46 protein-coding genes (1 of these 46 running past the window's edge) are annotated in these 57,671 nt (G+C 41.1%); 5 read left to right on the top strand and 41 right to left on the bottom strand.

Features of this window, described 5'->3' with window-relative positions:
* The 4 genes from GMJ66_RS13845 to GMJ66_RS13830 form a co-directional block, all read right to left on the bottom strand.
* Positions 1-216: the 5' end (the start) of a choice-of-anchor I family protein gene (locus GMJ66_RS13845; RefSeq protein ID WP_156290915.1), read on the bottom strand. It extends 1,323 nt beyond the left edge of the window; only the first 216 of its 1,539 coding nucleotides appear in the window; the start codon lies at positions 214-216; its stop codon lies off the left edge, out of view.
* An 845-nt stretch (positions 217-1,061) separates the two neighbouring features.
* Complete coding sequence (locus GMJ66_RS13840; protein ID WP_156290914.1) at positions 1,062-3,536, bottom strand: tetratricopeptide repeat protein; 2,475 nt, start codon at positions 3,534-3,536, stop codon at positions 1,062-1,064.
* A gap of 174 nt (positions 3,537-3,710) precedes the next feature.
* Positions 3,711-6,827 (bottom strand): S8 family serine peptidase, encoded by a 3,117-nt coding sequence (locus tag GMJ66_RS13835; RefSeq protein ID WP_156290913.1) that lies wholly within the window; start codon positions 6,825-6,827, stop codon positions 3,711-3,713.
* Between the two features lie 852 nt (positions 6,828-7,679).
* A complete protein-coding gene (locus GMJ66_RS13830) occupies positions 7,680-8,768 on the bottom strand; it encodes a glycosyltransferase family 4 protein (protein WP_156290912.1) in 1,089 nt (362 codons plus the stop codon).
* Between the two features lie 192 nt (positions 8,769-8,960).
* On the opposite strand from GMJ66_RS13830, the gene GMJ66_RS13825 reads away from it, so the two are divergent.
* The 4 genes from GMJ66_RS13825 to zwf all read left to right on the top strand — a co-directional run bounded on the left by GMJ66_RS13825 (position 8,961) and on the right by zwf (position 12,501).
* Positions 8,961-9,362: a hypothetical protein gene (locus tag GMJ66_RS13825; RefSeq protein ID WP_156290911.1), complete on the top strand. Its 402-nt coding sequence runs from the start codon at positions 8,961-8,963 to the stop codon at positions 9,360-9,362.
* Between the two features lie 319 nt (positions 9,363-9,681).
* The gene (locus GMJ66_RS13820; RefSeq protein ID WP_156290910.1) at positions 9,682-10,422 is read left to right on the top strand and encodes a threonine/serine exporter family protein; all 741 of its coding nucleotides are present in this window, start codon (positions 9,682-9,684) and stop codon (positions 10,420-10,422) included.
* Between the two features lie 18 nt (positions 10,423-10,440).
* Entirely contained in the window at positions 10,441-10,878 is a 438-nt protein-coding gene (locus tag GMJ66_RS13815) for a threonine/serine exporter family protein (protein ID WP_156290909.1), read from the top strand.
* A gap of 147 nt (positions 10,879-11,025) precedes the next feature.
* Complete coding sequence (zwf, locus tag GMJ66_RS13810; RefSeq protein WP_156290908.1) at positions 11,026-12,501, top strand: glucose-6-phosphate dehydrogenase; 1,476 nt, start codon at positions 11,026-11,028, stop codon at positions 12,499-12,501.
* 170 nt (positions 12,502-12,671) lie between these two features.
* On the opposite strand, the gene GMJ66_RS13805 is transcribed toward zwf, so the two are convergent.
* From GMJ66_RS13805 to GMJ66_RS13790, 4 genes are all read right to left on the bottom strand, one after another.
* Positions 12,672-13,712, bottom strand: coding sequence for a nuclease-related domain-containing protein (locus GMJ66_RS13805; RefSeq protein WP_156290907.1), 1,041 nt, complete (start codon positions 13,710-13,712; stop codon positions 12,672-12,674).
* Between the two features lie 546 nt (positions 13,713-14,258).
* A complete protein-coding gene (locus tag GMJ66_RS13800; protein ID WP_156290906.1) occupies positions 14,259-17,324 on the bottom strand; it encodes an efflux RND transporter permease subunit in 3,066 nt (1,021 codons plus the stop codon).
* Between the two features lie 3 nt (positions 17,325-17,327).
* Positions 17,328-18,188 carry an efflux RND transporter periplasmic adaptor subunit gene (locus GMJ66_RS13795; protein ID WP_156290905.1) on the bottom strand — a complete coding sequence of 287 codons (861 nt, stop codon included), beginning with the start codon at positions 18,186-18,188 and terminating at the stop codon, positions 17,328-17,330.
* A 352-nt stretch (positions 18,189-18,540) separates the two neighbouring features.
* On the bottom strand, positions 18,541-19,035 hold the full coding sequence (locus tag GMJ66_RS13790; RefSeq protein WP_156290904.1) for a competence protein ComK: 495 nt from the start codon (positions 19,033-19,035) through the stop codon (positions 18,541-18,543).
* A gap of 201 nt (positions 19,036-19,236) precedes the next feature.
* On the opposite strand from GMJ66_RS13790, the gene GMJ66_RS13785 reads away from it, so the two are divergent.
* Entirely contained in the window at positions 19,237-19,425 is a 189-nt protein-coding gene (locus tag GMJ66_RS13785; protein WP_156290903.1) for a YjfB family protein, read from the top strand.
* Positions 19,426-19,469: 44 nt separating this feature from the next.
* Here GMJ66_RS13785 and GMJ66_RS13780 read toward each other — a convergent pair whose 3' ends face one another.
* The 33 genes from GMJ66_RS13780 to upp all read right to left on the bottom strand — a co-directional run bounded on the left by GMJ66_RS13780 (position 19,470) and on the right by upp (position 57,273).
* Positions 19,470-19,799 carry a hypothetical protein gene (locus GMJ66_RS13780; RefSeq protein WP_156290902.1) on the bottom strand — a complete coding sequence of 110 codons (330 nt, stop codon included), beginning with the start codon at positions 19,797-19,799 and terminating at the stop codon, positions 19,470-19,472.
* 429 nt (positions 19,800-20,228) lie between these two features.
* Positions 20,229-20,651: a 3-hydroxyacyl-ACP dehydratase FabZ gene (fabZ, locus tag GMJ66_RS13775; protein WP_156290901.1), complete on the bottom strand. Its 423-nt coding sequence runs from the start codon at positions 20,649-20,651 to the stop codon at positions 20,229-20,231.
* Positions 20,652-20,934: 283 nt separating this feature from the next.
* Positions 20,935-21,273: a DNA-directed RNA polymerase subunit beta gene (locus GMJ66_RS13770; RefSeq protein ID WP_156290900.1), complete on the bottom strand. Its 339-nt coding sequence runs from the start codon at positions 21,271-21,273 to the stop codon at positions 20,935-20,937.
* Positions 21,274-21,430: 157 nt separating this feature from the next.
* On the bottom strand, positions 21,431-22,264 hold the full coding sequence (locus tag GMJ66_RS13765) for a flagellar hook-basal body protein (RefSeq protein WP_156290899.1): 834 nt from the start codon (positions 22,262-22,264) through the stop codon (positions 21,431-21,433).
* Between the two features lie 30 nt (positions 22,265-22,294).
* Complete coding sequence (locus GMJ66_RS13760) at positions 22,295-23,101, bottom strand: flagellar hook-basal body protein (protein ID WP_156290898.1); 807 nt, start codon at positions 23,099-23,101, stop codon at positions 22,295-22,297.
* A gap of 33 nt (positions 23,102-23,134) precedes the next feature.
* The gene (gene mreB / locus GMJ66_RS13755) at positions 23,135-24,136 is read right to left on the bottom strand and encodes a rod shape-determining protein (protein WP_156290897.1); all 1,002 of its coding nucleotides are present in this window, start codon (positions 24,134-24,136) and stop codon (positions 23,135-23,137) included.
* A 678-nt stretch (positions 24,137-24,814) separates the two neighbouring features.
* The gene (gene spoIIID / locus GMJ66_RS13750; RefSeq protein WP_156290896.1) at positions 24,815-25,096 is read right to left on the bottom strand and encodes a sporulation transcriptional regulator SpoIIID; all 282 of its coding nucleotides are present in this window, start codon (positions 25,094-25,096) and stop codon (positions 24,815-24,817) included.
* 1,066 nt (positions 25,097-26,162) lie between these two features.
* The gene (locus tag GMJ66_RS13745; RefSeq protein ID WP_231514933.1) at positions 26,163-27,176 is read right to left on the bottom strand and encodes an AimR family lysis-lysogeny pheromone receptor; all 1,014 of its coding nucleotides are present in this window, start codon (positions 27,174-27,176) and stop codon (positions 26,163-26,165) included.
* A gap of 649 nt (positions 27,177-27,825) precedes the next feature.
* Positions 27,826-28,713 (bottom strand): M23 family metallopeptidase, encoded by an 888-nt coding sequence (locus tag GMJ66_RS13740; protein WP_156290894.1) that lies wholly within the window; start codon positions 28,711-28,713, stop codon positions 27,826-27,828.
* Positions 28,714-28,916: 203 nt separating this feature from the next.
* Positions 28,917-30,107, bottom strand: coding sequence for a stage II sporulation protein D (gene spoIID / locus GMJ66_RS13735; RefSeq protein ID WP_156290893.1), 1,191 nt, complete (start codon positions 30,105-30,107; stop codon positions 28,917-28,919).
* A gap of 960 nt (positions 30,108-31,067) precedes the next feature.
* Positions 31,068-32,075: an ABC transporter ATP-binding protein gene (locus GMJ66_RS13730; RefSeq protein WP_156290892.1), complete on the bottom strand. Its 1,008-nt coding sequence runs from the start codon at positions 32,073-32,075 to the stop codon at positions 31,068-31,070.
* A 14-nt stretch (positions 32,076-32,089) separates the two neighbouring features.
* Positions 32,090-33,031: a C40 family peptidase gene (locus GMJ66_RS13725; protein WP_156290891.1), complete on the bottom strand. Its 942-nt coding sequence runs from the start codon at positions 33,029-33,031 to the stop codon at positions 32,090-32,092.
* A 182-nt stretch (positions 33,032-33,213) separates the two neighbouring features.
* Entirely contained in the window at positions 33,214-34,308 is a 1,095-nt protein-coding gene (locus GMJ66_RS13720; RefSeq protein WP_156290890.1) for a mandelate racemase/muconate lactonizing enzyme family protein, read from the bottom strand.
* Between the two features lie 17 nt (positions 34,309-34,325).
* Positions 34,326-35,243: a S66 peptidase family protein gene (locus GMJ66_RS13715; RefSeq protein WP_156290889.1), complete on the bottom strand. Its 918-nt coding sequence runs from the start codon at positions 35,241-35,243 to the stop codon at positions 34,326-34,328.
* A 452-nt stretch (positions 35,244-35,695) separates the two neighbouring features.
* The gene (locus GMJ66_RS13710) at positions 35,696-37,366 is read right to left on the bottom strand and encodes a peptide ABC transporter substrate-binding protein (protein ID WP_156290888.1); all 1,671 of its coding nucleotides are present in this window, start codon (positions 37,364-37,366) and stop codon (positions 35,696-35,698) included.
* A gap of 18 nt (positions 37,367-37,384) precedes the next feature.
* Positions 37,385-38,392, bottom strand: a complete 1,008-nt coding sequence (locus tag GMJ66_RS13705) for an ABC transporter ATP-binding protein (RefSeq protein ID WP_156290887.1) — start codon at positions 38,390-38,392, stop codon at positions 37,385-37,387.
* A 9-nt stretch (positions 38,393-38,401) separates the two neighbouring features.
* Positions 38,402-39,358 (bottom strand): ABC transporter permease, encoded by a 957-nt coding sequence (locus tag GMJ66_RS13700; RefSeq protein WP_156290886.1) that lies wholly within the window; start codon positions 39,356-39,358, stop codon positions 38,402-38,404.
* Between the two features lie 5 nt (positions 39,359-39,363).
* Positions 39,364-40,296 carry an ABC transporter permease gene (locus GMJ66_RS13695; protein WP_156290885.1) on the bottom strand — a complete coding sequence of 311 codons (933 nt, stop codon included), beginning with the start codon at positions 40,294-40,296 and terminating at the stop codon, positions 39,364-39,366.
* 695 nt (positions 40,297-40,991) lie between these two features.
* Positions 40,992-42,323: a UDP-N-acetylglucosamine 1-carboxyvinyltransferase gene (gene murA, locus GMJ66_RS13690; protein ID WP_156290884.1), complete on the bottom strand. Its 1,332-nt coding sequence runs from the start codon at positions 42,321-42,323 to the stop codon at positions 40,992-40,994.
* A 34-nt stretch (positions 42,324-42,357) separates the two neighbouring features.
* Positions 42,358-43,068 (bottom strand): YwmB family TATA-box binding protein, encoded by a 711-nt coding sequence (locus GMJ66_RS13685; RefSeq protein ID WP_156290883.1) that lies wholly within the window; start codon positions 43,066-43,068, stop codon positions 42,358-42,360.
* 135 nt (positions 43,069-43,203) lie between these two features.
* Positions 43,204-43,434 carry a DUF1146 family protein gene (locus tag GMJ66_RS13680; RefSeq protein ID WP_156290882.1) on the bottom strand — a complete coding sequence of 77 codons (231 nt, stop codon included), beginning with the start codon at positions 43,432-43,434 and terminating at the stop codon, positions 43,204-43,206.
* 661 nt (positions 43,435-44,095) lie between these two features.
* Positions 44,096-44,494, bottom strand: coding sequence for a F0F1 ATP synthase subunit epsilon (locus GMJ66_RS13675; RefSeq protein ID WP_156290881.1), 399 nt, complete (start codon positions 44,492-44,494; stop codon positions 44,096-44,098).
* Positions 44,495-44,658: 164 nt separating this feature from the next.
* A complete protein-coding gene (gene atpD / locus GMJ66_RS13670) occupies positions 44,659-46,065 on the bottom strand; it encodes a F0F1 ATP synthase subunit beta (RefSeq protein ID WP_156290880.1) in 1,407 nt (468 codons plus the stop codon).
* Positions 46,066-46,100: 35 nt separating this feature from the next.
* Complete coding sequence (atpG, locus tag GMJ66_RS13665) at positions 46,101-46,961, bottom strand: ATP synthase F1 subunit gamma (protein WP_156290879.1); 861 nt, start codon at positions 46,959-46,961, stop codon at positions 46,101-46,103.
* 284 nt (positions 46,962-47,245) lie between these two features.
* Positions 47,246-48,757, bottom strand: a complete 1,512-nt coding sequence (gene atpA, locus GMJ66_RS13660) for a F0F1 ATP synthase subunit alpha (protein WP_156290878.1) — start codon at positions 48,755-48,757, stop codon at positions 47,246-47,248.
* Between the two features lie 18 nt (positions 48,758-48,775).
* Positions 48,776-49,321, bottom strand: a complete 546-nt coding sequence (locus GMJ66_RS13655; RefSeq protein ID WP_156290877.1) for a F0F1 ATP synthase subunit delta — start codon at positions 49,319-49,321, stop codon at positions 48,776-48,778.
* Entirely contained in the window at positions 49,318-49,845 is a 528-nt protein-coding gene (atpF, locus tag GMJ66_RS13650) for a F0F1 ATP synthase subunit B (protein ID WP_156290876.1), read from the bottom strand. Before atpF ends, GMJ66_RS13655 begins: the two co-directional genes overlap by 4 nt.
* A 136-nt stretch (positions 49,846-49,981) precedes the next feature.
* Positions 49,982-50,194 carry a F0F1 ATP synthase subunit C gene (gene atpE / locus GMJ66_RS13645; RefSeq protein ID WP_121524273.1) on the bottom strand — a complete coding sequence of 71 codons (213 nt, stop codon included), beginning with the start codon at positions 50,192-50,194 and terminating at the stop codon, positions 49,982-49,984.
* A gap of 49 nt (positions 50,195-50,243) precedes the next feature.
* Positions 50,244-50,966, bottom strand: coding sequence for a F0F1 ATP synthase subunit A (atpB, locus tag GMJ66_RS13640; protein WP_156290875.1), 723 nt, complete (start codon positions 50,964-50,966; stop codon positions 50,244-50,246).
* Positions 50,967-51,019: 53 nt separating this feature from the next.
* The gene (locus GMJ66_RS13635; RefSeq protein WP_156290874.1) at positions 51,020-51,418 is read right to left on the bottom strand and encodes an ATP synthase subunit I; all 399 of its coding nucleotides are present in this window, start codon (positions 51,416-51,418) and stop codon (positions 51,020-51,022) included.
* A 474-nt stretch (positions 51,419-51,892) separates the two neighbouring features.
* The gene (locus GMJ66_RS13630; RefSeq protein WP_156290873.1) at positions 51,893-54,136 is read right to left on the bottom strand and encodes a S8 family serine peptidase; all 2,244 of its coding nucleotides are present in this window, start codon (positions 54,134-54,136) and stop codon (positions 51,893-51,895) included.
* Between the two features lie 106 nt (positions 54,137-54,242).
* A complete protein-coding gene (locus GMJ66_RS20930) occupies positions 54,243-54,377 on the bottom strand; it encodes a hypothetical protein (RefSeq protein WP_269321882.1) in 135 nt (44 codons plus the stop codon).
* Between the two features lie 2,266 nt (positions 54,378-56,643).
* On the bottom strand, positions 56,644-57,273 hold the full coding sequence (gene upp, locus GMJ66_RS13625; protein WP_156290872.1) for a uracil phosphoribosyltransferase: 630 nt from the start codon (positions 57,271-57,273) through the stop codon (positions 56,644-56,646).
* Between the last annotated feature and the right edge of the window lie 398 nt (positions 57,274-57,671).

Genomic DNA, 57,671 nt, shown 5'->3' with positions numbered 1-57,671 from the left:
AATTTCCGTTCCACCTTCACCTACTCCACTATCATACTGGGCAACCTGTGTCACCTTAAGATTTTGGCTTGCGTCATCATTCTGATACTGGAACAACGGTGGCTTGTCCTCGAATTTCGGGATTTCCGGTTTTTCCGCCAGAACATTAAATGGTTGCCCCGCTAATAGAATCGTAGCAGCCGCAACCCCTGTAAACACTTTCTTTTTCATCTTCATATACAGTCCCTCCCTATTATTTCTACTATTATTTAGTATAAAAGTTGGGTGTAAATAGGATGGTGAATTTTTGTAATTTTGCGGTTAAGATTTTTGGGTCTTTGGGAGTAGGATGAAGGTTGTGTGTGGGGATGACTGAATTATGGGGCGGAAGGGCTGAATTTTGCGCGTGAAGGCTGATTTATCGGCGGGAGCGCTGAATTATTCGTGCGAAGGCTGAATTATCGGTACGACCGCTGATTTATTCGTGCGAAGGCTGAATTATCCGTCCGAGCGCTGAATTATTCGTGTGAAGGCTGAATTATCGCTGGGAGTGCCGAATTATCCGCGCGAAGGCTGAATTTTCGGCACGAGTGCTGAATTATTCGTGCGAAGGCTTAATTATCGGCACGACCGCTGATTTATGCGTGCGAAGGCTGAATTATCGGCACGAGCGCTGATTTATCGTACGAAGGCTGAATTATCCACGCGAGCGCTGAATTATTCGTGTGAAGGCTGAATTATCGCTGGGAGCGCTGAATTATCCGCGCGAAGGCTGAATTATCGGCACGACCGCTGAATTATCCGCGCGAAGGCTGAATTATCGGCGGGAGCGCTGAATTATCCGCGCGAAGGCTGAATTATGCACTCGCTCGATTTGACGGGTTGTCGCTCGATTCCTCGGCGTGGTCGCTCGACTTTCGGATGAGCTCGCTCGATTTCTGCCCATTCTCGTACGTTTTCCGCGCATACCCGCTCGATTTCTCGTCGTACTCGCGGCGATTCCCAGGCAGCGCACACTCCTCCAACTTTTAACAAGGCCTTTCCTAGAAGGAGCCTCCTACGAGAATCCCTCTATTAAGCATTTATAAATAAGCCAAAGGCAACACCGCTAACTCCCCTCGTCCCAGCTCCTCTATCAATTCTACCTCTCTCCGGTAATTCAGTCGTTCTGCTTCCTCCTGCCAATAGTGAATGGGCTCCTTTGTTTCTATGTCGGCACCTTTCAAATAGCAGCGCTCCAACCCTATATTTCCAATAATTAAGCCCCATTTTAATCCGAGCTCCTTATAAATCGACAAGGTCTCCTGCCACTTCTGAGCCGCTTCCTGGTAAGCGCCTTTTTGGAAAAGCATTTCTGCATAGGTGGAGTGAATATGGCCAATCCAGCCTTTAATGCCGACTTTCTTAATCATTTCCATTGCTTTATCGAGCAACTCCTCAGCAATATCAAATTTACCTTCCATTCGATAAACATCAGCAAGCGTACACACTAAGATAGATTCGTAGCGTTCATAGCCGCCTGCCTGGGCGATTTTGATTCCTTTTTCGCAGAACTCCTTCGCCCATTTAAGATGTCCATTAATTTTCAGGACATCTACATATTTACGAAGTGCTCGGCAATGGTAGTTTAATTGATTATGTTTTTCTGCATAGCGAATGGATGTAACGAGCCATTTCCGGCTGAGCTGTAAATCACCGGATAATACGCCCAGGTTTCCACCGATCATAAATAACAATTCATTGTATTCGTTTGGCCAGTTTTTTGTAGCTAACTCCGGTTCCAGGTTTAAAAGCTCTGCTATTAACCCATCTACTGGCTTAGAGAACATTTGATGATGCACTTTTCGTACGGCCAAATGAGCAGACTCTGGTGATGCGAGAATCTCTTTTGTGCTTAAGTCCTCTAAGTATTCATCAATAATGGAAATAGCTGCATCATACTCGCCATTTAAATGAACCATATCCACTAAAATTTGTGTGAGACCGATTCCTAATGCTTTAGCACCGAGTTCTGCATGGAGATCTCCAAGTGTTTCCCTTAAGAAGCGTGACTCCCCGCGCAGCTGAAGTTTTCTTAACATTTCCAAACAATCGATTGCCAGCCAGTCCACGAACTCCTGCTGGTCGAGAGCTGCTTTTTTATGGAAAATATACTCGGCAAAGGCCTGCATTTCTTTTCCCTTACTCACTCCGGATTCTCTATATACCTCAAATTTTCCGCGGTAATACGCAGCCACTGTCTCATGAACCATCTGGACCAAATCATCACTTGTATACGCAAGCATTCCTTGGCGCATGAGTGAATGAATAAAGAGTTTACCGAACTCCTTCGTGATAAAGGAAAATTTATTAAAATCATCATATTTCGTGATGGAGTAGCCAGTCGGGTGTTTCGTTAATAAATGCTCAAACACATCTCTATTGTAAAATCTTGGAATAGACATGATTTTCAATGTCTCTATTTCATAATCCGTCAAATATTGCAGGAATCGATCCAGGATTTCGCGCTGGTTGGAACCAAATCGGTCCACGTCCATTGTTTCTCCGCGATTTTTCATTTCGAAATAGGTATCGACCGATAAGTCCAAATGATATGGATAACCACCACTGGAATCAATCATCTTATCGCGGATTGCTTTTTCCTCGATACCGCAATGTTCAAGAAAGGATGCCGCATCTTCGTAACCGAGATTTTCAATCATGTGATGATGAATTATTTCTTTCCAATCGGCATCGTATTTTTCCCATTCCAAATACTCCCGCCCGCAAATCACAAACAGTACATTCGGAAGGGAACCGATTAAGTCACGAACCCACTTATCCTTCGTGTGGACAGTTGTCTTATTGCTTAATCCGGACCATAGTGCTTCAAATGTATCCAGGAAAATGATTGTACTTGGGATGTGGTGTTTAGCAATTGCTTTTTGCAAATCATAAGCAAAAAAGGCTATAAGCTGTTCTTCAATTTCCTGGACGCTGTTGTTTTCCAGTTCTTTGAGATAGGACTTTACTTCTTTATCGAGACTCCAGTTTTTCTTTGAGTCATAAATTTTCCCAACGATCCCTGACACCGTTCCAGCAATCCCCATTCCATCCAGTGTCGATACAATGGTGCCCATAATATCCAGTTCCTTCTCGAATGGTAGCTTCTTTTCATTATAGGAAATGTCTGGGTTCCGTTTGTAAAAGTAAATCGAATAGGCAATCTCAAAATGGGGAAATTTGATTTTTTGCTCGGCCCTCACTTCACGTACAAGCTCAAGCAATGCACGTGCAGGATGGTGAAAGGTAGTATCTTTCAGGTCGATGGAAGTGTAAACTGCATTGGGCTCCGCTTCCTTCAGCTCTAGCTTTAACTGCTTCATCAGGCTGGACTTTCCTATCCCGCCTACACCGTAGTACATGAGGACATCATATGCTTGGTCCTCCGTTCGCTGCTTCATGTCGTTAAGCTTTTCAAAAAAGGCTTTCCGTGGCAATTCACGGTCCGTGAATTTTTTCGTTGTAATGTATTGACGGTTCTGTCGGCCGATTTGGAATTTGGGTTGAATTGGCATGGGGACGCTCCTCTGTTATGGTATGTGTATGTTTATTATAGAGGATTTTTGTTGTTATCACTACATACTTGCAGTAAAAAAATCCTACTCCCAAAGATTAACGAAACACCAATCTCAATCCACCCTATCCAAAAAAACAAGCTGGCACTCCTGCGAGCACCAGCCTTCCATTACCTAATTTCCCTTTTTCTTACCATGTGCCTTCCCTTTTGGCCCCATCACAACTTCCTCTGTAACGTTACCAGCAAAGTCAACAGCTATCACTTCCACCACCTGATTTGGTTGAATATCTGTTAATTCATAAGTGGTTTCATCGATAATTGGTTCACCGTCTGTTACCGATTCACCATCAACATGTACATACCATTCCGCAATTCCGCTTCCAGCTTCATCTGCAACTTCCAATACTACTTCACGCGCACCACGGTTGATATCCGCTTCGACTTCTGGCGCTTCTGTATCTAATAGAATCGGGAGTTCGAATGTTTGTGATTCGGCACCTTCAAAGTCGATGACCGCTTCGACTTGTAAATAATATTGTCCTTCAGGGGCAGGTTTACCGTCAATCGTACCGCCCCATGCCCATTCTGGAGACAATTTATAAAAAGTTCCATAGCCACTGTCATAGTAATCTTTAGGTAAGTAGGACTCCGTAGCCAAGGTTTCTACTACATTACCATTTTCATCTAACACATGGAAGTTCGCTTCTTTGGCATTTCTTAAGAATGATAGAATCAGTAGCGCATCATCCTGGGTTCCATCGCCATTTGGTGAGAAGGCGATTTTTTCAGGATTATAGCCTTCTGTTGCTACATCATATCCCAAGTATCCATAGCCATCGTCACCAAGAGATGTAACCACACCAGTCATCCCGTAATAGCTCATTGGATCCCACATTGGTGTATCAATAATTGGTGCCGCGTCCCATTCTCCTTTGAAGCCTGCAAATGGAACTGTTAATTGTGGGTTCGTATCAGTTGAGTCCGTTAACGTGACAAAACCATCTAACCAATAACCATTTTCAAAGTAATTGGTTAGCGACTCATCCCATTCACTCACATCCAATGTTACTTTAAAGGTTGCTTGTCCGTTTGCTGGAACTTCCACTGTACTTACAGCCTCACCATTTACCGTTGCAACTCCGTCTAATTCCAATGCAGGGAATAAATTCGGAGCACTTACGATAATTCCAGCGTTAACTGGTGTATCTGTCTGCGCATTTGCTTCCACTTCATAGGTTACTGCTTCGTCTGTGAAGTTTTCCGCTGTTAATTCAAAGCTTACTTCATTTTCCGTTACTTCCTTCAATGCGACTTTCGCTTCTCCAGTTTCCGATTCCGTTACCACTACTGGTGTCGAAAGTGCGCTGTGCAATTGCATTAAACCAGCACCTTGACGACGTGGAGATACATTTACTCCACCAAATTCTACTGGCTCGGATGTGTTCATTAATAGATTTTTCGTAAGTAGTACACGTTCTGCACCAGTATAGCCAAATTCCTCATCTACACGTTCCAGCACTAATGCACCACCACCTGATACATGTGGGGCTGCCATTGACGTACCGCTCATTAAACCGTATTCGTCATTATTTAATGTTGATAAAATTTGTCCGCCTGGTGCAGTAATTTCTGGTTTGAAATCAAGATTTGGTGTTAATCCCCAAGAACTGAAATCACTCATCTCACCAGCCGCTGGATTTGGAATACTCGTCATGTTCCCATTAAATTCAATGGTAACAGCCTGTCCACTTGCAGCCGCATCTGCAAGACGATTGCCGTCCGCTTTTGCCAAGAACAATTGCGGAATCACGATGTCAGGACTCGTTGCCATGTTGATCATTCCATCTTCATTGTTATAAATAATCACACCTGCCGCTCCAGCATCTTGTGCGTTTAATGTTTTATCAACAAAGGAAATTTCCCCGCGCTGGATCAGTGCATATTTTCCTTCGACATCTTTTCCTTCAAAATCTTCCGGATATCCAAGCCCTGCTTCGACCACTTCAAATTCTTTTTGCGCGACATCATTCGGATGTACACTGCCTGCAGATAAGAAACCAGCAGTTCCTGATTCTCCATCGATAGAATATTCTAGCGCGTCCACATCCATATAGGAATTTTCAAAAGATGCTACCTGCAAAGAATCATAGGCAACCCCAGGTGATCCGGATACCCCATAATCAGGATTGGATGCATATGGATAGAAATAGCCATCACCGAATAAGGCAGAGTTTCCTCCAGAAATGGACATTAATACACCATTATCCACTGCCCGGGATACAGCTTGCTGTTCTGGTGACTCTGGATTAACAAAGCCGGCTGTCGAACCAAGACTCATGTTCAATACGTCCGCACCTAATTTAATTGCGTCATCAATTGCTTTAATGTACACATCCCCATAGGTGTACGGAACTTCTGGATCATTTCCGAAAACTTTCAACGCCAATAATTGCGCTTCTGGTGCCACCCCTTGGATACCACCATTTTCCTCATCCCCATTGGCTGCCACTGTACCACCTACGTGCATGCCGTGGTTTGAGCCAGGATAATTTTCATATATAATATGGTCTTTATCCATATAGTTGTAACCATAAGGAATTTTTTCCGTGTAGTACAGCCCAGGAAGGTCTTCCTCAGCAATGATTTCATTGACTTCCTCTTCCGTTAGTTCCGCAGTGGTGTTATCGGAAAGGACCATATCTCTGTGGCTGGGATCGTTACCGGAGTCAATAATTCCAACGACCATCCCTTCCCCTTTAAATTCATAATCACGCCAAGCTGCCTGTGCTTCCACCAATTCCTTACTGTATCTCATGTCTGGCTCTTCTTCAGGGCGTTCATATTGGTTGGAAATATAGACACCTTTTACTTCTGGAATGGACTCAATTTCCTGCAGATCACCCTGTCTTACTTCTGCACTAAACCCATTTACAACTGCCGTATATTCATTGAAAAATTTGGCATTAATATTTTTTTCTTTCATCTTATTTTTTACATTATTTTGCTTGCCTTTCGCAGCGTTCTCCAGACGCTTTTTCTCCCCTTGGGAAAGTTCATCATATTTCACGCCACGTTTTGTCGCCTCTTCAATTGGAGCTTCTCCATCTAACTCAACGATGATCCTAACCTCTTTGTTCGGATCCACCGTTTTTTCTAGGTTGTCAATCGATAGTTGATCTTTGGTTGCTGATAATTCTGGTACATCGATAGTTTGTGCGCTTGCTGTAAATGAAAAATGACTGAATGCTAATACAATTGCTGCTAATATAACTGTGATTCGTTTCAGCATGCTTCTCCCCCTCTTTTTGCTAGTTTACTAGATTCCAACCTATAAGAGCCCCTTCCCTATCGTTTTTCTGAGACTTAATATTCAGATATATTCATTTTAAAGAAGATTAGAAACACGAAGAAGTGCTAAAAGTCCTAGGATATTTGATGCGGTTTTTCTGCTGGAATCGACAAATTTAAATTGGAGTTGGAATGCGTCTTATAGGTATATAGAACTACATTTAAAAGAATAAGGAGAGTAAATGAATTGATAAAAAGGATGTTTGAATTACTTAGAGAAAAGCCTCCGTTCCGATCAACCATCTAAATAGTGGTTAGTTATGCAGAGAATGTAGTTAGCCCAGGAAGATAAAAGCACAATACTAGCGTAGTGTATTTTCGGAGCGGTATGAAATGCATGCAGAATCTATGTCAAATTTTGTATCTACTGCGCGTTCAACTCGTTGATTCAGTATTCAACTCATTAATTCAGCTTTCAGTTCGTTAATTCAGCTTTCAACTCTTTAATTCAGCTTTCAACTCTTTAATTCAGCTTTCAACTCTTTAATTCAGCTTTCAACTCTTTAATTCAGCTTTCAGCTCATTAATTCAGCTTTCAGCTCGTTAATTCAGCTTTCAGCTCGTTAATTCAGCTTTCAGCTCGTTAATTCAGCTTTCATATCGTTAATTCAGCATTCATCCTGAAATCAGCATTCATTCCCATAATTCAGCTTTCCTCTCATTTAAGAGGCTGGTCATGACTAAGATACTCAGTTGTATAGGCGAAAGGATTTCACGATAATGGAGATTATAAAAGGATCTTTTCATAAGTTTTGTTGTTTTTTTAACCTCGCAGTAGAATTGGAAGGAAAGGTCATCCCCTTTCCTCCTCCCCACGTTTCATTTTCCGAAACACTTTCCTACATGTATCAATAACCGGCCTTTTTCCGTCCAGTACAATTCCTGCAACTTCTGCAAATAAGTGCAGGAGCAGTAATACAAATACTGTAACAATTAAAAGTGCAGATAAACCTACATTTGAAAATAGAATGGCTAGTGCCCCAAATAACGCGCTGAATGCATAAATGATAAGAACGGTTTGCCGATGTGTGAATCCAGCTTCAAGGAGCCGGTAATGGATATGCTTGTTATCTGGCTGCATAATTTTTTCTTTATTTTTCGCCCGCCGGTAAATAGCAAACAGTGTATCAAATATTGGTACGGCAAGCACGATAATGGGAATAATGAAACTAAAAAATGCGACTTCCTTAAACAATCCGAGAATCGATACGACGGCAATCATGAATCCTAAAAAATTCGAACCGCTATCTCCCATATAAATCTTCGCAGGGTAAAAATTATGAAATAAAAATCCGAGGTTTGCCCCAATTAAAACTATGGAAAGATATGCAACGATAATCTGTCCGTCCATGATTGACATAATAAAGATACTAGTTAAGGCAATGCTTGTCACTCCAGTGGCCAGTCCGTCCAGGCCATCAATAAGATTGATGGCATTCGTTATTCCGACAATCCAAAGCAATGTAATTGGTACACTAAAAAAACCGAGCTCTATCGCCCCAATTAAAGGAACGGTTAACCGCTCAATAATTAATCCGGAGCTTACGACAAGGGAGGCAGCGATTAACTGTCCGGTTAATTTTGCAATCGGTGTGATGCTGTATTTGTCATCCAACGCTCCGGTAAGCAAAATAATAATCGCCCCGAGCAGAATTTCCAGCAGAAGCTCATGATTCGGTTGTAAATACAATGCTCCTAAAAAGGAACCTGCAAAAATGGCCAGTCCCCCCAGCCTTGGTGTTACCACTTTATGGATTTTACGATGATTGGGAAAATCGACTGCACCGATTTTCCCAGCTAATTTTTTAACTGGATACGTTAATAATAATGATGCTAAAAACGCAATGATTAATGCGATAAATAAGTCGACATAATTTAACATAATATTCTCCTAATGTTGGTATGTCTTAGGCTTAGTCTAACCTTTTCATTTTAAATTATAGCGAATAATGACGATTCGTACCAACTGTTAAGTAGTGAATGTGCGGAAGTAAATTTACAAAATCTTATAAAAAGAATTATTTCCAAGTGGGTCGAGCTATGATATCTTATCACTGAAGGGGGGAAGAAAACAATGCCATACATACCGGTAGTTGCAGCAGTGATTGCTGTAGCTGGAATTTTATTTGCTTTTAAAAGCAATATCGACAAAATAAAACAGGAACCAGATAAGCTTGAAAAATACCAAACAAAATTATTTATCGGCGCAGCTATTAGTGAGGCGATTCCTATTATTTTGATTATTTATGGGTTTTCTGCGATGGAAACCGTTGCATTACTCACTGAACTTTACGTACCAATGACAATTGTTATCGCACTGATTGTATTTTCAATGATTTATATTTTTCTGCAAACACGGTTGGATGTGGATGAAGAGTTGAAACCGGCGATAAGAAGCTTTGGAATAATCGGGCTTGGACTAGTAAATGCCATTCCTATTATCTCATTAGTGATGCTATTTCTAATGGTTCCTTAGTTTGGAGTTTGGAACAGCCTTTGCTAAATTGGAGTGGGGGCTGTTTATGTTTCGTGGGGCTGACGTTCAGTTTTAGAATGATGGGCTGTGGACTCAAGGGAAATGTTTTTCAAATCATTCTTTGCCCGTTTTTCCGGCAATCATATTGCTTCTATGTTCCCCCACCCTTTCCTCCTGCTCATCCCCGACCCTTCTACTCAAAACGCAGTGGGACCGCCATCGCTGCCGACTCACATGAATGGGACTGTTTCCCTTTCATTCCGTCTCAAGTCCATATATAATAAGTCTAGATCTTAATGATTGGCAGGCGGGTATGTTTATGGAAAAAGTAATGATTGAAAAGGTGTGTATGCTGGCTGGGAAAATTATGTTAGTCAGTGGAGCAGAGACTTACAGAGTGGAAGATACGATGAATCGAATTGCGGCTGCTTTCGGGGCGGTAAACGCACAGAGCTATGCGACGCCGACTGCGATTAACTTTTCCATTGACTTACCATCAGAGACCAAGTTTTTACGAATTACGAAACGGTCCACGGCCGATTTACATAAAATTGCCGCGGTGAACAGCATCTCCCGTAAAATCACAGCAGGAGAGCTGGATCTACAAAATGCCTTCCTCCAGCTAAAGAATGTTGAAAAGGATAAAGCGTATCCGCCCTGGCTGCAAATTATAGCTGCGGCTTTAGTCAGTGGATCTTTTGCCATTATGTTTGGTGGTGTATGGGAAGATTTTCTGCCAGCGATGCTTGCAGGTGGTCTCGGATTTGCAGGAATGCTTGGGATGGAGCGTTTCCTTGATATCCGCTTTTTGGCTGAATTTTTTGGAGGGTTTGTGATTGGGATAACGTCCTCCTTCTTTTTAAGCTTCGGATTTGGTGCATCCATGGACATGGTGATCATCGGTGCGGTGATGCCACTAGTACCAGGGCTGCTTATCACGAATGCGGTCCGGGATTTGATGGCAGGTCATTTGGTTGCCGGGATTTCCAAAGGGACGGAAGCACTGTTAACAGCATTTGCCATTGGTGCAGGTGTGGCTACTATTTTTGGATTTATGTAAGGGCAGGAGGATGAATGGATGATCATCATTGCACAGCTTGTTACGAGCTTCGTAGCTTCAGCGGGTTTCGGAATTCTGTTTAACGTGCCAAGGAGTGCGCTTGTACAAAGTGGCCTTGTTGGGATGTTCGGCTGGATTTTATATTATGTACTCGTAGATGCTGGGATGGATGTTGTTCCGGCTACGGTTTTTGGGGCGATGCTCGTTTCCGTACTTAGTTATACAAGCGCAAAAATTTATAAGAAGCCGATTATCGTTTACACGGTTTCCGGAATCATCCCACTTGTACCTGGAGGAATTGCGTATAATGCCATGCACCAGTTTGTGGAAAACAACTATGATGTTGCCGTGCAATTGTCCGCACAGGTCATGCTGCTTGCTGGTGGGATTGCGATTGGGCTGATGTTCTCCGAAGTGGTGAATCAGATTATAAGGCGAATGTTTATGAGGCGGTAATGTTTAAAATAACCACTTGCATTACAGTCATCCGGCACACTATTCAGAATAAACTTTTAATTCGATACTAGCTCCCATTATTTGATATAAACTATTCTTTTACTTAATATAGACTATATATATTCGTTTGAAATTGGGGGATCCAACATGAATGAAAATGTACAACCGAAAGTCGTTTTTGTAATATTTGGGGCAACTGGGGATTTAGCGAAACGTAAATTGTTCCCTTCGATTTATAACCTGTATAAAAAAGGCAAACTGAGTAAGAATTTTGCTGTAGTAGGATTAGCGCGTAGACCATGGACAGATGACGTATTGCGCGAAAATGTGGAAGACTCCATTCGAAATGCAACCTCAACGGAAGAGGATTTACAGGATTTTTCATCACATTTTTACTATCAATCGTTTGATGTAACCGATGATTCTACATATGACGGATTAAATAAATTAATTGTTGACCTGGAAGGACAGTACCAAACAGAAGGAAATCGCCTGTTCTATTTAGCGATGGCACCGAATTTCTTCGGATTAATCGCGAAAAAGCTGAAAGAATACGGGTTAAAGGAATCAAGCGGTTGGACACGCCTGATTATCGAAAAACCGTTTGGACATAATTTAGAATCTGCTAAAGAGCTGAACAATGAAATTCGCGAAGCATTCGATGAAAAGCAAATTTATCGGATTGACCACTATCTCGGAAAAGAAATGGTGCAAAACATTGAAGTAATTCGCTTTGCCAACGGGATTTTCGAGCATTTGTGGAATAATCAGTTTATCTCCAACATCCAAGTTACCGCTAGTGAAACACTTGGTGTGGAGGACCGGGCCCGTTATTATGATGAATCGGGAGCAGCGCGGGACATGCTGCAAAACCATATTTTGCAAATGGTAGCCTTGCTTCTCATGGAGCCACCAATTAAATTAACGACCGATGAAATTCGCTCGGAAAAAATTAAAGTATTGCGTGCTTTACGCAAGTATGAGCCGCAAAATATTTATAAATACTTTGCGCGTGGTCAATACGGGTCGGGCGAGGTGAATGGGGAAGGTTTACCAAGTTACCGCGAAGAAGCAGAGGAACTCGCTTTCTCCAATACCGAAACCTTTGTTGCCGGAAAGCTAATTGTCGATAACTACCGCTGGACCGGTGTTCCAATCTACGTCCGTACTGGTAAACGAATGGCAGAAAAAAGCATTAAAATTGTCATCCAATTTAAGGACATTCCGATGAATCTTTACTACAAAACAGATAAGGAGCGTCACCCAAATCTATTATGCATTAACATTCAACCAGATGCAGGGATCACCCTTACTGTTAATGGCAATAAGGATGGTTCGGGATCACTTGCAGAGCCTATTCAATTGTCCTACAACCATAATGACGTTCCTGGTATTAATACACCAGAAGCATATGAAAAATTATTGTATGATTGCACAATCGGTGATGCAACCAACTTTACCCACTGGGATGAAGTGGCATTATCCTGGGAGTTCGTTGATCCGATCCTGGAATACTGGGCATCCAAGCGTCCAGATTTTCCTAATTATAAATCCGGTTCAATGGGGCCAAAAGCAGCAGATGAATTGCTGGAGAAAGATGGATTTCGTTGGTGGGACGTGTAAGGTTTAATTTAGAATGATTGAGTAACGAGTAACACCATACACAGGGAGGCTGTGTGTGGTGTTTTATTTTGGGGCAGGCGGTTTATTTCAGCATTTATTTCGGTAATTCAGCTTTCATTTCAAGTATTTCAGCTTTCTCCCGCCATACTCTAGACGTCAGCAAACAAAGGCTACAACCATTTCTTTATTTCGTCTTTATTCCACTTTAATTTATACTTTTTCCCTTTTGTTTTACCTTCTTGAAATTCACTCTCGCGCTGAAGAATCATTTTTGTTACATTCGGGGAAGGAAGGAGCAGGAATTCTCTTGCTCCCTGATTTGAAATCGTTCTGCCAAAAAACACGATATAATCTGCCAGAGCTGGTCTATGTGCGTGTGCCGAATAATGAGAACAGGCATTACAAAACCATTTCCTTTCTTGCCTAACCATTGGCAAAGCGCCACATGATGGGCAAAACACTCCTTTCACCAAATCATTAGGGGTGATGTTGTATTTTTCGAATAGGTTAATTTTTCGGGGGCAATGAGAGAGATCCAAATGTTTTGCTAGTTCGGAAAGTTGATTCCTAGTATAAAAATCCTTAGTGAACTGCTTTTCTATTTCCTCGATTCTAAAGATTAAATCGCTGTTATGAATCACTTCGTACGGAATTGTATCTTGAGGATTTTTTCGTTCAATGATGGTTTGTGGAAAGCTTATTACAACAAGGTATACAATGGGGATGTCGGGGAAATTATGGTTCCGAAGCCATCGTTTCAGACGGAGTACCTGAGTTTTGGCTTGAGGGATGGGGTTCTTGTAACCTTCTTCACTCCCATCTGGACCTATGCGGGTAACTTGTCCATTCGTGCCAAATAGTATTTTTCCTTTCCAATTTTTCACCTCTACAACCAGAAGAAACTGCTTAGCCAATACTAATGAATCAATTTGAAAGTACTTTTTAAATCCGTCTTTTAATCTCAAGTTATGCATAATCAAATACTTTTTCTGATCCAATAAACTTAGTGTATACTCAATTTCCTTTTCACCGATTATCTCTGCATACTTAATTTTAAGATCTGCCATTACCTTCTCTTTCATTGGATGATGCGGAATTAATCGATTCGCCATCGCCTTTGCCGCCCAAATTTCATGCGTCTTATCACGTTTATTCACATTACTACTAATAAAAATCACTCCTTTATCTAGGTTAATAATTAAATACGACACAATATAAAAATATCCTCTTTTTTTGTATGATTTTGTCAAATAATTTTATTTGGTGTGGAATCAATGGGGGGGAGCACCAATCTTTAAACCATTTATGCTTGAATATTTGAAAGCTACTTTAGGGAATTCAGTATTCAGCACATTAATTCAGCGTTCATTTCATTATTTCAGCTTTCATCTCGTTAATTCAGCCTTCACCCCATTATTTAAGCTTTCATCTCATTAATTCAGCTTTCATCTTTTTAATTCAGCTTTCATCTCATTAATTCAGCTTTCATCTCATTAATTCAGCCTCCCTCACAATATTTCAGCTTTCATCCCATTATTTCAGCTTTCATTCCATTATTTCAGCGTTCATTCCATTATTTCAGCGTTCATTCCATTATTTCAGCATTCATCCCATTATTTCACCTTCATCCCATTATTTCACCTTCATCCCATTATTTCAGCCCTCAACCCCACTTCTCACTCCGCCCACCCCAACGCCTCCACCGAAAAAGCCCCCACCCAATAGGGTGAGGACTCCTAAACAAACCAACTATTAAATTATACTTTCTTCTTATTTCTCCGCATAATTTTTGCAGTCAAATCATCAAACATGGTGTAGATGACCGGTACAAAGAACAACGTAAACAAGGTGGAGGCGCTAAGTCCGAATATGATAGTAACAGCGAGTGGTTGCTGCATTTCGGCACCTTCACCGAGTGCAAGGCCTAGTGGGACCATGGCTAGCACGGTGGTTAAGGTGGTCATCAGGATTGGCCGCAGCCTGTTTCGTCCCGCTTCGATAATGGCTGCTTTTCGATCCATCCCTTGCTTGCGTAGGATATTGATATAATCCACGAGTACGATCGAGTTGTTTACGACGATACCGGCGAGCATGATGATCCCGATAAATCCTGGAATGCTCAAAGGGATGCCGGTTACGAATAGCCCGAGAATGACCCCGATCACCGTTGTCGGTAATGCAAACATGATAATGAACGGGAATAGGAAGTTTTCAAATTGGATTGCCATGACGGCATACACCAGGAAGATCGAGAACAAGAGTGCCAGTGCGAGATCTTCGAAGGATTCCGCCATATCTTCTGCTTGGCCGCCCATGGAATAGCTATATCCTTCTGGTATGTTAATCGCATCTAGCTTTGCTTCGACATCTGATACAACACTCGCAAGGTCTCTGCCAGTGATGTCACTGGTAACATTCATCTGCGGCTGCTGATTTTCCCTGAGTAAGCTGGCTGGTGCTTGGGATTCTGCAAATGTCGCAACTTCCTCTAATGGAATCATGGCACCTGTCTGTGTTTGAATTTTCATGTTTTCCATATCACTGATGCTTGAGCGCTGATCCTCTGGATAGATGATTGTTACGTCGATTTCCTGGCCAGCTTCCCGATATCTTGTTGCAATTTGCCCATTAAACTGCATTTGGACTTGGGAAGTGACCTGCGACTGTGTTAAACCATACATGGCGGCTTTGTCCTCATTCACTTTTATTTCCATTTGTGGAATGCCTTCTGACGCTGCTGATGTTGGATTAAATACACCATCGACTGTGGAGATTTCCGCAACCACTTCCTTGGATAGCTCATTCAATACTTCATGTTCCGGACCGTTCAGCATAATCTGAATCGGGTCGCCCGTGCTTATGCCAGCATCCATGGCAGCTGCCGTAATTTCTGCACCAGCAATTTTTTGAAAAGCTTCATCCATTTCCTGAACGATTTCTGTTGTGGACTGATTGCGTTCACCAGCTGGAATGAGTTGTAATGTGTATGATGCACCACCATCACTATTTCCGCCCATCATAACATCTGAACTGTTTATCGTTACATAATTCACTTCAATCAAATCACTGTAATCTTCCAACACTTCATTTACTTGTTCGACAATTTCATAGGTGTACGCAAATGTTGACCCAGGTTCTGTTTCTACTGTAATCGTAGCCTGGCCCTGGTCAGATGCCGGAATGAATTCTGCACCAATTGCAGGAATCAGTGCCAGACTGCCGATTATCATCGCCACCACTGCAAATACTGTTGTTTTTCGGTATTTCACGACTCGTTTTAATGCCTTGCTGTATTTGTCTCTTAACCAGTCAAGAAAACGATCAAACCAGTAGCGACGGCCACTTTCGACAAACGTCTCTGATAGTAGTTTCGATGAAAGCATTGGCACTAATGTAACGGCCACCACAAGGGAAGCAATCAATGAAAAGGCAACTGCCATCCCGAGTGGCATGAACATATCTGCAGTAATTCCTTCGACAAACACCATCGGCAAAAAGACTACCAATGTCGTTGTCGTCGATGCAATAACCGCTGGTGCAAGTTCAGATGCTCCCTTAATAGCGGAACCCTTCAGACTGTGCCCGCGTTTTCGGTATGAGTAAATATTTTCCAAAATAACAATCGAGCTGTCCACCATCATCCCGATCCCTAAAGCTAAACCACCGAGTGTGAGAACATTCAATGTTTGCCCACTAAAATACATCAGCGCAAATGTGGAAATCAGCGCAATCGGAATCGATAAGCCGATAATGATGGTCGCACGGAAACTTTTCAGAAATAACAGCAGGATAAAGAATGCAATCACACCGCCGATTACAATATTTTCGAGAACGGAATCAATCGACATTTCGATGAATTCGGACGTATCAATCAGTACTTCCAAATCCACATCGCTCCCAAGCTCTGCCTGAATGCTGTCCATGCTGTCCTGAATGATTGTTGCGACATCGACTGTGTTGGCGTCGGTTTGCTTCATGACCGAAAGTACGAGCGATTCTTTCCCGTTTACCAAAGAGGCAGAGCTTGCCTGTTTAAATCCATCCTTTACTTCTGCCACGTCTTCTACACGAACCGTTGCACCCGTTTCGGTTTGAATAACGGTTTGGCCAATTTCGTCAATCGACTCAAATTCGCCGGTTACGCGCAGCTGCAAGTCCTGATTTCCTCGGTCAACCGTTCCAACAGATGCGGATTGATTCGTTTCACTCAGCACTTGAATGAGCGTTTGTGCGGATACCCCGTATTGCTGTAATTTTGCCGGGTCCACCTCAAGCTGAATTTCGCGAGTTTTAGCCCCTTCAACAGTTACCGATGCTACGCCTGCCTGCCTTTCAAAAAACGGGACAATCTGATCATCGGATAATTCCGTTAGTGTAGCTGCATCTTTGCCGGTAACACCAATGTACATGATAGGCATGGCATCCGGGCTAAATCTTAGAATACTAGGATCACCAGCCTGTTCTGGAAGCATACCTTTAACCTGGTCCACTTTTTCCCGGACATCGAGCAATGCCTGGTCAAGGTCGGTTCCGTTTTTAAACATCATGACAACTAGTGATGATCCGGACTGGGATTGGGATTGAATCGTATTAATCCCTTCAATCGTACTGACCGCAGATTCAATCGGCCGGGAAATTAAATTTTCTACATCCTCTGGTGCAGCTTCCTCATAACTCGTTGCCACTACAGCAATTGATAAATCGATTTCCGGAAATAGATCGACTGCCAAATTTCGTACGGACACAATGCCCAGTGCTACGATGGCAAGCACGATCATAATAACACCAACAGGACGTCTGACAGATGTTTTTACAAGCTTCAAGATTTACTCCCCTCCCGTAATGTCAACCTGAGCACCATCGATTAACATCAGCTGTCCTGTTGTTACTACCTGTTCCCCCGTTTGAATATCCCCCTCAATCGCAGTAACATCCGATTGGGTTTCTAAAACATCCACCATCACTTTGGTGGCCAGATTATCGTTCACTGTGTAAACATACGTCTCCCCATCTTCTTCTGCAAGAGCAGACGTAGGAATCAGGATTGCGGAGGCAATTTTTTCTTCCGGAACACGTATTTCAGCAACAATGCCAGGCAAAATATCCGCTTCTTCCGTTTCTACTGTCGCGACAATTGGATATAGGCCTTTATCATCAGGCAATGTATCGATTTTTGTGATTGTTGCTTCATATTCGGAGTCTTCTATCAATGCAGTAACTGTATCATCTACAGAAAATAAGGCACGAACATTGGCTGTTGTGGAAAACTGGATTTGCATCGTATCTAAATCTGAAACCATCGCAATCGGCTCTTCTGTGTCCGCCATATCTCCTTCGCTTACTTGCAAATTAATGATTTCTCCATCTGTTGTGGCACGAACATTTTGATTGCCTGCCGCTGTGAAAATCGTTGCAATCAGATCATCCTCTTCCACACGGTCACCGTTTGCCACTTCCAATTCTTCCACTTCACCAGGGGTTTGTACGATGAGGGGGGTGGTGCTATTTGGTGCGGTACGTCCGTAAATCGACTTTTCGATGGTTAAATCACCTTCTTCTGCCTCCACAACCTCTACAGCCACCACTCTTTCCTCTTCCTCTTCCGCTTCTGCCGCAGTGTCATCCTCCTCCGAACACGCAGCTAGAACCATCATCATCATCAAGATAGGTAACAGGTACTTCTTCATCCATCATACTCCTCTCTAAGTTCACTTATTCTAAAAGCGTATTTATGTATTGAAATACTCAGCGTTTGTCAGACCTTTGGGCAAATGCCCTAGTACACTTATGTAATAGGAAAGGTTATACGCTTTCATACTATATCTTCATTCTTTTGCAAAAAGTCAATTATTCTCATTAGGTGACTATCATTTTATGCCCCCTATTATCTCACCTTCTTTCCCGCCTTTCCACTCTGGTCTGCTTTCTCCGTTTAAAACAAAAAAGAGGATTTAACACCCTCTTTTTTGTTTACGTTATATTCTATATTTTGGTTTCATTTTTCTTGGTAAACAGGATGTCTTTATTTTGTTTATGTACTCACCACAGTTTCGGGCCTTTTCCAAAAAGCAAACTCCGGTTAAAGTGAACGATAACCTGGCTTGCCCGCTTATATTGCCTGTCAAATACCGATGTCGAAGAATTGATTTCCATACCTGTTCCATCAAAAAAGGACACCATTGTTTTATCATTATGCTCTTTATAATCCTTTATGTGGTGATAAGCTAACCATACGCAGTTTTTATTTTTATTTGAAGCAGTCGGGAAGATGTAAATACCTAGATGAGGGATAATCGGGATTGGAATCTTGCTTGAGGAATGCAAAATTTCTTTGACAACCTCTTTCCTTCCGTTCAGTGTGGAACCATAGCGTTTACAATTATAATCAATAATCTGTTCCGGTTTGAAATGGGAGTACTTGCTGGAATTGTCTGTTTCTTGATTTTCTTCAATGATAAGGGATCGGTAATACATGGAACTTTCCATCAGAATTAACATTTTTGTTTCTCTAGTAACCATGTAAATATGGTACATCACAACAGCTCCTTTTTATTATTTGAACGGGAATCAGTTCTTTATACCCATAACTATTTTACTATGATTTTTAAAAATTGCAATAAATTTTGTTCTAAATTTTAAAAATAATTTATTGTATGGAAGTTTTCTGGCGAATTGATGTTCATGATGCGGACGAAATGATATACTGGATAGAGTACACACGAGGGAGGAATCGCTATGGATATTGCCGCACTTTCTGTCGTTATGGCACAGAATCAAGTAAAGTCCAATGTAGGCATTTCGTTAATGGATAAAGTAATGAATATGTCAGAACAGCAAAGCAATGATTTGACCAAAATGCTTGGGGACTCCGGAGTGACGCCGCCACATCCAACATTAGGAAAGCAACTGGATATTCACGTTTAAAAAAGCAGAACACCTTAGCAAGGCGTTCTGCTTTTCTAACGTTCTTACTGCTGATTTTCATCATCGGGATTCGTAGCATCGTCCTCGATCATCTCATCGTCAGCACCTTGGTCGCCATTTTGCTCATCGTCCTCTGGATTTAACGGAGCTTCATCCTCTTCCATTAATGGAGCTTCATCATCCAATGGGTCATCTTCTTCCATTGGCTCATCTTCCATTGGACCGTCCTCATCCATTGGTGCATCTTCCTGTGGTGCATTTTCTTGTGGTGCATCTTCCTCAATTGGATCTGGCTCATCATCTGTACCACATGCAGCAACTAAAGATAATGCCAGGATTGGCGCACCTAATTTAAATAGAAAGTTCTTTCTCATTAAAAGTATCCTCCTTTGATGTACGTTTCGCCTTTAGGTTTTCCATAATCAAAGAAGTAATACATTTTTTTAATATTTTTTTAACACTTTAGTAAAAAAATCTAATATTTTAACATGGTAATATAATCCATTCGTGGGCTTTTTTATATAGTAAGTATGTTTGCTATGTTGTGCAGTTATTTGGTGATGCTACGTTATCGCAATATTAGCAGTTGATCTGAAAGTCTGATGTAGTATAGTACAGCGTTGATTTCCGCTCCGGCAGTGGCTTTCCGGAGCGGTAGAATAAACTGACTCTTTATATTTAGTGACAAAGTCAACAAATCTTGTCGGTACGGATGAGTAACCTCAGTTCCAATTTAAAAAGCAGCTTTTCTCATAACATTTGAGGTATACGCACCAATGTGTTTATGTAATTCACAATTTACTTTACTTAATGGCAAACGTAATTTCCGCCTCACACGCTATTTCGCCATCGACGGTTGCGATCCCTTTTCCTTTGCCGATAGGTCCTTTCATCCGTGTGATTTCCACTTCTAATTTTAACTGGTCTCCAGGTCGAACCTGACGTTTAAAACGGCATTTGTCCACTCCAGCTAAAAATCCGAGTTTCCCTTTATTTGCTTCCATTCCTAAAACCCCCATGGCACCAACCTGTGCAAGGGCTTCGATAATCAGCACTCCTGGCATTACCGCGTATTCCGGAAAATGTCCCTGGAAAAAAGGTTCATTGACCGTTACATTTTTCAACCCAACAACTCGCTTTCCTTCCTCCATTTCCGTTACTTTATCCACTAATAAAAATGGATAGCGATGTGGGATTATTTCCTTTATTTGTTCAATGTCCATCATTTTTATCTTGCTCCTTTTCGGTAAAAAAAATCAGTCTTGCAGTCATTATATCAAAAGTCTTGTTCTTTTCGAAATGCTATATGCTAAAAGTATGCGTTTTGTGATTTAATATATAAACTGCGATGTAAATATGCTTTCATGCCGCTACGGAATTGACCGCTCATAAGTGTTGAGAGGAACCACTCATAACCATTGTAAAAGAGAACATAAAGCAACAAAAAATACACGCTCTCCCAAGGGAAATAACGTGTATGTTGATTGTTCGCGTTTCAGAATAAACCGGTTATTCCTGTTTTACGATAATATCGATAATATGTTGCCAGGTTTCTGCTCGTAAAGCATCTGTCGGGTTTCCATCGCCCAGAACCCCATAACCGACCATTAAACCTGCTACAAGAGCCGCTGCTGAAAAAATAAGAAGAAGGATAAACCGCAGCCAAATAGGGAAAATTCGCCGTCTTGGCCGTTTCGCATTTCGCTTTTCTTCTTTTTGCTTTTTCTTTTGCTGTTTTCTTGTTTGCTTTTCCGTTGACTGAGATTCTTCCTTCTGAGGCTTCTGTTTGTTCTTTTGCACTCTTCGGTTCGGGTTCTCGACAACTTTTTCTAATTGATCTGTTGACATGGCTTGTAACTCCTTAATCCCTGACAATCACGTTTATTGATTCCTATTTCTATTATATAAAAGTTTATCACAAGATAGTACTTAATATCTAGAATTTTTTAAAAATTACATGTGGTAAGGCTAGGAAATTGGCAACAGCCGAGTATTGTTCCCCAAATTAAGAGCGGAGTCCGTTAACTAGTCCCATCATCTGATCCGTCATCGAAATGGTTCTGGAATTAAATTGATACGACCTTTGTGCTAGAATTAAGTCCGACATTTGCTCGGACAGGTTCACGTTGGACTGCTCTAAAGCATTGCTCTGCAGTAATTGGTCATTGGGTGCCGGATTTTGAATGATTTCGTCAAAGTCATATCCAAGCGCCGCTAAATCAGGAAGACGGAACATATTTTCTCCCACGGCTTCCAGGACATTCGGACGAATCGCTTCAACGACATCAATAGTTCCTACGACTTCTGTTTGTCCAGCACGTTCCACAACGATTTGCCCATTATCGAGAATGTTAACCGAGTCAAAGCCGTCAGCAAATACGATCGGCCCATTATCTCCAAGCACTGGATTCCCGTCACTCGTCGTTAGCATGACAGAACCATCATCATTGCTCGTATTTAAATAAAAAGCACCATCACGGGTATATCTTGTTTCTGCAACACCATTTTCCGTTACTTGGACTTGGAAAAGATAATTTTTATCCAGGAGAGCCGTATCCAGTGCACGACCCGTTGATACAATTGGACCCTGTTCCAAATTAACAGTGGTTGTACCAAGTCTTGCACCAGAACCGATACGAATACCGTCTGGAGTTACACGGTTTTCATTGTTTCCCGGACGATCCAAATTGTCCATTTGCTGGAAAAGTAAGGAGGAAAATTCCGCTCCCCGTGTTTTATACCCAGTCGTTTGGCTATTTGCCATATTATTCCCAATTAAATCTAATTTATTTTGCAGCTGATTCATCGTCACTGCAGCCTGAATCATTGTTCGTGACATGGCATTTTCTCCAATCTTTCATGGCTATTTTTATCCAATTCGACCAACCTCACTAACCGCTTTCCCCATACTCTCATCATACGCACGCAACACGCGTTGATTGGTTTCAAATAAACGGTAGGCATTCATCATTTCTGTCATGGTTTGCAATGCATCCACATTGGAGCCTTCCAGGAACCCTTGCTTAATGGTAAACATAGCATCTGCTGGAACTGCGCCTGCTTCCCCATTAAACAAATCATTACCTTCTTTTACAAAGTCATTCACATTATCCGTGTAAGCAATGCCCAACGGAATATTTTGACCGGCTGCCGTTTCCAGCGCACCATCAGGGGTTACCGTGAATTCCATGCCGTTTGTTTGAATCGGATTTCCGGCCTGGTCAAGAACATAATATCCTTGACTCGTCACAAGAAAACCTTGTCCATCCACTGTAAAGTTCCCGTTTCTTGTATAACGAACTTCCCCTGCATCATTTTGCACTGTGAAAAATAATGAACCTGTCTCATCAGGAACATTTCCTTGGACAATTGCTAAATCTGTTGGTAGCGAGGTTTCCCGGATATCCCCTTGAGAGAAATTCGGAATTGTTTCCTGTACGTATACACCGGTATTTATCGAGCCGATGTGATTATTCACCGGTACGTTGAAGCCATTGGTTGTCGGGATTTTTTTCGAACCCATTTCATTAATAAGGAGTTCTGGAAAAGCACGCATTGTCGCCTGATCTGCTTTGTAACCTGGTGTATTCGCATTGGCTATATTATTTGCTAATGCCTCCTGTGACCGCTGCTGGGAAAGCATTCCACTTGCCGCCGTATAAAAACCTCTTAACATGTAATCTCCTCCATATTAGGGAAAATTCCTACCTTAAATAATCTTTTTATTTTCAATTTTATCAATATTTTCCAGCATAATGCCCGTACCCTTTGCAACACAGTTCATTGGCTCTTCTGCTAAAAATACAGGGACTTTTAATTCTTCTGCCAGCAGATGATCAATTCCGTGAATTAATGCTCCGCCACCGGTTAAAATAATTCCGCGATCAATAATATCTGCAGATAATTCAGGTGGTGTATGCTCTAATACCGACTTCGCTGCCTGGACAATTAAATATACAGATTCTCGAAGTGCTTCTTCAATTTCAGCCGACCCAACCGAAATCGTACGTGGAAGTCCAGAAACCATATCACGTCCGCGAATATCCATTTCTTCTTTTCTGGAGCCTTCAGAAACAGTAGCAACCTGAATCTTAATTTCCTCTGCTGTCCGTTCACCGATTAATAATTTATATTTCTTCTTAATATACTGCAGAATTTCAACGTCGAACTTGTCGCCGGCCATCTTAATCGATTCTGAGGTAACAATTCCTCCCATCGAAAGCACGGCAACATCTGTCGTTCCTCCACCGATATCTACAACCATATTCCCACTTGGCTGATAAATCTCCATGCCAGCTCCGATTGCTGCCACTTTTGGCTCTTCCTCCAAGTAAACTTTCTTCCCGCCAGACTTCTCTGCCGCTTCTTTGATTGCTTTTTGCTCCACTTTTGTAATATTCGTTGGACAGCAAATGAGCATTCTCGGTTTGGAAATAATTCCTTTGACATTAATTTTATTTATAAAATGCTTAAGCATTGCTTCTGTTACATCGAAATCAGCAATAACGCCATCTTTCAACGGGCGAATTGCTTCAATGTTTCCTGGTGTCCGTCCTACCATGCGTCGGGCAGCTTCCCCAACTTCAAGGACTTTCCCTGTATTGCGGTCCATTGCCACAACGGATGGCTCGTTTAAAACAATCCCTTTTCCTTTTACATGAATAAGAACATTTGCCGTACCAAGGTCAATTCCAATATCCCTAGAAAACATGTATCTAGATCCTCCTAAGCTTCTCTATCTTGCATCTGTCCGAAAACATAATGCTACTAATATAATATTTTACCACAAAATTCAACATTTAACTGCATTTATTATAAGATTTTTGTCGATTTTTTTACACTAGCAAGAAAGGGGACTCGGGATATTAGAGTGGAGTTTCTTTTGGTGAATGCTTTTACTATAGAGAATCCTTCACCATTTGTGAACTTTCCTCTCTTTTTATCGGTAGTTTCTTGCTTTTTAAAAGCCTTTTTTGTTTTTTCCAGCCAATCCCTGTTTTTCAGTTTTCGCTCCATTATTTCTGTTCTTCGTCTCATTAATTCAGCATTCATCTCATTAATTCAGCATTCATCCGATTAATTCAGCATTCATCCCATTAATTCAGCATTCATCCCATTAATTCAGCGTTCATCCCATTAATTCAGTATTCATCCCATTAATTCAGCAACATCCCATTAATTCAGCATTCATCCCATTAATTCAGCGTTCATCCCATTAATTCAGCATTCATCCCAATTAATTCAGCATTCATCCTATTAATTCAGCATTCATCCCATTAATTCAGCATTCATCACTTTTTTTCAGCCTTCCCACTTTCCTCGCGCCATTTCAACTCGCAAAAAAGCCAGCCTCACACATTAAAGTTAAGGCTGACTCTCCGCCGGCAGCTTATCCAACGGGTTTTGGTGTATCCTGTTCTTCGGGTTCTACTCTATATTTCTTTTTCGTTGCTTCCCCACCACGTAAATGCCGAATTGCTTTGTGGTATTCGAGGACTTCTTTCACTTGATTGGCTAGTTCGGGGTTTATTTCTGGTAAACGTTCTGTCAGATCCTTATGAACTGTGCTTTTGGAGACACCAAATTCCTTTGCTATCGTACGGACTGTCTTCTTTGTCTCGACGATATGTTTTCCTATTCTTACTGTTCTTTCTTTGATGTAATCGTGCACACCGTTCGCCTCCCTAAGTTGATAACTTCCGAGGTGTTATTTGAGACAAGGTGTTCATATCGATGCGGCTTGTTTAATCATTAGAAAAGTGATCTGAACTTTAAAAAATATCTATGTACTTATTAAATATAGAGTTGTATGGTAATCATAATATTTACATGAATTTTCTGTAAGTTTCCGGAGTAAGAATATATAGTTAGATTGCATTGTTGCATGTACCCTACCAGCCACAGGAGCTCTCACCTCAGATGTTGCTTAATGACTGATTTGTAATCATTTTATTACGCTTAACTCATGTTTATGATAAAAATTGAACATTTAGGACATGGGACAAGAAGTATTTTTATTGCAACAAAAAAAGCCAGCCTATCGAATCGAAAAGCTGGACGTGTCGTAATATTGAAAAAGCCCTTTTCTTGAGCTATGCTGCTTTTTAATATTCGCAGTTGATTTGAAATGCAACGTAACATACCGCTGCGGAAATACACTACGCTGGTTTAGTTCTAGGCAACTCCTATCATTGTTATAACACTAATATGATAGTTGATTGGAACGGAGGGCAGTCGACTACTAAGGGAAAACGGGCAGCTTGAGGACCCCGCAGGAAGTGGACTTCTTCCGAGGAGGCTGAAGCGTTGCCCTAAGGTGGACTGACCGGAGTGGAAATCAACATTGCACAATACTAATTCGCAGTTTATATATTAAGCGTAAAAATAATTTTTAAAAAAACAGCAAAGTTCAAAGCCAAATAGCATGATAAAAAGGATGCTGCACTTTACCCTGTGAGCACCCCTTGTAACTTTGTAAGTAAGTTAACGCTTTAAAAATTGTAAGCAGAAATCAACAATGAGCAGGCATCTGTTGGACGTAAGAGCCAAACCGATTAGATCCACTCTATAAACCACCCAGACCAGGATCTTGTAATATTTCAACAGACCCCGTACTAAATACAATGGCAGCGACAGCTAAAACATAAATAAATTTCCATTTTTTCATATTATCCCTCCTTTCTAAATAGTAGCCCTTACGAATATTGGGCTGCATAAACCAACCACTTGAGTAAAGGTTATATATAAAGCTTCCTTAACTCATTAAGCGGTAATCTACAGAAGAAATAGTCACTCCGTTTATGCACAAAATCCTTATAAGCCTGTAACAATAAGGTCTTGTCCTGTTTCGCCTTACCTAGGTAATATTTACGAAATGGTGTATCAATAGGAACTTCATTAAGTATCGTGATGGCATATTCGTGGTTGCCTTTTGCAATTTCCAGATGGGCTTGTTCACTTTTATCGGTGGTTGTAATATGTTCTGGTTTATTAAAGTGGGCTGATAAAAAAGGAATATTTTGTTGTTCAATCAAATCAATGGCTTCTGTTATATTGTTTTTCTTTGCAATTTTCAGTGCTTCTTTCATGTGATACATTCCTTGGAAATAGGAATCAAAGGTATAGGACAACCCTAATTTGATATGCGTATCCACATGTACCGCGGAGTTTTTAGTTAAATTAAGCAATTTATAACCGTGTTTTCTTGCCATAATTAACTCATTTCGCATTAACGTGTATATAAACGCTACTTGGTTATATCGAATTTTGAAGCTTTCTACTAAATAATAATCATCTATGTTTGGTAAAAGTTTGTCATATCTGTGCAGGAAGTTTCCTAATTCTTGATAATAATTCATATTGAAATGAACATTTACTTTGGAGAACTCCAGTAAACAAAGCAATTCCGGTTCGGTCGTTTTTAGGTGGTTGATTTTATCCAATATGCTAATTGGCTGATACTCTTTCCTTCTTAATTGATATAATATCTTGTAAACTTCAGCCCATTGTCGATTCGATGGATCTGGGGATTCTTCATTGATGTTTATTAAGATTTCCAGGTCATCGTAAAAACCATTCATATATAGAAATTCCATACCTTTTTTTTGAATATCCCTGGAGGATGATTCCAAGCAATACTTTCTCATTAGCTGTATGACATTCTCTTCGTCATACTCGAGTTTTAATGCTTCCTGTAGCTGTTCCAACGTTAAATCAATTGTGTTTGATACAATACTCGCAGACAATCTCAATTCAATTTCCCCTTTCCTATATGAAGAAAACTTCTTTCTCTCTTTTTCTCTATCTATTTTCCTATTACATAAATTTTTGTAAAATTGACGTAAAATGAAAGCAATAACATTGTCAACAATTTAATATTATCATAATTTTAACATAATCATAGAAAAATCGTTCGACATTATCCGAGTTAACGTCGTCAAAAGGCGTCATAATAGGTTTTTCCACCTATTTAGAAGGATATGTTTTTTTACTAATTCAAGAAAATATCGGTTGTTTTTAATAGAATCTATTAGAAAACCTGCCCTAGATTATGTCTTTAAATATCAAATCAACTAGTAGGGCATGAAACCTTATTTATGAGCGTTACTCATCCTTTTATGAGCGGGAATCTTTTTTATGAGCGCCACTCATTCTTTTATGAGCGGGAATTCTTTTTTATGAGCGCTTCTCACCCATTTATGAGCGGGAATCTTTTTTTATGAGCGCCTCTCACCCATTTATGAGCGGGAATTCTTTTTTAATGAACGCCCCCCCTCCCTTTTATGAGCAATTTATCGGTAGTCTTAGAGTTTGTATCAACTGCGAAATAACATTTTTCCCCCAACAAAAAAATACCCTAGCAAGATTGCTAGAGTATTTTTGATTTGCCTACTTATTTAATTAGGCATTGTCAGAAGAATCGTCTTCGTCTTCTTCTTCATCTTCATCCGTATCTTCGCCTTCATCTGGAGTTTCTTCAGAATCATCAATTGACTCTGAGTCATCTTCTGTATCAGCTTCTTCGCTTACAGCAGAATCTTCATTCGCTTCAGATTCCTCAGTCACTTCTTCGCCTTCTACTTCATCCAAACTACTTACCGGCTGATTAAAGTAGCTTTCTGGATTAACTACTTTTCCAGCTTTTCTTAATTCAAAGTGTACATGTGTACCATTGTCTTTTCCGAAAATATTTTGCCCAGCTGTACCTAACTCGTCACCTTGTTCTACTTCATCACCAGCAGTTACAGTAACTTCATCAAGGCTTGCATAGTAAGTCATCACATCATTTTCATGTGAAAGTACGACAACATTACCTAATAACGGATCTTCCTTTACTTCTGTGACTGTACCACTTAGAGATGCAACTACATCAAATGTTTCTTCAGCAGCAATGTCAATTCCTGTGCTTTGATAGTATCTATCATTGTAAAATACTAAAGCATTCTCTTGATCTTCTTCTGATGCACTGTAATCATAGAATTTAGTTACGATTTCTGCTTGATCTGGATCCATTAAAGGAAGCTGAATAACTTCCTGCTGATCTACCACTGGTTCGGCATCATCATCAGCTGCAGTTGGTACATAGTCCTCTGACATTTCCCCGTCCTGCAATTCCTCATCCTGCATTTCTTCATCAGCACTTGGAACGGAACTATCCAAATTTTGATACCATACAACAACTGCTAATAGAGTTGCAGCAAGCCCTAAGTATAATGCTGGGAAAAACCATTTTTTCCGGAAAATTTGACTCCATTTATTTTTTGGAGTATTTTTGTTTTCTTCATTCATTAGAACATCACCTCAAAAACCATTGTTAGCAGAAAGTGAGAATTATATACATCTCCGGAAAAAAATTATTGGATTTTATGCATTTTTTAGGAAAGATGGGGAAAAGTAAGAGATTGTAACGGCTATACTTTAGGATTTTTAATATGATAGGTTTGAGAGATTTTGGGGAGAAGATTACCTTCATCCCAATAAAAAACCCCCGTTTATTTAGAAACGAGGGTTGGTGCGGTGTCATTTACCGTGCTGATTTCTACACCTTGATAATAATGATTGATGATGTCTTCATAATTCTTTCCCTGTTGTGCCATATAATGGGCACCATACTGACTCATTCCAATTCCATGACCATAACCTTCTGTCGTAATCACAAAATGGCCATTATTTTGTTTAATCGTAAAATCACTCGATTTCAAGTCCAGTCTTTCCCGGACATCTCTTCCGGAAAAGGTATGTCCCTCAATGCCAATCTCTTTCACCCGGCCGCTTTCTGTCCGTGACTCTTCAATATATGCTGGCTGATCATCCGGTAAGTCGATTTCCAGAGCCGCCTCGACTTGTTCTATCGTATACGTTTCCTGGCTTAAGTATTTTGGTGAATCTTTATCCCATGGGCTTTCCACACTTCGTAAATAGGGTAACTCATTTTCCCAGTAATCCTCTGAGTTCTCCGTATACCCATTACTCGTTGAGAAAAATGCCGCCGTAATCGGTGCATCATTATAAGTTAGGATTTGCCCTTTTGTCGCGTTTACTGCTTCTTTAATTTTGTTCATTTTTTCCGTATATTCACTACCCCATTGCTTGATCAGCTCTTCTTCACTTTTATAAACCTGATGCTGAACTGTATCTGTCACATCATATCCCGAAGCTTCTTCCCCATGAAGCAAATGGTTAACTGTATACGTCCTTGCCGCAAGCGCCTGCGCCTTCAATGCCTCCAGTTCAAACTCTGCTGGCATCTCAGAAGCAACCACACCTGCAACATAATCTTCCAATGGAACATCCTCCACCGTCTCTGTTGATGTTCGCATCACCTCTACCGCAAAAGGTGACGATGCAAGCTCCACGGTTGCCTGGATAGCATTCGCTTCTGTCGCCAGTTCTTGTTCACTATTTCCAAAGGGAATAACAATTATGGCTGGGACGACTAAGATGACCATAATCAATACGAGTATGGCAAAAGCAGTCGGGAGCTTCCATGTTCGTTTTGCCTTATTCAGATTTGGCCGATTTTTAGTTGTTAGGGGAATTACTTTCTTAAATTTATTCTTGTTTGCTTGATAATAGCTGCTTCTTCCATGTGATGATTTCTTCTTTTTTAGTTGTCTAATGATTGATGCATTCTTTTTCTTCCATCGCTTGACTGGTTTGTACGGATATTTGTGCTCCTTCACAGCTTTCCTCCTTTATGTCATTTATAAATGGAATTAATCTAGCAACCCTACTATTAAATGTATACAGCACCCGAATTCAATAGAACCAAAATTTTTCAGAAGCACGAGTGATGCATGGGAACAGTTTTTTTGCTTCAACTGTCTGGGCCATGGAAGGGCGAGGGACTGTTTTAGTGTTCGGGTAGTTAGAGGTATTTATAGTAAGTGCAATTGGAGGTCTTCCTTAGGGTTTGCTGCCTTATTTTTTTGGGTGGCTCTTTTATTAGAGATCCTTCCTATTAAATAAAATGGGCATCAAGAATGGGGGCTACGTGACTGAATGCTTTTATTTTTTATTCATGGGGGCACTTAGAAACCATTGGAGCGGTTTCATCAATCAGAACTGGAAGGGTATCAACCGTTTGTAATCCTTAGAACGCTTCTACATGACCGAATGTACTCTCTTTTCATTCATAAGGGTATCTAAAACGTTTCTACGTGACCGAGTGCTTTCACTCCTCATTCATAAGGGAACCTAGAATGCTTCTACGTGACCGAGTGCTTTCTCTTTTCATTCATAAGGGCACCTAGAACCCGTCTACGTGACCGAGTGCTTTCACTCCTCATTTATAAAGGCACTTAGAACGCTTCTACGTGACCGAATGGCTCTCACTTATCTTTCATATAGTCACTTAGAACCCTTGTAAGTGACCAAATAAAATCACTTTGCACCCAATAAGGCATCTAAAACGATTCTACGCGACCAAATACATTCAATTTTCTTCATATAGACACCTAGACTTCGTGACCGATCTGACCTCGACTCTTTAATCAAATGGCCCTGGCACAAAAGTATTTTAGTTAAAGAAAAATCCGAACTATAATTCAAAATTCCTCTGTTGGAATTTGAATTAGTTCGGATTTACACACTTTTACCTTCAGTGGCTCCAAACCATCACTACCATACATCTTCCCCACGATTCAATTCATCACTGGTGCAATTTTCTCTTTTTCCTTTTCGTCCAATGTGTCATCGTATAAATGGCATGCCACATAATGGTTTTGTTCGACTTCCTGCCATACCGGTTTCTTCTTCGCACACACTTCCATCGCCATCGGACAACGAGTACGGAAAACGCAGCCGCTTGGTGGGTTCATTGGACTTGGAAGCTCTCCTTCTAAGATGATTCGCTTCCGCTTTTCCTCCAAATCAGGGTCCGGAATGGGAATCGCTGATAGTAAAGCCTGGGTGTATGGATGAAGTGGATTTTCATAGAGTTCGCCACTATCGGATAACTCCACCATATTTCCAAGATACATCACACCAATGCGGTCGGAGAATTGGCGGACCATCGCCAAATCATGGGCAATAAACAGGAAGGTTAGCCCCTTCTCTTCCTGAAGCTCTTTTAATAGATTGACCACTTGTGCCTGGACGGAAACATCCAGTGCAGATATGGGCTCATCGGCAATAATGAAATCGGGGTTGAGCGCAAGTGCTCTGGCTATCCCAATACGCTGACGCTGCCCGCCACTGAACTCATGGGGGTAGCGATTCGCATGATCCCGTGATAGACCAACCTCTTCCAGTAGTTCATAGACTCTCTCCAATTGTTCGGTCTTGCTTTTAAAAAGACCGTGAATCTCCATTGGTTCAGATATGACTTCTTTAATTGTCGACCTTGGATTTAAGGAAGCATATGGGTCCTGGAAAATCATTTGCATTCTGCGATAAAAGGAAAACTTTTCTTCCTCACTTAAATCATGAACTTGTACCCCGTCAAAAATAACATCGCCACTAGTTTTTTGGTACAAGCCCATTATCGTGCGGCCAATCGTGGATTTCCCACAGCCTGATTCGCCTACCACACCAAATGTTTCCCCTTTTTTGACATGAAACGACACATCGTTTACCGCTTTAAGCATTTGCCCTTTTCCCATTTCAAAATGCTTGGTTAGATTCTTCACTTCCAGCATCTTTTCTTCCATCCATACTCCCCCTTTTAATCACGCCAGTAACGTCTTGCCGCACAAAGTTCTTTTTCATATTTTGTGCCCGCTAAAGAGATAACCTCAATTCCCTTACCAGTTTGTGGTGAGTGCAACATTTTTCCGTCCCCATAGTAAATTCCTACGTGATGAATTCTGCCCTTCCCTTCTTCATAGGCAAAAAATAGCAAGTCACCAGGCTGTAGTGCATCTAGCGCAACCGCTTCACCGGCGTTTGCCTGGTCTCCAGCATCACGAGGGATCCTATATCCATTCGCTTTATGAGTCGCATAAGCGAGCCCTGAACAGTCATAGCCAAATGCACTCATACCTCCCCAAAAATATGGTAGGCTGATATATGGGATTCCAGCTTGGACAATATCTTCTCCATTCCCCTGTTCAATTCCTTCCTCTGTAGAAAAGATGTGAACATCCTTGCGCGGTAAATAGCGATTTCCATGTGGGGTATTCACTTCCACCCTTTCCTCTCCTACCGCTTCAACCGGCAGCATCGTTAGGTAGCTAAGCTTTTGTACTTTTTCACTGGCTTCGTTTTCCAGCCATGCTTTATCGGCTTGGATGGCAGCTGTTTTTGACTTCACCCATTTCTGTTTATCTACCTTTGCTAATTGTTTAAGTGGCACCCAGCCCGGATATCCTCGTTCATCCTTTTTCGATGGCTGGCTCGGAACAATGACATGCGCAAAGTCATCCTTTATTTCCGTTACGAGAACTGGCTCTCCGTATAAAATCTGTGACTGTACTCTATTTTCATCACATAATGCCAGGCTGTCTTCGTAGGATAAGGATTCAATCCAGCCTTCAATATTTGTTGGGTATGTCGTTCCATGTCGGTCTATTTCCCTTGCTGACTCCGGTTTTGTCCAAACTGTAGCTACCTGCACAGCGGCTACCCACATTTCGTCAGGGAATAGTTCAAACGTTTGTTTAAACATGATGATGCCCCTTTCCTTTTTTAAATGAATGAATCAAACGTTTGTTTAATTATTTTATTTATAATACAGTAAGCGATACGCCGATATAACGGGACAATAAATCTAAAAACTTCGGTGCTCGAATTTTTGTGGAATCGCACGAATTACACCAAATCCACAATCGTTAAACAAGTCAAAAACACTTATTTTCCGATATAAGACTCATCTATTCCACTAATTCCAAGTCCACTGCCTACACCAAAATCTATGATGCTTCCATTGTAAGCAATACCTCCACGTGCTATGTCACCAGCGAGCATTAATGGCGCATCAAAGTCAAAACGGGTAACATTTGGTTGGCTTGCGGCAAAATGGGCAGCAGCCGTTATGCCAATTTTCGTTTCAATCATACTTCCAACCATACACTCCACCCCGTAAACAGCAGCGAGTTTTGCAATTTTCAGCCCTTGGTGAATGCCGCCTGCTTTCATCAATTTAATATTAATCAAATCCGCAGCTCCAGATTCGAGGACACGTTTTGCGTCATATGGCGAAAATACACTCTCATCTGCCATAATTGGTGTTTCGGTGTTATTTGTTACATATTTCAGTCCTTCATAATCATGGGCTTTAACCGGTTGTTCGATAAGCTCAATATTTAATCCAAGGTCTTCCATTTTACGGATAGCCTGAACCGCTTCTTTTGGCTTCCATCCCTGGTTGGCATCTAATCGGATGACAACATCTGATCCAATTTCATGTCGAATCGCTTCAATTCGTTGAACATCGGTATTGATCCGGTCTTTCCCTACTTTAATCTTTAAAACGTTAAAACCATTATCCATATATTTCCTGGCATCTGCTGCCATTTGTTCCGGTTGATTCACACTAACCGTATAATCCGTCTCCAGCGTATCCTGATATCCGCCAAGAAATTGATAGAGTGGCATCTTTGCTTTCTGAGCAATACAATCATATAAAGCCATGTCAATTGCGGCTTTCGCACTCGTGTTTCCGAACATGCTTCCATGTATCTTTTCGAAAATTATTTCACGATTGGTTAGTTCTTCTCCGATTAATATAGGTGCAAACACCTTTGTGATTCCGTATTCTATGCTATCGAGGCTATCTCCTGTAATAACATGGGTTGGAGGCGCCTCTCCCCAACCAGTCGTGCCATCCTCACATGTTATCTTTACTACAATTGTTTCTGCAACCGTCACAGTTCGAAGCGCCGTTTTAAAAGGCGTATGCAAGGGAATCGCCGCTCGAAATGTATTCACTTCTGCAATTTTCATTTTACTTCCTCCTATGTTTACTTCACACCTGATGCAATATGCAAGGCTTTCTCATCTGTTGAAAGGGTTGCTTCTGCTCCTAACGGGACAGCAAAATGCGGGATACAATGGCCAATTTGAAATCCACTCATCACTGGAATATCGAGATTTGCAAAATAATCCAGGAAAACTTCTTCTAAAGTTAGGGAAGAAGACAGCTTTGTTTCTGTATTAGCAAAATCACCGACAATGATTCCTGCAGCTTCCGCTAGTTTTCCTGATAATTTTAACTGATTCAGCATACTATCCACACGATAGGGCTCCTCCCCAATATCTTCTATGAGTAGTATTTTGTCTATCATATCGATTTCATATGGCGTCCCCATCGTACTGGCAATCAAGGACAAATTCCCTCCAACCAGCTGACCTTTTGCCTTTCCTGTAGAAAGTACGTGCAGTGGGGAAATATCCTCTGAATAGGCCAGATGGGTAGGTTCAAAGAGCTGCTTGAACATAGATCCTGAAAATTCATCAAAGTCTTCTTTTCCAATATCAGATGCTACCATTGGTCCGTGAAAGGTTACAAGGCCTGTCAATTGCCGAATGGCTGTGTGCAAATAAGTAATATCACTATAACCCCATATGATCTTAGAGTTATTTTTCACCAGGTCATAATCAATTCCCGGAACAATGCGTCCTGTTCCATATCCACCACGGGCAAAAATAATCGCATTAATATGAGGATCAGCTATCATTTGATGAAAATCCTCTAAACGTTGTTCATCCGATCCAGCTAAGTAACCATGGACCTGCTCCACATGCTTACCAAGCTGTACGTGAAGACCGAGATTTTCAAAAAATGGGATAGCTTGCTTTATGTTAGCTAATTCAGGAGGTCCTGCGGGGGCAATGACACCAATGGTATCCCCTTGTTTTAGCCGATTTGGGTAAATCATGGTTGGTCACTTCCTTGCTGTGAATTATGTATATAAACCTATATATCTATCTAAACACGTACACTTGCTTTCAATCAATAAAAATTAATAAAGTGAAACTGGCTGTTTGATCCCACTTATCATTCATGTATTTTCCTCGAATTCCTGAAGTGGGATTCTTGCAGCCAGTTAATCATGGGATAAATGGGAAAAGTGTTTGCATCCAAATAACCGCTTCTTCCACTTATGAGCAGTATTTCTTTTTTATGAGCGCTCTCTCCCGTTTATAAGCAGTATACTTTTTATGGGCGCTTCCGCTTCCTACTTAGTCCAGCTCCAGCGCCCAGCGACTAGCGTAGCTTCCCTCACCTCCGTACGATAAGTCAACATCGATTCACTTTCGTTCATCGTGTTTCCTTTATCTCCTACGGCTCGTTCCAGCTCGTACGTCGCTAACCGGGCGCTTCCGCTTCCTACTGTTTATCTGCATATTTCAAATCAAAGTATCCAACCGGGTGACGGAGGATTCCGGATACACCCTCCGCTTCCAGCACAACCGTGTTATAGTAGCGAATTGGGATCGCAATCATTTCGTCTGCCAGCATTTTCTCTGCCTCATATAAATATTCCCAGCGTGTTTCTGGATCTACTTCTGATTTTCCTTTTTCAATTAATTCATCGTATTCTGCACTGGAAAATCCGGTTCGGTTCATGTAAGAATCAGTGATAAAGCTTTCCAGGAAGTTAACTGGGTCATTGTAGTCATTGATGAATGAGCTTCGGGAAAGCTGAAGCTCCAGATTTTGCTGTGCTTCTACAAAAACTCCCCACTCCTGATTTTCAATAGATACTTCCACCCCTAAACTTTCCAGGAACATATCCTGTAACGCTTCTGCTACCGCTTTATTTGTGTCACTGGTGTTATAGGATAGAGTAATATCAGGTAATTCATCATACCCTTCTTCTGCCATCCCTTCTGCAAGCAATTGCTGTGCGAGTTCTGGATCGTAGCTTACAAGGTCTCCATTCACATCACGGAAATCTTCCCCTGTTGGAGATGTAAAGCCAGGAGAGATGAAACCATATGCAGGTTCTACCCCATTTTTCACAATGTATTGTGCAATATCATCCCGATTTACCGCGTATGAAAATGCTTGCCTAATCTTCTTATTTTGAAACGGCTCTGCCGTTACATTAAGACGGTAAAATTCTAACCCACCATATGGACCAATGAAGACATTATCTCCATCAATTAATTGATCGGATAATTCTGGTGGAATGCTTGCTGTATCCAGCTCTCCACTTTCAAACATTTGATATTGTGTATTGGTATCATTTACCATTGCAAAATGAACTTTATCTAATTGGACGGCACCTGCATCCCAATATTCCGGGTTTTTCGCAAATACCATTTCGACATCATGATCCCATGATTCCAGTAAAAATGGACCATTTGCTACAAATGTATCTGCTTCTGTATGCCAATCTGGGTTTTCTTCGGCAACTTGATGGTTAATCGGGAAGAATGCTGGATTCGTCAGTACATCAAGGAAAAATCCAGTTGGTGCTTCCAATGTTACTTCCAATGTTTTATCATCTACTGCAGTTACCCCAACATCATCAGCTGAACCTTCCCCAGCGTTATAAGCTTCTGCTCCTTCAATAAAATATCCAAGGAATGCTGCAGGTGAACCTGTTTCCGGATTGAGCATGTATTTCCATGCAAACACAAAATCCTCCGCTACAACCGGGTCCCCATTTGACCAGTTTGCCTCTTGGCGAAGATAGAAAGTATAAGTTAAGCCGTCATCCGAAATATCCCAGTCCTCAGCAACGCCTGGTCCGGCAACATGATCTTCATCCAAACGAGTTAAGCCTTCCATTAGATTGTTTAATGGATCCCATGATACCGCATCAAAACCAATCGATGGATCAAGTGAGGTCGGTTCAATGCTATTATTTAGGCGCAAGACCTTTTCTCCACTTGCCTCTTCTACCCCTTCCTCGGCTTCTTCTTCCACCCCTTCTTCTGGTGACTCTGTTTCTGTTTCATCTGCTGGTTCTCCTGCATCCTCACCAGTTGTACATGCAGAAAGCACGCCAACGGTTACGATTGCCAGAAGAAAAATAAGAAACTTCTTCATGCCTTTTCCCCCTTTTTATTAAAATGATTTACTAGCTGATTCAGCTAGAATATGCTTAGCCCGCTTATCCTGCAACCAACAGTTCACTTGATGTGAATCTGAAAGCACGGATTGTTCGGGATAAACTTTATCACACACCTCCATCGCGTATGGGCATCTTGCTGTAAAAGGACAGCCTTTAGGAGGTGAGAATAAATCAGGTGGTGTCCCATCGATTGGTTGAAGCTTCCCTCTTTCATCTAATCTAGGAACTGAGTTTAATAACCCCTTTGTATATGGATGCTGCGGGTTGTAGAAAACATCCCGCTTGGTACCTGTTTCAATAATTTTACCGGCGTACATGACAGCAATTCGATGGGCAATTTTAGCAACGACCCCTAAATCATGGGTTATTAGAATAATAGAAACTCCTGTTTTCTTTTGAATTTCTCCGAAGAGTTCCAGAATTTGCGCTTGAATCGTGACATCCAAGGCTGTTGTTGGTTCATCGGCAATCAGCAATTCCGGATCGCAAATGATTGCCATGGCAATCACCATCCGCTGACGCATCCCGCCACTAAATTGGTGCGGATACTGTTTCAACCTTTCTTCTGGATTTGGAATCCCAACCAGTTCCATCATCTCGATTGCCTTCTTTTTCGCTTCACTGGCTGAGACATTTTTATGTTTGCGCAAGCCTTCCATTAGCTGCGTACCGATGGTTAATGTAGGATTTAAAGCGGTCATCGGGTCCTGGAAAATCATCGATATATCCACACCACGAATCATCCGCATTTTTTTCTCAGAGAACTCCGTTAAATTCTGGCCTTTAAAGTGAATCGTCCCTTTGGAAATTTTTCCAGGAGGACTTGGAATTAACCGCATAACCGCATTGGATGTAACACTTTTCCCACAACCGGATTCGCCGACAATTGCCAACGTTTCACCCTTATTCAAATGTAAATTTACCCCTCGAACCGCCTGAACCGTTCCTCCATAGGTCGTGAAGGTTACATGAAGGTCTTTTATTTCCAATATTTTTTCCATGATCGTCACCTACTTTCTCAGCTTCGGATCAAGTGCATCCTGAAGCCCATCCCCTAAAACATTGAAAGCAAACATTGTAAAGGAAATAAAGAATGCGGGGAAAAACAATGTCCACCAGTTTCCGGAGAGAATGGCACCGAGGGAATCATTTGCCATCACACCCCAGCTTGCATATGGGGATTGAATCCCTAATCCTATGAAACTTAAAAATGCTTCTGCAAAAATGGCAGTTGGTACGGATAATGTCATTTGTACAATGATTGGACCCATCGCATTCGGCAGCAGGTGCTTACGAATAATTCGCGATGTTTTTCCTCCAAAGGATTGGGAGGCGAGAACATATTCATAGTTTTTAATTTGCAAAACCTGCCCCCGAACAATTCGGGCCATTCCTACCCATCCGGTAATCGTTAAAGCTAGAATAATTGTAAATAGACTCGGACCCAATACGACAAGCAATAAAATCGTGACGAGTAAACTTGGAATTCCATATAATATTTCAATGATTCGCATCATAACATTATCTGTACGACCGCCTTTATACCCGGAGATACCACCATAGATAATTCCAATAAACACATCAATCATTGCAGCTACCAATCCAACGAACAGCGAAATTCTGGCTCCATACCATGTTCTCGTAAAAACATCCCGGCCGGCTGCATCAGTGCCAAACCAATGTTCCGATGATGGTAGCTGATACTGATTTGGTCGGTCTTGTGTGTTTACTTCATACGGACTTAAAATTGGTCCGAGGATAGCCATAATGGTTAATAATATAAGGAAAATTAGACCTAACATGGCCATTTTGTTTTGTCGTAATCTCCGCCATGCATCCTGCCAGTAAGAAAGGGAAGGTCTTGCTACTTGTTCTGCTGCATCTTTATCCTTTTCTTTTAATGTGAACCACTCATCGGGTATGCTTGAGGAAGATGGTGCTGGATTGATTCCATTCGCTGTTTTCATCTTATTTACTCCCCTCCCTTTTTATGTAATTTAATTCGAGGGTCGATGATTCCATACACAATGTCTACTAAGAAAAGCATAAAAATTAGAAAGGCACTGTAAAATACCGTTGTCCCCATAATAACGGGATAATCCCGCTGGTTAATGCTTTCCACGAAATATTTACCCATTCCCGGAATCGCAAAAATTTGTTCGATAACGAATGTTCCCGTTAAAATCCCAGCAAGCAATGTTCCCATGATCGTGACAACTGGCATGAGGGCATTCCTTAGTGCATGTTTAAAAGTAATTTTCCATGGCGACAATCCCTTTGCTTTTGCCATTTTTATATAATCCTGTGTAAGAACCTCAAGCATGGTTGATCTCGTTAACCTGGCGATAATTGCCATTGGCCCAGTCGCCAGTGCTGCCACCGGAAGAACCATATGTGCTGGGCTTGACCATGTAGCAACAGGGAACATCGCCCAGTCTACTGCCAATTTTTGAATGAATAATGTCGCTAATATAAAGTTAGGAATGGAAATCCCTAAAACAGCAAACCCCATGGACAAATAATCGATTATTCCATTGTGTCGTAATGCAGAAATAATTCCAAAAACAATCCCTGAAATAACAGCAACGATAATGGTCACCATTCCGAGCTCAAAGGAAATGGGAAATCCTCTACCAAGTAAATCGTTTACGGTCTGATTCGGCTGCTTAATGGATGGCCCTAAATCAAGCATGGCAATATTTTTCATATAAATAAGATATTGTACATGATACGGTTCATCCAAGTTATAATGCGCCTCTAAATTAGCTTGAATCGTTTCATTGGATGATCGCTCGTCACTAAATGGAGACCCTGGAACCGTTATCATTAATAGGAACGTGATGGTTACAATAATCCACAAGGTGACAAGTGCAATGAGCGAACGTTTTAACAAGTACCGAAGCATGGATGTGCTCACCTCCGTATTCTAAGTGGTGTTAGGTGATTAGTATCTATCAGCATGTTTTTTGACGTAAAATCTACAGTGTATGTACGACGTAACTTTAAAATATGCTTAGTCGCTCTGGAAATACTTATACGAAATGCGTGGGCTAGCTAGGTAATCGAAGTGTTAGCCCATTTGATTTATGTAAATGAATGATATTGATTTTCGTAGGAGAAGGAAAGTTGTCTTGCCATCCTTTCTTGGTCTGGTTATGTTTTTACCTGCTGCAGTGGAATGATATGGTTATGTCCCATTTCGTCAATCCATCGTTCGTCTATGCAAAAGTTACATTCTGTTTTCCTTTCCTCTAATTATCATAATCGCTCTTTAATACTCATAGTTATGCATAGTATGATTAACAAATGTTCTATACGATTAGCCATTCCACCATATCCACCAAGAAGAAATGTATCGAATAACCCCATCATTTCCATTCAATTACAATAATTAGTAATTTTCAATTAATTTTAACATGTTTTTTACAAAAAGAAAATATAATTTTATTCACATGTTAAGCACAATTAACAGAAAAGGCCTACATAACCACACATTCGACAAATTTCGGGAAGTGACAGGCACCAAAAAGCATAAAAAATCGCATGGAAATTTATAAAAATTCCATGCGATTTATATTACACTTGTTTGACAACCAAATTCTAAGATAATCTTGCAACCATACGTTTCTTTTCGTAATCGACTTTAACCATGACGTTATTGTCTTCATGAACACGTTCAATGTTTGCACCGAGGGCAGCTAATTTCCCTTCTAGGTTTACATAGCCACGATCAAGATGTTTTAGTTCGGTAATTCTCGTGTAGCCATTAGATACTAAACCAGCTAATATTAGAGCAGCTGCAGCACGCAGGTCCGTAGCAGCAACCTCCGCACCTTGTAATTCCGAAGAGCCCTCAATGATTACACTGCGACCTTCAATCTTCATTTGTGCATTCATACGTCTGAATTCTTCAACATGCATAAAACGGTTCTCAAAAACTGTTTCAGTAATGACACTAGTGCCCTGTGCTTGCAGCATTAATGCCATCATTTGGGATTGCATATCTGTAGGAAATCCTGGATATGGCAATGTTTTAACATCTGTCGCTTTTAGTTCATTTGGATTCGGACCAATTACACGAATACCACCAGCTTCTTCTTTCACTGTTACATTCATTTCTTCCAATTTTGATATAACAGAACGAAGGTGGTCAGCCTCCGCATTTTCAATAAATACATTGCCCCCAGTAATTGCAGCAGCTACCATAAAAGTACCTGCTTCAATACGGTCTGGAATAATAGGATGATCCACACCGTGTAATTTATCTACGCCTGTAATACGAATTGATTCTGTTCCTGCACCAACAATTTTGGCACCCATTTTATTTAAATAATTCGCCAAGTCAACTATTTCTGGTTCTTTCGCACAATTTTCAATGACTGTTTTCCCTTCAGCTAAGGCCGCAGCCATCATAATATTTTCTGTAGCACCAACACTTGGCATATCTAAATAAATTTTTGCACCCTTTAGACGCCCATCTACTTTTGCTTCCACAAAGCCGTTGCCAACGTGAATGTCAGCTCCCATAGCTTCGAAGCCTTTTAAATGTAAGTCAATCGGGCGGGAGCCAATCGCACACCCACCTGGCATTGCCACTTTTGCATGACCATAGCGGGCCAATAAAGGTCCCAACACTAATACAGAAGCACGCATTTTTCGAACATACTCAAAGGGTGCTTCTGTTTTCAACTGATTGGAAGCATCGATTACAACTGTATTTTTTTCTGGATCAAATTCTACTTCAGCGTTCAAATTTCGTAAGACTTCATTAATTGTATATACATCAGCTAGGACAGGAACTTCAGTGATAGTACTCTTGCCTTCACTTGCAATTAAACTTGCAGCAATAACCGGAAGTACCGCATTTTTAGCACCTTCCACTCGAACGGTGCCATTTAATTGATGTCCGCCTCTTACGATGATTTTTTCCATGTTACAAATCTCCTTCAGATCCATTTTCACTATATTAATATTCATGTATTAGGATAGGTGTTCCTAATGTCAATTCTGGAAGTCCATTTTCATGATTGGTTATTGCGATTTGGACGTTTATCGGGGTGTCTTCAATGTTGATTTTCTCATTCCACTTTGATGTATACCCATAGATATATTTGTTGTTCACTGAATTTGAAGCATTGTCTAATTGTGTCTTTTTATGTTGAAGATTAAAATAATTTGTCAATTCTTGTTCAAATTCGGCTTTAACTATTATACCACTTGGTTCAGTGTTAAGCCAAGTAAATAATCGTTTGCTTTCTGTAAAGAATTCATTTGTTACGGAATAATGAACGTGATAAAACTCAGACCTTATCTCGTTATTCCATTGTCCGCCCTCAATAACCACGGTTAACTCGGGATATGATAGATTATCTTTCGGCAAAACAACATTATATAATACGGAAAAATCATATCTTTTATGAGTGTCTCTAAATTGAAATTTTATTACATTTTCATCCTCTGTCCTAGTGCCTTTATAACTATTTTTTAGTTCATTTATTATTTCCTGAATTTCATCCTGCTCTTTCTTTTCCTTTATCACGACATTCCATTCATTTATCGTTAAATTTTGATTTGTAACAAAGTCGGCCATTTCTTCCAGCTCACTCATTCCCTTACTCTCCACTGTAGCATTCGCTGTAAATACAAGAAGTACCGCAATAAATAAGACTCTCCACATAAAAAATCCCCTCCGCTTAAGTACTGTTATCTACAGTATGAACAGAAGGGACTATGAATATACGAATTAATTTAATAGATTTATAGAATGTATCATGATGATTTTCCAGCCAATGGAGAAATCATCTGTGTACGATTAGAATAAATAAATTAAATCATTGGACCATTGTACAATTTCAAGGAAAAATCTGCTTACACCGGATCCAATTACAATGGCAATAAAGAACAATAATATTCTTGCCTCTGTAATCTTCCCATTTCGTATAATGGGATCAATATTAATAGAAATTAATACGCGCCAAGTAATATATATAAAAAGAAAATGCGAAAAAATACTAACTAATGCCCATTGTCCGATTGTTAACATAAAAACCACCTTGTTATATTTTCTACTAGTTACTTTGCCATGAATACGGATAAAAGTCAAAGAATTGGGGGCTAAGCTTTTTTACGAGCCATCATATAAGAGATATTTCGCATATCATGATATATTCTGGAGTATTATCAAAATACCTATTAAATGAGTTGGCAGTTTTATGTAGAAATATTGGAGCATTTCCCGGGAAATATCGACAGAAGGCGAAGCGTGGTTTAATTTGGTAAATGTTGGTGTATTATGAGCGAGAAGCTGTGGGTTTTAAGCGTTTTGCAGTTGAAGGGCGCTTGTACTTCATTTTTGGGCTCTTTTCCCTTTTTATGTGCGCTGGCACTTCTCTTTTGATCGTTTTTACAATTTTATGAGCGCTGACATTTCTTTTTTGAGCGTTTTTCCTTTTTTATGGGCGCTCGCTCCTCTCTTTTGAGCGTAAATCCCAGTTTGTGAGCGCTCGCATTTCGCTTCCTGAGCGCTTATCCCAATTAATGAGCACTGCCCCTCCTTTTTCTGAGTAATAGTCTACATTTATAAATCTCCCTTCATTAATCAAGCGCCCACCACCATCCTTCCACACAGCAAAAAAATCCCTTATAACATCACTGTCATAAGAGATTTTCCAATGCCTGTGGAAAAGAAATTCATTTTCCGCTATTTATTTGTTCGCAACGTCTAAACGATTCATTGCTCGTTGGAGTGCTAATTCAGCCCGTAGGTAATCGACATTATCCTGTTTTGACTGAAGGCGTTCTTCCGCACGTTCTTTCGCCTCTCTTGCACGCTGTACATCTATTTCTTCAGGTTTTTCTGCAGATTGTGCAAGGATGGTAACTTTGTTCGAACTAACTTCCATTACGCCTCCATTAACAGCTAATTGATGTTCATCATTACCCTGTTTCAAACGAACAGCAGCAATGGATAGTGGAGCAACGAGTGGGATGTGATTTGGCATGATGCCAATTTCCCCACTTTCTGCTCGGGCAACCACCATTTCAGCCTCGTTTTCCATAACGGGACCATTAGGAGTAACAACACTCACAGTTAGTGTTTTCAATGTAACCCCTCCTATGATATGAAAGAGAGGGATAACGCGAGTAAAAGCATTATCCAAGATTCTCTTTCCCTTACCAATCTATTGTCCAGCTTTAGTGCCTGGAGGCCGGCTTCCGTGTTACACGGCGTAATCACTAGTCGCTAACCGGGGCACCCTGGCTGTTGTTATTGCATTTGCTTCGCTTTTTCTACTACTTCTTCAATTCGGCCTACTAGACGGAACGCATCTTCTGGCAGGTCATCGTATTTACCGTCTAAAATCTCTCTAAATCCTTTCACCGTTTCATTTACAGGCACATAAGAACCTGGCTGACCTGTAAACTGTTCGGCAACGTGGAAGTTTTGAGATAAGAAGAATTGAATACGACGTGCACGAGCAACGACTAGTTTGTCCTCGTCACCTAATTCATCCATACCTAAGATGGCAATAATATCCTGTAATTCTTTGTAGCGCTGAAGTGTTTGCTGTACTTCTGTTGCTACTTGATAGTGCTCTTCCCCAACTACTTCCGGGTCAAGGGCACGGGACGTAGATTCTAATGGATCCACCGCAGGATAAATACCTTGCTCAGATAATTTACGATCTAAGTTAGTTGTCGCATCTAAGTGAGCAAAAGTTGTTGCTGGTGCCGGATCCGTATAGTCATCGGCAGGTACATAAATAGCCTGAATCGATGTAACAGAACCTTTGTCTGTTGATGTAATACGCTCCTGCAAGGCACCCATTTCCGTTGCTAGTGTTGGCTGGTAACCAACGGCAGATGGCATACGTCCAAGTAGGGCAGATACCTCTGAACCAGCCTGTGTAAATCGGAAAATGTTGTCGATGAACAATAGCACGTCCTGTCCCTGTTCATCACGGAAATATTCGGCCATTGTCAGACCGGTAAGTGCAACACGCATACGTGCACCAGGTGGCTCATTCATCTGTCCGAATACCATGGCCGTTTTACTGATAACGCCAGAGTCTTTCATTTCATAGTAAAGGTCATTACCTTCACGTGTACGTTCCCCAACACCGGCGAATACGGAAATCCCACCGTGCTCTTGGGCAATGTTATTGATTAATTCCTGGATTAGTACGGTCTTACCTACACCGGCACCACCGAAAAGACCAATCTTACCACCTTTGATATATGGTGCTAATAAGTCTACAACTTTGATACCTGTTTCTAAAATTTCCGTTTCAGTAGACAGGTTCTCAAATTTTGGTGGCTCACGGTGTATAGGATCTCTGCGTACATCCGTTCCTAAATCTTCATCTAAATCGATCTTGTCACCTAAAACGTTAAATACTCTTCCTAATGTTACATCACCAACTGGTACAGAAATTGGTCGGCCTAAGCCTGTCACTTCTGCTCCACGTTTTAATCCGTCTGTTGATGACATTGCAATGGTACGAACAACGTTATCACCTAATTGAAGCGCAACTTCTAAACTAAGCTCTGTCGTTGTTTCATCGTTTCCGTCAATTTGTACAGTTAGGGCATCATAGATTTCCGGGAGTTGATCATCGTCGAATTTCACGTCAACAACCGGGCCCATAACTTGTGTCACATGTCCTTTGCTCAATCGAATTCCCTCCTAGCTTTTAGATGGCCTTAGAGTTACTCAAGCGCTGAAGCTCCACCAACAATTTCCGAAATTTGCTGGGTAATTTGTGCTTGGCGTGCTCGGTTATAGGATAATGTGAGATCATCGATAAGATCATTTGCATTATCTGTCGCACTGCGCATCGCATTCATACTTGCAGCGTGTTCACTCGCTTTACCATCTAGTAATGCACCAAAAATTAAGCTTTCAGCATATAGTGGTAAAAGTACTTTTAAAATTTCATCCTGATTTGGCTCATATTCATATTCAGCGGTTAAATCTCCCTGTTCATGCAAATCTTCAATTGGCAACAATTTTTTCTTTGTTGGCACTTGGGAAATAGCACTGGCGTAATGGTTGTAAATGATGTTCAATTCATCAATTTCCCCGTCTGTAAACATTTGAACCGTTGATTGTGCAATCTCTTTAATATCTGCAAACACCGGGTGGTCTGCCACACCCAGAATACTGTTGGTAACTGGAATGTTCCGCTTTCTGCAGTAATCATATCCTTTTCTCCCAACCACAACAACCGTATATTCATCTGGTGATTGATGACGCTCATGGATGGTGTTTTGCAAGGTTTTTAATACATTACTATTGTATCCGCCTACTAAACCACGGTCAGAAGTGATGACTAAGTAACCTGTTTTCTTTACTTCACGCGTTTGTAGCATCGGGTGGGAAACATCGGTACTGCTGTTGGCAATGTTTGCAACGACAGCCTGCATTTTCTCACTGTACGGGACATAGCCTTTGGCATTTTGCTCCGCCTTGTTCATTTTGGATGCAGATACGAGCTGCATCGCACTGGTAATTTGTTTTGTCTTCTTCGTTGAATCTATTCGCGCCTTAATATCTCTAAGTGATGCCAAACTTATTTCACCACACTTTCATAAAGTGAATCTTCAATTAGTGGGGATTTTGCTTCATCCCGACTGGTTGTAGGATGAACGAATCGGCCTTTTACGGCAGTTTAACCCTCTTAGGCTTCTTCCCTTCGTCTTGACGTGAGGGATTATTGCCCGTTAACCTGCATGAAAGAGGTAGACTAGAGAAATAGAAAAGTTTGTTTCCTATTCTATTTCTACATCTTCCCCCTAAAAGTTCGTCTGTATATGGCTAACCTATACACATGGATTAACCCTATATTAATGCTTTATTGATCAGACGGCAAGAACGTCTTCTTAAAGGATTCAATCGCTTCGTTCATGTCGTTTTTATCTGGTAAGTTACCAGTTTCACGGATTGATGCCAGTAAATCTGAACGGTTGGAATCTAACCATGTATTCATCTCTGCTTCAAAACGAAGCACATCTTCTACTGGAATATCATCTAAGTATCCATTCGTTAGCGCATAGATAATCATCACCTGTTTTTCAACAGCTAATGTTTTATGCAATCCTTGTTTTAAAACTTCTACTGTACGTTCCCCGCGGTTCAATTTCGCTTGTGTCGCTTTATCAAGGTCAGAACCAAATTGGCTGAACGCTTCAAGCTCACGGTAAGATGCCAGATCAAGACGCAATGTACCTGCAACTTTCTTCATTGCTTTAATTTGCGCTGAACCACCAACACGTGATACGGATAAACCAGCGTTAATAGCTGGACGTACACCTGAGAAGAATAAATCAGATTGTAAGAAGATTTGCCCATCCGTAATGGAGATTACGTTAGTTGGGATATATGCTGAAATATCTCCAGCCTGTGTTTCAACAAATGGCAGTGCAGTTAAAGAACCGCCGCCTTTTTCGTCACTAAGTTTTGCTGCACGTTCCAATAGGCGTGAATGCAGGTAGAATACATCCCCTGGGAATGCTTCACGGCCTGGCGGGCGACGTAATAGCAAGGATAGCTCACGGTAAGCAACCGCTTGTTTGGATAAATCATCATATACTAATAAAACGTGTTTTCCGTTGTACATGAACTCTTCACCCATTGCAACACCTGCATATGGAGCTAAGTATTGTAATGGAGCTGGGTCAGATGCACCAGCAGAAACGACGATGGTATAATCCAATGCGCCGTAACGACGGAATGTTTCCACCGTACCACGTACAGTAGATTCCTTTTGTCCAATCGCAACATAGATACAAATCATATCCTGATCTTTTTGGTTAATAATTGTATCGACAGCTAACGTTGTTTTACCAGTTTGACGGTCCCCAATGATTAACTCACGCTGTCCACGACCAATTGGTACAAGGGCATCAATTGCTTTAATCCCTGTTTGAAGTGGTTCATCTACTGATTTACGGTCCATTACCCCTGGAGCCGGAGCTTCGATTGGGCGTGTATTGGTCGTTTCAGCTGGGCCTTTTCCGTCAATTGGCTGTCCAAGTGGATTCACTACGCGGCCAAGTAGGCTATCTCCTACAGGAACTTGCATAATTCGACCCGTACGGCGAACTTCATCGCCTTCTTTAATATCTGTATATGGTCCTAAAATAACGATACCTACGTTACTTTCTTCAAGGTTCTGTGCCAATCCCATGACACCGTTGGAAAACTCAAGAAGTTCACCAGCCATTGCATTGTCAAGTCCGTGTGCACGAGCAATACCGTCCCCAACTTCAATAACTGTTCCAACATCACTAACTTCGATATCTGCATCGTAATTTGCGATTTGCTGTTTAATCAGTGAACTGATTTCTTCAGCTTTAATGCTCATAGCCTTTCACCCCTATCATCATATGTTTGCAGTTACAATATTCCGTTCGATCCGCTTTAACTTATTGCTGATTGATCCATCATAAATGGTGTTTCCTACACGGATTTTCACGCCACCTAGTAAGGATGGATCAACAACATTGGTAATGCGAATTTCTTCTTTATTTAAACGTTTAACGAAAGACTCTTTTACTTTCAGTTTTTCGTCAGCAGATAATTCACGAACAGAATAAACCGTTGCTTCTGCAATTCCTTTAGCATCGTTTACCAATTGGATAAGGTCGTCAATCACAAATGGAATGACATCCACGCGACGACGGTCCACCAATAGTTTCAGCGTATTAATCACTTCTGCTTGCGATCCTTGAAAAACTTCTGCTATAAGCTGTTTTTTCTTTTCACCAGGTATCGCTGGATGAGCAAGAAATGTGGTTAATTCCTGATTGGTTTGGAAAACATCGCGTACAACACTAAATTCTTTTACCAATTTATCTAAAATAAGTTTTTCTTGTCCAAGTTCAAAAAGAGCTTCTGCATAACGTTTGGCTACTAAAGCTTCACTCATCGCTCTTCTCCTACCTCTTTAAGATACTCACTGATCAGTTTCTCTTGATCCTGCTCATTGATTTCTTTTTCTACTACCTTGCTGGCAATAAGGACAGATAATGAGGCAACTTGATCTTGCAGTGCTTGAATCGCTTGCTCTTTTTCATTTTCAATTTCCTGTTGTGCTTGTTTCTTAATGAGTTCCGCTTGCTTATTAGCGGCTTCAACTATATCCTGCTCTTGTTTTAAGCCGGCACTTTTCGCTTCTTCGATCATTTGTTGTGCTTCTTGTTTCACTTGTTTTAATTGATTAGCAGCTTCCTGAGATGCCTGTTCCGCTTCTTTACGGCTTTTTTCTGCTGCTTCAATTTCACCCGCAACGTATTCTTCACGTTTTTGCATCATGTTCATCAGCGGGCCCCAAGCGAATTTTTTCAATAAATAGAGTAATATAAGGAACGTAACTAATTGTACGATCATATCCCCTATTCTTAATCCACCAACACTAGCTCCTAGTGTCATCAGGCCAATGTATGATTGCACAGGATTCCACTCCTTTCCATTACTGCTGCATTACGATTCTGCGGTAATGATTTTCTAAAATACGGTATCGTGCATAAAGCAATGGCGAAGATGCTTAATGGACCCGACCTTCGCCATATAATGTATAAAGACGTTATTACATAAAAATAGCCATGAACGCGATAACTGCTGCGATAATCGGAATCGCCTCAACTAGTGCAACACCGATAAACATTGTACCTTGTAGTGGTCCTCTTAATTCTGGTTGACGAGCAATACCCTCTACTGTTTTACTTACGATCATCCCGTTACCAAGACCAGCACCTAATGCTGCCAATCCAATTGCAATTGCTGCTGCTAATACTTCCATTCCTGATTTCCTCCTTTTATAAATAACCTTATGTCTTATTTTTTAAAAATTAATGGTCACTGCTCACCTTGTGAGACATGTACACCATTGTTAACATGACAAATACGTATGCCTGAATGGCACCGATAAATGTACTGAATGCTTGCCAGATTACCATTGGCACTGCTGCTCCCATGAATCCCAGGATACCTGATGCCGCTAATCCAACTAGAAGGGTTAGTAATACTTCCCCTGCATAAATATTACCAAATAGACGAAGACCTAATGTTAATGTATTGGTAAATTCTTCGATAATTTTAAATGGTAACATTAATGGCACAGGCCGAACATATCCTTTGAGATATTCCTTTGTCCCCTGCACCTTCACACCATAATAGTGTGTCAATATAATGACCATGGCTGATAATGTTAGTGTTAAAGTTGCATCAGCTGTTGGTGATTTCCACCATAAATCATGACCAACGACCCCGTTTGTAATAACACCTAACATATTGCTTAAAAATATGTATAAAATCAGTGTAAGTCCAAGCGGGAGGAAAACCTTCCCTGTTTTCCAGTCCATCGTGTCATTGACAATTCCCTTGACAAACTCTACTAGCCATTCCATGAAATTTTGCCATCCTGTTGGCTTCATTTGGAGGTTTCGGCTTGCCCATAGACAAAAAAGGAAAACGATTAATGATGAAACAACAATCATGAGTACGTTAGACAAATTAAAATCAAGCCATGAAATCCCAAGCACATCTTCAACTATTGGAGCTCCATGATCCAAGTTTATCACCCCTTTTCAGTCATAATTCGATAAAAATGGCCATATTTTGCATTCTAGCTATTGGATTTTTTAGAGTTTCTACTATTTGTGACGTATTGAACGATAATGTCCAAAATGATGATAAAATAAGATGATGCAATTCCAACAACTACAGCAATAATATGGAAGGTCTCTTCAAACCGAATGGCGACCAGTACTGCTAATGCGACAGCAGCAAGCCTGGAGAAAGTCCCTAAAGCCCCGCGCGTACTGCCAGATTCAGCAACCGCCTTTCCAAATGCTTTTGTTTTGTGTTGAAGTAACCATAGATTGTAGAAACTAATTGCGGACCCCAATAATAGACCATTAAACACGCGTGTGTAGCTTGAAAAACCGGCTCCAATTACCAAAAGTGCCAGAAGATAGAGCATCCACTTACGTTGTCTATTTACCATACTATCATAATCAGACATCATGTTCACTCTACTCTCCTACTTCTCACGCTTAATCTGTCATATTGCATTTCTCTTTTGCCTATTATTCGGATAGAAAATGGATATTAAGTGGACTGGTTAACATCAACACCTTCCCCCAAAGCGAAGAGGTTTCTGAAAATTGAGATGCTTCCAATTGGAAAATGCCTTGTATAAACCGGGTTAAAGTACTATTCTTATAGCATATATGAAACCCTTACCATCTCACATAAAGTAAGTTTACATTAGCTTGACCTGCATTGTCAATTGATAATAGATAGAAAAATAAACCTACTTTTGAGAGAATATTTGGTGATTTACACCTTGACATTTTACCGAAATTTTGAACACTCACATTACATTATAATAGGAAATTGCCAAATTTACATTTGACAATTTCATGAACTTATATAGCGTTTTTTTGATTAGATGCTAGTGTTTCGGTTGACTTAGCGACTATTTTGTGAATGTTAATTATTCGATGATTAACATTACTTCATAGCTCTCATAGGAACCATCTTCCAAATAGACGGTAATGATTGCGGCATATTGTCCTGGTCTGCCAATTTCCGTTTTTTTCATTTCCCCTTCATTCATTCCAACTTGCAAATCTTCTTCTGTTAATAGCGTTCTGTCAAACATTAAAGATTGCGGGTCATACAAGTCTACCTTGATTCGCTCAGCTGGTTCCGTCAAATATATTTGATACATATAGGAGTCTTCGGAAAAGGTTTTTAATGCGAATTCAAATCCCATTGCTTTCGGATTATCCGCTGTTTGGTTAATAAACAAATACGGCAGTTGATACGATACATCCGTGTTTTCTGTATTTAATGTCAGCCATCCTTGATGTAGTCCTTTTTTTACTTGAGGGCTGGTGATTGTGACTTCAATCGGAACCGTTTTTGTCTCCTGTTTCTTTACCGTAAAGGATTGTGGCAAATCCCAAATAACACCTTTTTGTTTATGGGGCACGTCAAATACGTACGTTTGATCCTCATTCGTCGTATTCTCTATTTTCACCTCTATCGTCTTCGTTTCATGGTATTCCTGGATTTTTCCAAATGATAATTGAGCATCATGAATAATCGTATCCGTTTCAATCGAAGCTTTCGGCTGAATCGCGCCCATCCCCTGAACAATCGGATCAAGCAGTTCTCCTTCTTCGGTCATTAGTGGCTGGGCCGTCGTTTCGATTGCTCCATATATTTGTTCTATACTCCAATCTGGATGTGCTTCTTTAATTAAAGCGATAACACCTGTAACATGTGGTGCAGCCATGCTCGTCCCTTGCAGTGGCTGATAACCACCTGGTACAGTGCTTACGATATTAGTTCCTGGTGCAAGAATATCCGGCTTAATATCCCAATTCACTGTAACTGGGCCTCTGGAACTAAATGGTGCAATCGTCGGGTCTATTTCCTGATAAGATGTATCTAAATATAGTGCCCTGTTTGCCATTTGTTCAAGCAGCCATTCCCCATCTTCCTGGCTGATCATGGCAACGGGTATTTCGACAGGTTTTTCTCCTGTTTCGATAGACCCTTGTATCATTTCCTCTTCATTATTTGCAATTAAAACCGCTTCTGCTCCTTGTTGCTCCGCTTTTTTTGCTAAATCATAAAATGGAATCTCTCCACGTTTCACAAGCGCAATTTTCCCATGCATGTTGGTTTCTTCTGTCGCGTCCGCAATTGGAAAGGATTTTTCAAAACTCCACGGAACAGAGCCAGCCATGAGCTGAAGGGCAATTGGTTTATCAGAAAACCGTTCATACAAATACGGTACTTTCTGGGTATTCGTGGATGCTCCTACTGAAAAGGCCTTCGTTGCAGTAGCTGGTGCCCCAACTGTCCAGTTATTTGGACCACTGTTTCCGTTCGCAATTACTACCGGAATTCCCAGCTCCACCGCACGGTTAACGGCAACACTCGTTGGGTAATCCGGACCATTTACAGTGTTCCCTAAAGAGAGGTTCATCACATCCACCCCATCTTCAACCGCCTGCTCCATTGCTGCAAGCACCTGTACGGATGTTCCGGCACCACCTGGGCCAAGCGCTCGGTATGCATAAATTTCAGCATTTGGTGCTACTCCTTGTAAATCACCATTTGCTGCAATAATACCTGCGACATGGGATCCATGGCTTGTCGGCATCCCCTGATTCGCTACCGTTTCCATTGGATCATCATCCAGGTCTACCAAATCATATCCTGACTGATAGTTATCAGCCAGGTCGGGATGTTCATAATCAATCCCCGTATCAATAATGCCAACCTTCACTCCTTTACCCGTATATTCGGTATCATTCAGTTCCGATGGCATGACAAGGTTTTCCTCTTCTTTTAACGCTTGATATGTTTCTATTTGTGTTTGTGTGCTTTGATTTTGAGAATTCTTATCCTTTGTAGCTGAGAAAGGCAATGCTTCATACGTTTGAACAGAATGAATCGCCTTAATAAATTCAAGAGATTCCATTTTCTTCAAATTCTTGGAACTGCCCTGCAATGCCAACCCATTAAAAAGCAATTCATACGTTGCAACTACCTCTATGAATGGATAGTACGTTTCAATATATTCTTTATGCTCCTCCGGGTCCCCTTCTACTTCAATAATAACCGATTGCACGTCGTCTTCTGCATGAGCATAATTGAGAATTGGAATGGGGATCATGATGAAAAGTGTGATGATAAGCAGTGTACATATATATTGGCGCATATTTGGCAATCCCCTTTTTTACCGCTTAGTTTTTGGAGGTAAAAGAAAAATATGCACTGTTGGAGGCTTTTACAGCGGAAAAGAGGTCTTTAGTTGTGAATGTATTTTACTTTTCTGGTTCTATTTTCTCTTTTTTTGGATTCTCATAATCATAATGGGATGCAACTCCAAGCCCACCCTCATGAATCATTTTTGCAATTTCTTCGTTTACATGGTCCTGATTTTTCTCGCTCACGCTCATTGCGGTTCCCCCTTAAGAATTGATTTCTAAATTATATTTTAGTTGAGGGGAATTTGTTACTATTGGCTTGGTCTCTGGCGCTCGTTCGAGATCTTTAGGATGGGGCTATGTGACCTTTTGATCGATTTTTGTGTGCGTTCGGGAACCTAGAACCCTTCTACGTGACCTTTTGGCGATTTCTGGAGCTCATTCGGGAACCTAGAGTCTTTCTGCGTGACCTTTTGACAATTTTTGGAGCTCGTTCGGGAACCTAGAACCCTTCTACGTGACCTTTTAATAATTTCTGGAACTCGTTCGGGAACCTAGAGCCCTTCTACGTGACCTTTTGACAATTTTTGGAGCTCGTTTGGGAACCTAGAGCCCTTCTGCGTGACCTTTTAGCAATTTTGGGAGCTCGTTCGGGAACCTAGAGCCCTTCTACGTGACCTTTTGACAATTTTTGGAGCTCGTTCGGGAACCTAGAACCCTTCTACGTGACCTTTTGACAATTTTTGGAGCTCGTTCGGCAACCTAGAGCCCTTCTACGTGACCTTTTGACAATGTTTGGAGCTCGTTTGGGAACCTAGAGCCCTTCTGCGTGACCCTTTAGCAATTTTGGGAGCTCGTTCGGGAACCTAGAGCCCTTCCACGTGACCTTTTGTGATTTCTGGAACTCGCTCGGGAACCTAGAGTCTTTCTACGTGACCTTTTGACAATTTTTGGAGCTCGTTCGGGAACCTAGAGCCCTTCCACGTGACCTTTTGTGATTTCTGGAACTCGTTCGGGAACCTAGAGCCCTTCCACGTGACCTTTTGTGATTTCTGGAACTCGTTCGGGAACCTAGAAGCTTTCTACGTGACCTTTTGACAATTTTTGGAGCTCGTTCAGGAACCTAGTTCTCTTCTACGTGACCTTTTAACAATTTTTGGAGCTCGTTCGGGAACCTAGAGTCTTTCTACGTGACCTTTTGGCGATTTTTGGAGCTCGTTTGGGAACCTAGAACCCTTCTACGTGACCTTTTGACAATTTTTGGAGCTCGTTCGGGAACCTAGAACCCTTCTACGTGACCTTTTAATAATTTCTGGAACTCGTTCGGGAACCTAGAGCCCTTCTACGTGACCTTTTGACAATTTTTGGAGCTCGTTCGGGAACCTAGAACCCTTCTACGTGACCTTTTGACAATTTTTGGAGCTCGTTCGGGAACCTAGAACCCTTCTACGTGACCTTTTAATAATTTCTGGAACTCGTTCGGGAACCTAGAGCCCTTCTACGTGACCTTTTGACAATTTTTGGAGCTCGTTCGGGAACCTAGAACCCTTCTACGTGACCTTTTGACAATTTTTGGAGCTCGTTCGGGAACCTAGAACCCTTCTACGTGACCTTTTAATAATTTCTGGAACTCGTTCGGGAACCTAGAGCCCTTCTACGTGACCTTTTGACAATTTTTGGAGCTCGTTCGGGAACCTAGAACCCTTCTACGTGACCTTTTGACAATTTTTGGAGCTCGTTCGGGAACCTAGAACCCTTCTACGTGACCTTTTAATAATTTCTGGAACTCGTTCGGGAACCTAGAGCCCTTCTACGTGACCTTTTGACAATTTTTGGAGCTCGTTCGGGAACCTAGAACCCTTCTACGTGACCTTTTGAAAATTTTTGGAGCTCGTTTGGGAACCTAGAGCCCTTCCACGTGACCTTTTGGTGATTTCTGGAGCTCATTCGGAAACCTAGAACCCTTCTACGTGACCTTTTAACAATTTTTAGAACCCGTTCGGGAACCTAGAGTCTTTCTACGTAACCTTTTGACAAATTCCTGAGCTTATTCAGGAAACTAGAGCTATAGTAGATACTTGACGAATGACAGTAAAGCTATTCTCAAGGGGTTGTCGCGCGAATTTGCAGTGGATTGCGCGGTTTTTTAATGATGTCGCGCGGGTTGATGCTGGGCTCGCTCGAATTTGGAATGCTGGCGCGCGATTTGAGGTTGCCTCGCTCGAATTTCGAATGGTGTCGTGCGATTTAATTCCTGGATCGCTCGAACTTGGCTGTTGGTGTCGCGTGATTTAATACTGGAATCGATCGAATCTAGAAATGCTGACGCACGATTTGATACCGGTCTCTCTCAATTTCGGGATGGTGCTGAACTCATTTCGAAATGTAGAGTCTTAAAAAGTGATCATTCTGTTTTCTAATTAATTTTTTAATTAAAACCCCGAATACTTCTAGCAAAAATAAAAATAGCAGGAGAAATTCTCCCACCATTTTTAAAAGCATTTATCCTACAGCTTCATTATTTTGTTCCGAACAATCTGTCTCCAGCGTCTCCAAGGCCTGGTACGATATATCCATGGTCGTCCAGTTTTTCATCCAGTGCGGCTAAATAAATATCCACGTCCGGATGTTCTTTTTTAATCAATTCCACACCTTCAGGGGCTGCAATTAAGCACATGAGACGGATATTTTGTGCACCGCGTTTTTTCAATGAGTGAATGGCATCGTTTGCCGAACCACCTGTTGCCAGCATAGGATCAATTACAATAAGTTCACGTTCATTAATATCGGAAGGCAATTTAATATAATATTCTACAGGCTGTAATGTTTCTGGATCACGATACAAACCAACATGCCCTACTTTCGCAGCCGGAATTAGTTTACGTACTCCATCAACCATACCTAGTCCCGCACGTAAAATTGGTACTAAACCAATTTTCTTCCCTGCTAATACTTTTGCTTGTGCTGTCATTACAGGGGTATCTACGTTCACATCCTGCAGTGGAAGGTCTCTAGTAATTTCGAAAGCCATTAGCATCGCAACCTCATCCACTAACTCTCTAAATTCCTTTGTACCTGTATTTTTATCACGTATATACGTTAATTTATGCTGAATTAACGGATGATCAAAAACGAATACATTACCCATTTTCCGTTCACTCCTTCAAAATTTATATCTATCAAATTGTACTGAAAAAATGACAAGTATTCAAGTTTAGAACGAAACGTGTCGAAATTTATTTGATTGTTCGTGGAATCGTTAGACATTGGAATGGGGATTTGTGGGAAATTTGCTTTTTCAGTTATTAGCTATAAGGTTATGAGCGTTCCCCTCTATTTATGAGCTGGCATTCTCATTTTTTGAGGGTTCCTTCCCCATTTATGAGCGAGTATTCTTCTCTTTTGAGCACTCTAACCCGGTTATAAGAGAGATTACCTACACTCCACCAGTTCTATTTTCTTTCCAGCTTCATCTTGACAGAACAAAAGCGCAAGCGCCCGTTTAGAGACGTACGGACTGGACTGAGCCGCAGGAGATAAAGGAAA

Source organism: Oceanobacillus salinisoli, from assembly GCF_009733865.1.
Classification (GTDB): Bacteria; Bacillota; Bacilli; order Bacillales; family Amphibacillaceae; genus Oceanobacillus; species Oceanobacillus salinisoli.
Note: the sequence above shows the minus strand (reverse complement) of the source record. Positions and strands in the feature narration are given on the sequence as shown.

What these genes read in the sequence shown, in the direction of transcription:
- GMJ66_RS13840 (WP_156290914.1), bottom strand. Translation starts at nt 3,536, where the DNA reads ATGCCAATTCAACCCAAATTCCAAATCGGCCGACAGAACCGTCAATAC.
- GMJ66_RS13835 (WP_156290913.1), bottom strand. Translation starts at nt 6,827, where the DNA reads ATGCTGAAACGAATCACAGTTATATTAGCAGCAATTGTATTAGCATTC.
- GMJ66_RS13830 (WP_156290912.1), bottom strand. Translation starts at nt 8,768, where the DNA reads ATGTTAAATTATGTCGACTTATTTATCGCATTAATCATTGCGTTTTTA.
- GMJ66_RS13825 (WP_156290911.1), top strand. Translation starts at nt 8,961, where the DNA reads ATGCCATACATACCGGTAGTTGCAGCAGTGATTGCTGTAGCTGGAATT.
- GMJ66_RS13820 (WP_156290910.1), top strand. Translation starts at nt 9,682, where the DNA reads ATGGAAAAAGTAATGATTGAAAAGGTGTGTATGCTGGCTGGGAAAATT.
- GMJ66_RS13815 (WP_156290909.1), top strand. Translation starts at nt 10,441, where the DNA reads ATGATCATCATTGCACAGCTTGTTACGAGCTTCGTAGCTTCAGCGGGT.
- zwf (WP_156290908.1), top strand. Translation starts at nt 11,026, where the DNA reads ATGAATGAAAATGTACAACCGAAAGTCGTTTTTGTAATATTTGGGGCA.
- GMJ66_RS13795 (WP_156290905.1), bottom strand. Translation starts at nt 18,188, where the DNA reads ATGAAGAAGTACCTGTTACCTATCTTGATGATGATGATGGTTCTAGCT.
- GMJ66_RS13790 (WP_156290904.1), bottom strand. Translation starts at nt 19,035, where the DNA reads ATGTACCATATTTACATGGTTACTAGAGAAACAAAAATGTTAATTCTG.
- GMJ66_RS13785 (WP_156290903.1), top strand. Translation starts at nt 19,237, where the DNA reads ATGGATATTGCCGCACTTTCTGTCGTTATGGCACAGAATCAAGTAAAG.
- GMJ66_RS13780 (WP_156290902.1), bottom strand. Translation starts at nt 19,799, where the DNA reads ATGAGAAAGAACTTTCTATTTAAATTAGGTGCGCCAATCCTGGCATTA.
- fabZ (WP_156290901.1), bottom strand. Translation starts at nt 20,651, where the DNA reads ATGATGGACATTGAACAAATAAAGGAAATAATCCCACATCGCTATCCA.
- GMJ66_RS13770 (WP_156290900.1), bottom strand. Translation starts at nt 21,273, where the DNA reads ATGTCAACAGATCAATTAGAAAAAGTTGTCGAGAACCCGAACCGAAGA.
- GMJ66_RS13765 (WP_156290899.1), bottom strand. Translation starts at nt 22,264, where the DNA reads ATGTCACGAACAATGATTCAGGCTGCAGTGACGATGAATCAGCTGCAA.
- GMJ66_RS13760 (WP_156290898.1), bottom strand. Translation starts at nt 23,101, where the DNA reads ATGTTAAGAGGTTTTTATACGGCGGCAAGTGGAATGCTTTCCCAGCAG.
- mreB (WP_156290897.1), bottom strand. Translation starts at nt 24,136, where the DNA reads ATGTTTTCTAGGGATATTGGAATTGACCTTGGTACGGCAAATGTTCTT.
- GMJ66_RS13740 (WP_156290894.1), bottom strand. Translation starts at nt 28,713, where the DNA reads ATGAATGAAGAAAACAAAAATACTCCAAAAAATAAATGGAGTCAAATT.
- GMJ66_RS13730 (WP_156290892.1), bottom strand. Translation starts at nt 32,075, where the DNA reads ATGGAAGAAAAGATGCTGGAAGTGAAGAATCTAACCAAGCATTTTGAA.
- GMJ66_RS13725 (WP_156290891.1), bottom strand. Translation starts at nt 33,031, where the DNA reads ATGTTTAAACAAACGTTTGAACTATTCCCTGACGAAATGTGGGTAGCC.
- GMJ66_RS13720 (WP_156290890.1), bottom strand. Translation starts at nt 34,308, where the DNA reads ATGAAAATTGCAGAAGTGAATACATTTCGAGCGGCGATTCCCTTGCAT.
- GMJ66_RS13715 (WP_156290889.1), bottom strand. Translation starts at nt 35,243, where the DNA reads ATGATTTACCCAAATCGGCTAAAACAAGGGGATACCATTGGTGTCATT.
- GMJ66_RS13710 (WP_156290888.1), bottom strand. Translation starts at nt 37,366, where the DNA reads ATGAAGAAGTTTCTTATTTTTCTTCTGGCAATCGTAACCGTTGGCGTG.
- GMJ66_RS13705 (WP_156290887.1), bottom strand. Translation starts at nt 38,392, where the DNA reads ATGGAAAAAATATTGGAAATAAAAGACCTTCATGTAACCTTCACGACC.
- GMJ66_RS13700 (WP_156290886.1), bottom strand. Translation starts at nt 39,358, where the DNA reads ATGAAAACAGCGAATGGAATCAATCCAGCACCATCTTCCTCAAGCATA.
- GMJ66_RS13695 (WP_156290885.1), bottom strand. Translation starts at nt 40,296, where the DNA reads ATGCTTCGGTACTTGTTAAAACGTTCGCTCATTGCACTTGTCACCTTG.
- murA (WP_156290884.1), bottom strand. Translation starts at nt 42,323, where the DNA reads ATGGAAAAAATCATCGTAAGAGGCGGACATCAATTAAATGGCACCGTT.
- GMJ66_RS13685 (WP_156290883.1), bottom strand. Translation starts at nt 43,068, where the DNA reads ATGTGGAGAGTCTTATTTATTGCGGTACTTCTTGTATTTACAGCGAAT.
- GMJ66_RS13680 (WP_156290882.1), bottom strand. Translation starts at nt 43,434, where the DNA reads ATGTTAACAATCGGACAATGGGCATTAGTTAGTATTTTTTCGCATTTT.
- atpA (WP_156290878.1), bottom strand. Translation starts at nt 48,757, where the DNA reads ATGAGCATTAAAGCTGAAGAAATCAGTTCACTGATTAAACAGCAAATC.
- GMJ66_RS13655 (WP_156290877.1), bottom strand. Translation starts at nt 49,321, where the DNA reads ATGAGTGAAGCTTTAGTAGCCAAACGTTATGCAGAAGCTCTTTTTGAA.
- atpE (WP_121524273.1), bottom strand. Translation starts at nt 50,194, where the DNA reads ATGGAAGTATTAGCAGCAGCAATTGCAATTGGATTGGCAGCATTAGGT.
- GMJ66_RS13635 (WP_156290874.1), bottom strand. Translation starts at nt 51,418, where the DNA reads ATGTCTGATTATGATAGTATGGTAAATAGACAACGTAAGTGGATGCTC.
- GMJ66_RS13630 (WP_156290873.1), bottom strand. Translation starts at nt 54,136, where the DNA reads ATGCGCCAATATATATGTACACTGCTTATCATCACACTTTTCATCATG.
- GMJ66_RS20930 (WP_269321882.1), bottom strand. Translation starts at nt 54,377, where the DNA reads ATGAGCGTGAGCGAGAAAAATCAGGACCATGTAAACGAAGAAATTGCA.
- upp (WP_156290872.1), bottom strand. Translation starts at nt 57,273, where the DNA reads ATGGGTAATGTATTCGTTTTTGATCATCCGTTAATTCAGCATAAATTA.